This is a genomic window from Ruegeria sp. ANG-R, assembly GCF_000813985.1.
Lineage (GTDB): Bacteria > Pseudomonadota > Alphaproteobacteria > Rhodobacterales > Rhodobacteraceae > Ruegeria.
This window is the reverse complement of record NZ_JWLJ01000001.1, coordinates 982,884-1,038,628: the sequence shown is the minus strand read 5'-3', so window position 1 is coordinate 1,038,628 and position 55,745 is coordinate 982,884. Positions and strand designations below refer to the sequence as shown.

The window sequence follows — 55,745 nt, the reverse complement described above, 5'->3', positions numbered from 1 at the left end:
GCGACCCGATGCACGGCAACACGATAAAATCGGCCACGGGTTACAAGACCCGGCCGTTTGATTCCGTGCTGCGCGAGGTGCGCGACTTCTTTGGTGTGCATCAGGCCGAGGGTACGATCCCCGGCGGTGTGCATTTCGAGATGACCGGTCTGGACGTCACCGAATGCACCGGCGGTGTCCGCGCCGTGACCGAGGAAGATCTTTCGGATCGGTATCACACCGCCTGTGATCCGCGCTTGAACGCGTCGCAATCGCTCGAGCTGGCCTTCCTCGTCGCGGAGGAACTGACCAACCTGCGCCGCGACCGGGGCAAGCGCGCCGCAAGCTGAATTCGCAATCTTTCGATGATAAGAACGGCGGGCCCTGGGTCCGCCGTTTTTTAGTCGTCGCGCGATGAGACCAGCCTGAGGTGCGGCGCCGCTTTGAATGCGGTCTGGTCCTCGGCAAATCCCTCTTCGCGCTGTACGACGGGCTTTGGCGGCTGCTGCAGTTCGGATATCATGTTCACACGGCGATCCGACAGGATGAACCGACGCGGTGTCACGCCAATGGTCCCGTCGCTGACCATGACCCCAAGAACGCGGCTGACATCGCCCAGATCGCTTTTGAGCGGCAGCAGGATCATGCGCGCTTGCAGACTGACCCGGCCAAGTTTGCCTTTTGAAAGCAGGTCCAGTTCAGCGACCGCGGGGCCGGTGAAGACCTGATCCAAAACCGATTTGACATCGTCGCGGGCGCTGGGTTCGAAAAATGCGGTCAAAGGCATACCGCGGACTTCCATACCCGCCAGATTGTTCAGATGGCTTCCGGCCAGCCGAAACCGGGCCAGACCCGGCGCGATACGTTCCAGAATGAAGGTGTATTCAAGAATATTCTCAAGCCCGCGCGGATCGATCTGCGCCCGCATCGGAACGCCGTCACCGGTCAGAAGCGCGGTCCAATAGGCCTCGGCCTGACGGATAGGAGAGAGGCTTCGCCCGCTGTCAAATCGATCCATTGCGACGATCTTTCCAAATTCTGAGCCGGAACCAGTCCCGAAAAAGGTTTTCATTTCATCACCCTACCGTCAATCACACGAGATTTATCTAAAATACCCTCTATCGGGCAAAGCGGCGATCCACCAGCTTATCTGGCCGTCAGATTGACACGGGTTAATACAATTTTGGAGCAATTCTTTAACGAATGGTTAACCTCTTGGCATTGCCCCGGGAATGAGCAAGGTCTTGCCCCTTGCTTGCCAATGGCATTAGGTGCGACGAGCGAATTTGACGGAAAGGGCAGGCATGATCAAATCCATGACCGGTTTCGCCTCGGGCAAGGGGGCGTTCGGGCCGCACAGCTGGACGTGGGAGGTGCGCAGCGTAAACGGCAAGGGGCTGGATTTGCGTCTGCGATTGCCCGACTGGCTTACCGGGCTTGAGACTGCGCTGCGAAGCGATCTGTCAAAACAGGTCAGCCGGGGTAATGTCACGCTGTCCCTTCGCCTGAGCCGCGAGGAAACGGCTGCGGATATTCAGTTGAACACCCCGGCGATGGAGGCCGCGCTGGATGCGCTGGCCCAGACCGAAGCACTGGCCGGTGCACGCGGGGTGTTGTTGGCGCCGTCCAGGGCCAGCGATTTGCTCGCCTTGAAGGGCATGATGGAGGCCGGGAGCGACTCGGACGATCCAGCCCCGCTTGTGGAACAGCTGAAATCTGAATTCGGCGGTTTGCTGGCTGCGTTTCTTGAGATGCGCAGTGCTGAGGGCGATGCGCTGGCGGGCATTCTTGGCGGGCAACTGGAGCAAATCGCAAAGCTGACGGATCAGGCCGCCGCACTGGCCGAGCGCCGTCGGGGCGAAATGGAGCAAAGCTTGCGTGACAATCTGGCGCGCGTTCTCGACAATGCGCAAGGCGCAGACCCTGAACGGGTCGCGCAGGAACTGGCGCTGATTGCAGTCAAGGCGGATATCACCGAAGAAATCGACCGGTTGAAGGCACATGTCACAGCCGCGCGTGGTTTGCTGACACAAGACGGCCCGGTCGGGCGCAAGCTGGATTTTCTGATGCAGGAGTTCAATCGCGAAACCAACACGCTCTGCTCGAAATCGCAAAATGCCGAGCTGACAGCGGTTGGACTTGAGCTGAAGGCTGTTATCGACCAGATGCGCGAGCAAGTACAGAACGTGGAATAAGGACGGGAAAATCACATGGCGGATCGCCGAGGTCTATTAATCATTCTGTCCTCACCTTCGGGCGCAGGCAAATCCACGCTGGCCCGTCGTCTGATGCAGTGGGATGTCGGGCTGGAATTCTCAATCTCGGCCACCACCCGCGCACCGCGACCGGGTGAGGAGCATGGCCGCGAGTATTACTTTCTGTCCGAGGACGAGTTCAAACAGCAGGTAGCCGACGGGCAAATGCTGGAGCACGCGCACGTGTTCGGCAACTTCTACGGCTCCCCAGCAGGGCCAGTGCGCGAGTCCATCACGCAAGGGCGCGATGTGCTGTTCGATGTGGACTGGCAGGGTGAGGTGCAGATCCGCAACTCGGACCTTGGCAAACATGCGCTGTCGATTTTCATCCTGCCTCCGTCGATCCGGGAACTTCGCCGCAGGCTTGAGGGACGCGGACAAGACAGCGATGACGTGATCGCCAAACGGATGCTCAAAAGTTGGGACGAGATCAGCCACTGGGGCTATTACGACTACGTTCTGATCAACGATGATCTGGATGCGACCGAAGAAAAACTGAAAACCATCGTCAGCGCAGAACGAATGCGGCGCATTCAGCAACCCAGCCTGCAAAACCACATCCGTACGCTGCAAACCGAGTTCGAGGGCCTGTCATGACCATCTACGCTCTAGGCGAACACAAGCCGCAAATACACCAGGATACCTGGGTCGCCCCTGACGCCAACCTTATCGGCAAGGTGGTACTGGAGCAGGGCGCCTCGGTCTGGTTCGGCTGCACCATCCGGGCCGACCATGAGGAAATCCGCGTTGGTGCTGGCAGCAATGTGCAGGAGAACTGCGTGATGCATATCGACGCCGGCTATCCGCTGACCATCGGTAAGAATTGCACCGTGGGCCACAAAGTCATGCTGCATGGCTGCACAATCGGAGACAATTCTCTGATCGGTATGGGTGCCATCGTGCTGAACGGGGCGAGGATCGGCAGAAACTGTCTGATCGGGGCAGGGGCGCTGATCACGGAAGGCAAAGAGATACCGGATAATTCGTTGGTCATGGGATCACCCGGAAAAGTCGTGCGCCAATTGGATGAGACCGCGGCCCAAAAGCTGACGCTGAGCGCTCTGCACTATCAGGACAACATGCGAAAGTTCCGCGAAACGCTGCAGCCGGTCTAGATCAGCATGACTGACTCTCTGCTTGCTGAACTTGTCTCTGCCATTCCGATGCCCGCGCTGCTGGTTGGACAGACCGAGCGGATCATGGCCGCGAATGCCGAGGCGCGAACACTGTTGGGCCAAGCCATCGAAGGCCGGCATTTCGCTACGATCCTGCGGCAACCTCAGGTCATTGAAGTCGTGGAACAAAGCCTGCGCTCGAAAGACCCCGGCAAGGCGCGACACCTGTCGAATGACGGCGCGCAGGATACTACGTTTGAAGTGCAGTGCAGATACATCGACGGCGCCGACGCGGTTCTGGTAGTGTTTCAGGATGTCACACATCTGGAGCAGGCAGGACAGATGCGGCGCGATTTCGTGGCCAATGTCAGCCATGAGCTGCGCACACCGCTGACTGCGCTGATGGGTTTCATCGAAACTCTGCGCGGCCCGGCGCGCGACGATACCGCTGCCCGCGATCGTTTTCTGCAGATCATGGCGGATGAGGCAAACCGGATGAATCGGCTGGTGGGAGATCTGTTGTCCCTCAACCGCGTGGAAAGTGAAGAGCGTGTCAGACCAAAAGAACCTTTGGAACTGACGGGGCTGATTCAGTCGACGTTAAATACCCTTCGACCGCTGGCCGATGATGCCGGTGTAAGCCTCTCGCTGGATGCACCGCGTGAACCAATCACGATGGTCGGGGACAGCGACCAGCTGCGTCAGGTCATTACCAACCTCGTTGAAAACGCGATCAAATATGGTGGTAGCGGCGGCAAGGTCGATGTCGTTGTGCACTTGTCTGAGCGGGATACCGCAATGCGCGGGCCTGCGGTTCGGATCAAGATTATCGATCAGGGGCCCGGTATCGATGCCAAGCATCTGCCCAGACTGACCGAGCGATTCTATCGGGCCGACAGTCACCGCTCCCGTGAACTGGGCGGCACAGGGCTGGGGCTTGCAATCGTCAAGCATATCGTCAACCGCCATCGCGGTCGGTTGCGGGTGGAAAGTGAACTGGGCCAAGGTGCTGTTTTCACTGTGATCCTGCCGCACTGATATCCTGATTTTCCGAAGCGTGCCGTGGCACGGAATATCGTCAAGTTAAGATATTCTGGGAATTTCGTGAGTTGTCATCAAACTGTTACACGAGTGTCACAAAAGACTTACGCGCACGTCATAGTGCTTCGCGCAGATCATCATGGGGTGATCAAAACCCATCTCTCTCAAGGAGACCGAAATGTCCTTTGTTAAACTGTCGGCTTCTGCGCTGGCAATTGCTGCCGTCTCGGCGACCGCTGCTGCTGCGCGTGATAACGTACAGGTTGCTGGTTCGTCCACCGTTCTGCCATACGCTTCGATTGTTGCTGAGCTGTTTGGTGAAAACACCGATTTCCCCACCCCGGTTGTTGAATCGGGCGGCTCGTCCGCCGGTCTGAAGCGGTTCTGCGAAGGCGTTGGCGAAAACACAATCGACGTTGCAAACGCATCGCGCGCAATCCGCGAAAAAGAAATCAAAGCCTGCGCCGAAAACGGTGTGACCGACATCATGGAAGTGCGCATCGGCTATGACGGCATTGTGTTCGCAAGCCAGCAGTCCGGCCCCGCCTTCACCGCATTCCAGCCGGCTGACATCTATAACGCGATCGGTTCGAAAGTCGTGAAAGACGGTGCTCTGGTCGATAACAGCTACAACAGCTGGGCCGAGTTTAACGGTGATCTGCCGGACGTGGAGATCGCGATGTTCATCCCGGGTACCAAGCACGGCACCCGCGAAGTGTTCGAAGACAAGGTTCTGCTGGCTGGTTGTGAAGCAACCGGCGCCATGGAAGCCATGATCGAAGGCGGCATGAGCGAAGATGACGCCGAAGACGCATGTCTGGACGTCCGCGCCGACGGTAAGTCGGTCGACATTGACGGCGACTACACCGAAACCTTGGCGCGTATCGACACCAACCCCAACGGCATCGGCGTGTTCGGTCTGGCGTTCTACGAGAACAACACCGACAAGCTGAAAGTGGCCACAATGGGTGACGTCGCGCCGTCGACCGAGACGATCGCTTCGGGTGAATACCCTGTCTCGCGCCCGCTGTTCTTCTACGTCAAGAAAGCGCATATCGGCGTGATCCCCGGCCTGAAAGAGTACGCTCAATTCTTCACTCACGATGAAATCGCGGGTGGTTCGGGTCCGCTGGCCAACTATGGCCTGGTTGCTGATCCTGAGCTGGCAAAAACGCAGGACGCGATCGCCAACGAGGTGACCCTGGGTTCGGGCAGCTAAGCCGGATACTGGTCCAAAGATTGGGGCGGCCATCGGTGTCGCCCCTGATCATCTTCTGTATTCCCAATCAAGTCCCCTGGGGGTGTTATGCCGATAGTTTGGCTTTTCCTGATCGTCATTGCGATCTCTGCAGTGGGATACGTGCTTGGACGCTCACGTGCCTTGCACAGCGCCGGAGGCGATAGCCGGAACCTGCACTCGCTTCCAACTTTTTATGGTGCGAATGTTGCCCTGAAGGCGTTGATCCCGGCGTTTGGTCTTTTGATTGCCTGGTTGTTGTTGCAACCGCTTTATGTGAACTCTCAGGTGTCGGGTATGATCCCCGACACTGCCATCAAAGAGGGCTCTTCGCGCAGCCTTGTCATGGCCGAAGTGCGTCGCACGGCCGATGGGTTGAACAACGCGGTGTCTCAGGGGTTGCTTACCGAAATCGAAGCAGCGAACCCGAATGCCGACAATGCTGAAGTTACCCGAATTCTCAAGGAAGCGGGGCAAGTCGTCACTTCCGACATTACACAGCCGGTGTTGCTCGCCGCACAGAAGCACCGGGTTATGAACACCACCGGTTATTCGATTATGTCGGTTGTCATCATTCTTGCGGCGCTGGCAGGCACCGGCATCAGCTGGTGGCAGACACACGCAGAATACCGGGCGAGAAACGTGGTGGAGCAGGGCGTGCGCGCATTGCTTCTTGCCGCTGCTTCGATCGCGGTTCTGACGACGATCGGGATCGTGCTGTCACTGGTCTTCAACACCTGGGAGTTCTTCAAGCTTTATCCCGCTTCAGATTTCTTCTTCGGTACCACCTGGGCCCCCAGCTTCTCGGGTCGTGGAGGCGCGTCTGATCTCGGAATCATCCCCTTGCTCTGGGGCACGTTCTACATTTCGCTGGTTGCGCTTCTGGTGGCCGTCCCAATCGGCCTGTTTGCGGCGATCTACCTCAGTGAATATGCATCCCCTCGCGTACGCTCAATTGCCAAACCTCTGCTGGAGGTGCTGGCCGGTATACCGACTATCGTTTACGGTCTCTTTGCGCTGCTGACCGTGGGTCCGCTTTTGCTGGATGTGTTCGGCGACGGCGGGCTTGGCTGGATGAAGGCCGGCACCGCCGTCATGACAGCGGGTCTCGTCATGGGCATCATGCTGATCCCGTTCGTCTCATCCCTGTCGGACGACATCATCAACGCAGTACCGCAAGCCATGCGTGATGGGTCGTACGGGCTGGGCGCGACCCAATCCGAGACCATCCGGCAGGTTGTCCTGCCTGCGGCTTTGCCGGGGATCGTGGGCGCGATCCTGCTGGCCGCTTCACGCGCTATCGGTGAGACCATGATCGTGGTTCTGGGGGCAGGGGCTGCCGCGCGGCTCAGCCTCAACCCGTTCGAGGCTATGACGACCGTCACCGCAAAAATCGTCAGCCAACTGACTGGCGACGCGGATTTTGCCTCGCCCGAGGCCCTCGTGGCCTTCGCGCTTGGTATGACCCTGTTCATCCTGACGCTGGGGCTGAACATCTTCGCCCTCTACATCGTGCGCAAGTATCGGGAGCAGTACGAATGACCGACGCCAGTATGCAAAGCCCGGAAACGGGTCGCCACACGGTTTCGCTGACCGCCTCCGACGCGCGAACCAAGAAACGCGCAGCCGCCGAGAAACGCTTTCGCGCCTATGGCATCACAGCGATTGCCACGGGCCTGTTTTTTCTGATCGTGCTGTTTGCGTCGATCCTGTCGCAGGGCATCCCCGCCTTTCAGCGTACCGTCGTAAGCGTCGATTTCACGCTGACGCAACAGCAGCAGGAACAGGCCGAAGGCACTCTGTTCAAGACCAAGGCTTATTCCGATCTGTTCATTTCTGAACTGAACTCGGAACTGGCAGAACGCGGGATCAGCGTCGATTTTGACGCGGCCGCAATCGAGCGTCTTCTGGGTAAAGTCGGCGGTACGATTCGAACCTTCTATGCCGAAAACCCTGATAAGCTGGGCGAACCGATCGAGTTTGATCTGGCCGCATCCAGCCGCGTGGACGGGTACTTTAAGGGCCGTGTTTCTCGCGATACATTGCAGGACAGTCGCTTTCTGCAACTCAGCGATCTGGATCTTGTCGACGCGTTGAAAGAGGCCGGCATCATCAAGCAGGTGTTCAACTGGCCGTTCATTACCGGGGCCGACTCAGGCGTGGACAATCCCGGCGGCGCAGGCATCGGTGCCTCGGTCGTCGGCTCGTTCTTCATGATGCTGGTGGTGCTGTGCCTGTCGTTGCCTATCGGCGTCGCTGCATCGATCTATCTGGAAGAATTCGCGCCGCAGAACAGATTCACCGATCTGATTGAAGTGAACATTTCAAACCTCGCAGCAGTACCGTCGATCGTGTTCGGCATTCTGGGTCTGGCCGTGTTCATCCAGTTCATGCACCTGCCGCAATCGGCGCCTCTGGTCGGTGGTCTGGTGCTGACGCTGATGACGCTGCCGACGATCATCATCTCGACCCGCGCCTCGCTCAAGGCGGTGCCGCCGTCGATCCGCGATGCAGCGCTGGGGGTAGGGGCCTCGAAAATGCAGGCGGTGTTTCATCATGTGCTGCCGCTGGCCGCGCCCGGTATCCTGACCGGTACGATCATCGGTCTGGCGCAGGCGCTGGGTGAAACCGCGCCGCTGCTGTTGATCGGCATGGTGGGCTTTGTCGCCCGCGGCTATCCCGATGGCTTTCTGGCAGGTTTTACCGAGCCGAACTCGGCCATGCCTGCGCAGATCTATACATGGGCCGCACGCGCCGATGTAGGTTTCTATGAGAAAGCCTGGGGCGGCATCATCATCCTTTTGATGTTCCTGCTGACCATGAATATCATCGCAATCATCCTGCGCCGCCGCTTTGAACGCCGCTGGTAAGAGGGGGCTGAAATGAACGACATGACACGAGTGGAGAGAGCCGTGGACTCCAAAGACATCAAGATCAACGCCAAGCAGGTTCAGGTCTATTACGGCGATACCCACGCCATCAAGGATGTGGACGTTGAAATCGAAGACAAAACGGTCACCGCATTTATCGGCCCGTCAGGTTGCGGCAAGTCGACATTCCTGCGCTGTCTGAACAGGATGAACGATACGATCGATATTTGCCGGGTTCAGGGCGATATCCTGCTGGATGGCGAAGATATCTATGACAAGCGCGTCGATCCGGTGCAATTGCGCGCCAAGGTGGGCATGGTATTCCAAAAGCCGAACCCCTTCCCCAAGTCGATCTATGACAACGTGGCCTACGGTCCGCGCATCCATGGTCTTGCCAAGAACAAGGCGGAACTGGACGAGATCGTTGAGAAATCCCTGCGTCGCGGCGCGATCTGGGATGAGGTCAAGGACCGTCTGGATGCCCCGGGCACCGGCCTGTCGGGCGGTCAACAGCAGCGCCTGTGCATCGCACGCGCCGTTGCAACCGAGCCTGAGGTTCTATTGATGGACGAGCCCTGCTCGGCGCTGGACCCGATTGCGACGGCCCAGGTCGAGGAACTGATCGACGAGCTGCGCTCGCGCTATTCGGTGGTGATCGTGACCCACTCGATGCAGCAGGCCGCGCGGGTCAGCCAAAAGACGGCGTTTTTCCATTTAGGTAACCTGGTTGAATTTGGTGAAACCGGGCAGATCTTCACCAATCCCGAAGATCCCCGGACCGAAAGTTATATCACTGGCCGGATCGGCTGAGCACAGGACTATTGCGATGACCGAACAACATATTGCATCCGCGTTCGACCGCGACCTTGAGGCCATTCAGGCGCATATCATGAAGATGGGTGGACTGGTCGAGGCCGCCATCATGGGCGCCGCCCGATCCCTGGAAACCCGCGACGAAGAGCTTGCGAAAGAGGTGCGTCAGGGTGACAAGGCCATCGATGCCCTGGAAGAGCTTATTGACGAAGAAACCGCGCGCCTGATCGCTCTGCGCGCACCAACCGCAAGCGATTTGCGGCTGGTGTTGTCGGTTCTGAAGGTCTCGACCAACCTGGAACGGATCGGTGACTATTCCAAGAACATCGCCAAGCGCACGACCGTTCTGGTCAATGCCGGCGAAATCAACGGAAGCGCCGCCGCGCTGCGCCGGATGGCGCGCGAGGTCGAACGGATGCTGCGCGACGCGCTGGATGCTTACATCCAACGCGATGCCGAGTTGGCGGCAGACGTGATCGAACGCGATCTGGAAGTGGACCAGATGTATAACGGCCTGTTCCGCGAATTCCTGACCTTCATGGCTGAGGACCCGCGTAACATCTCATCCTGTATGCATCTGCACTTCATTGCCAAGAACATCGAGCGAATGGGCGACCACGTCACAGCGATTGCCGAGCAGGTGGTCTATCTTGTTACCGGCGAACGGCCCGCCGAGGCGCGGCCCAAAGCCGACAACACCTCGCAAACGATCTAGGAGACCTCTGTCATGTCCGCTGATCAACCGACAGTTCTGGTGGTCGAGGATGAACTGGCCCAGCGAGAGGTGCTGGCCTACAATCTGGACGCCGAAGGGTTCCGCGTAACACGTGCCGCCAATGGGGACGAAGCCTTGTTGCTGGTCGAGGAAGACCGCCCGGATATCATCGTTCTGGACTGGATGATGCCTAACCTCAGTGGCATCGAGGTCTGCCGTCGGCTGAAGACGCGGCCCGATACACGCTCGATCCCGATCATCATGCTGTCGGCCCGGTCGGAGGAGGTCGACAAGGTGCGCGGTCTGGAAACAGGCGCGGATGATTATGTGGTCAAACCTTACTCGGTGGTTGAGTTGATGGCGCGCGTTCGGACGCAACTGCGGCGGGTGCGTCCTGCAACCGTAGGCATCCGGTTGGAATTCGACGATATCATCCTGGATTCCGAGACCCACAAGGTCAGCCGTGACAACAAGCTTTTGAAACTTGGTCCGACCGAATTTCGCCTACTGAGCACTTTTATGGAGAAGCCCGGTCGGGTCTGGAGCCGCGAACAGTTGCTCGACCGCGTCTGGGGCCGTGACATCTATGTCGATACGCGTACCGTTGATGTCCATATCGGTCGCTTGCGCAAAGCCCTGACCCAGCATGGGGGCGAAGATCCGGTGCGAACGGTTCGTGGGGCAGGGTACGCATTGGGGTGATGCTCAGCGGGGCAGGGCCTCTTCTGGCTGCGCTTGCGAGGCCAGCCAGTGCCTGAACCGCCGCAGAGATTCGTCTTCGGACTTCTCGCGCGGCCAGACCAGATAGTAGGCTCCCATCGCCTCAATCGCATTGGGAAAGGCGGCGATCAGCTTGCCTGTGGCAAGGTCTTGCTCGACCAGATAGTTCGGCAACAAGGCCACACCCAGCCCGTGCAGTGCAGCCTGATTGATCGTGTTGAACTGATCGTGCACCGTGCCGGGCAGAGGGTGCGGATGCGCGACACCCATTTGTTGAAACCAATCCTGCCAGGCACGTGGGCGCGTTTGTATGTGCAGCAACGGCAGCTTGAGCAACGCGCGCGGAGATTTTGGCGCCCCTTGCGGTAGCAACTCGGGTGCGCAAACAGGCAGAACACGTTCCACGCTCAACAGCAGCCGATCGGTTCCGGGCCAATCGGGTTCCCCAAAATGCAAAGCCGCATCAAAAGGTTCCGACGCAAAGTTGAACGGTCGCAGTCGGGTTGTCATGTTGATCGTGATATCGGGATGAAGGCGCGCGAAATCAGGCAAGCGCGGCACCAGCCAACGCATTCCAAAGGTCGGTAGGATTGCCAGATTCAATGTGCCTCCGACCGGCGCGATATGCAGTTTCAACGCCGCTTGCGCGATTTGCGACAAGGCTGGTCGAATTTCCCGAACGTAGTCTTGCCCCGCCTTGGTCAACGACAGCCTCTTCCGGTCCCGGCTGACCAGTTCAGCGCCCAGATGTGCCTCGAGCGTTTGAAGTTGCCGGCTGACTGCGCTTTGCGTCAGCGCCATTTCATCGGCGACTGCGGAAGCCGAGCCAAGGCGGTCCAATGCCTCAAGGGCGCGCAGCGCTGAGATTGGGGGCAGGAGAGGGCGATTTGTACTCATCTATGCGTTTTGATCATGAAACAATGCGAATGTCTCGCTGTTTTTTGATGAAACCTCAGGTTAAGATCGCGCAAACTCATAGCAGTCGGAGAAACAAATGAACGCGCCAGATTCAAAACCCGTCCTTCGGGCGAAGGATGCGCCTGAGCTTGGAAGCTTTAACTGGGATGATCCATTCCGCCTTTCCGACCAACTGGAGGAGGATGAGCGCCTGATTGCAGACAGTGCGCGAGCTTATGCGCAGGAAAAGCTGCAGCCACGTGTTACGCAGGCGTTCCAGAGCGAAGAAACCGACCCGGAAATCTTTCGCGAAATGGGGGACATGGGTCTGCTTGGCACCACCATCCCCGAGGAGTATGGCGGCATTGGTGCAGGTTATGTGACTTATGGATTGGTCGCGCGTGAAGTCGAGCGCGTGGATTCCGGCTATCGCTCGATGATGTCGGTGCAAAGCTCGTTGGTGATGTACCCGATCTACGCCTACGGAAGCGAGGAACAGCGCCGCAAATATCTGCCGAAACTGGCCAGCGGCGAGTGGATCGGTTGTTTCGGTCTGACCGAACCGGATGCCGGATCTGACCCGGCAGCGATGAAAACCCGCGCGGAAAAGATTGATGGCGGCTACCGTTTGACGGGCAGCAAAATGTGGATTTCGAACGCGCCGATTGCGGATGTCTTTGTTGTCTGGGCCAAATCGGACGCGCATGACGGTAAGATCCGCGGATTCGTGCTGGACAAAGGCACCAAGGGTCTGAGCGCACCGAAGATTGAAAACAAGCTGAGCCTGCGAACCTCGATCACCGGCGAAATCGTCCTGGACGGTGTTGAAGTGGACGAGGGCGCCTTGCTGCCGCATGTTCAGGGCCTTAAGGGACCGTTCGGCTGTCTGAATCGCGCACGTTTCGGTATCAGTTGGGGTGCCATGGGCGCTGCGGAATGCTGCTGGCACGCGGCGCGCCAATACGGTTTGGACCGCAAGCAGTTCAATCGCCCGTTGGCACAGACCCAACTGTTTCAGCGTAAACTGGCTGAGATGCAGACCGAAATATCTTTGGGCCTGCAAGCCAGCCTGCGCGTCGGGAGGCTAATGGATCAGGCCGAGGCCGCGCCCGAGATGATCTCGATCATCAAGCGTAACAACTGCGGCAAGGCATTGGACATTGCCAGAATGGCTCGCGACATGCACGGTGGCAACGGGATCTCGCTTGAGTTCCAGGTGGTGCGCCACATGATTAATCTGGAAACCGTCAATACCTATGAGGGGACACACGACGTCCACGCATTGATCCTGGGGCGGGCGCAAACCGGGCTTCAGGCGTTTTATTAAAGCGTGATCAAAATATCGCATAATCGGTATTATGTAAATATTATACCTGGCAAAGCACCGTCACTAAATGCGCGTTGGCTGTGGTTTGCCAAGATGTTACGCTGTGTTTGCGATGTAGATGTACTACGGACAGTGCTATGCACCTGAGCAGAAAGACCGTCGTTATTACCGGTGCCGCGAATGGTATCGGCTATGGTCTTGCCGAGAGATTCTCAAAAGAAGGTGCGCGTGTGGTCTGTGCCGATATCGATCTTAGCGGAGCGCAAGCCGCTGCAGATCAGATTGGTGGTCACGCGCTCAAATGCGATGTTTCCAGAGAAAGCGATATCCGCGCGCTGATCGAAACGACCGAGGACACCGTTGGACCGATCGATTTGTTCTGCGCGAATGCGGGTGTTTTAACGCTGGGTGGCCTAGACGTGCCGGACGCGCAATGGGAACATATCTGGAAAATCAACGTCATGTCCCATGTCTGGACCGCGCGGCATCTGATTCCGCGAATGGTTGCACGCGGTGGCGGTTATTTGATGATCACGGCATCCGCTGCCGGATTACTCAATCAACCCGGTGCGGCACCATATGGTGTGACCAAACACGCAGCCGTTGGTTTCGCAGAATGGGTCGCGCTAACATATCGCGATCAGGGCATCCGGGTTTCAGTGTTGTGTCCTCAAGCCGTTCGATCAGAGATGACACGCGGGCTCGAAAACTCGGTTGCCGCCATCGACGGTATGCTTGAACCCGATGATGTCGCTCAGACCTGTGTCGACGCGTTGACCGAAGAGCGTTTTCTGATCCTGCCGCACCCACAGGTGCTTGATTACATGCGCCTGAAATCTGCGGATTACGACCACTGGATAGGCGGCATGAGCAATCTAAATCAAAGGTTTAAGGGAAATACCTAACGCTTGATACGCCGTCTTAACAGGCCCTCTTGTGCGACAGATGCGATAAGCCTGCCGTCTTGCGAGTAGATCGATCCGCGATTGAAACTACGCCCCTGCCCCGTCCATGGCGCCTCCATTGAATAGAGATGCCAGTTCTGAAACTGGACGGGCGCGTGAAACCAAAGGGCATGATCCAGGCTGGCGCCGTCGATTTCACCCGTGAACCAACTCAGCCCATGCGGTCGCATACCCGAGCTGAGCAGGCTCATATCTGAGGCGTAAGCCAAGAGAAGATGTTGAGTAATCGTATCCGCATGGTTCGCCGCACCCATGCGAAACCACAGGTGGTTCCTATCGTCTGCCTTGGACGGCGCGAACAGGTCCAGCGGATCAATCTCGCGCACTTCAATCGGACGCTCGCGCAATAACTCAGATTTCAGCCCTTCCGGAACGCGCTCAAGATACTTTTGCCGCAGCTCGTCGCGCGACGGGTGGCGCTCAGGGGCATCGACGTCCGGAATGGAGTGCTGATGGTCCCATCCGTCATCCTCTTTGTGGAACGAGGCAGACATGTTCAGGATTTGCTTACCATGTTGGATCGCGACGACGCGACGGGTTGTGAACGAACCTCCATCCCGCGCGCGATCCACTTGATATATAACGGGAATTGACGGATCGCCGGGGCGGATAAAATAGGCGTGCAGGGAATGGCACAGTCGGTCCTCGACCGTTCTGTAAGCTGCGGCAAGCGCCTGAGCGATCACCTGCCCACCGAAGATACGCGTTGGTGTTTCTCCGCCAGAACCGGTTCCTCGAAACAGGTCGACCTCAAGCGGTTCGATATTCAGCAGATCAAGCAATATGCGTTCGGCTTCGGTCATCCAACGTTCTCCGGCTCTTGAGGCTTTCCCGGTATCATCCGGTTGCGGATCATTCAACGAGCGCGGCATGGACGAGTGCCTTCAGTTCCGCGCGCGACGGGTAGGAACTGGATGGCGACAGCTGGGTAAAGAACACGGTAGACAGCTGATTGACCTGATCAATCCAGAAATAGGTTGAGGCCATGCCACCCCAGCCGAAATCGCCAACTGATCCAGGGCACCGGACCCGCGCCGGGTTCAGGGTCACTGCTCCTCCGATGCCGAAACCTGTGCCCTCCATGGGCTGTTCGGCAAAACTCTGTGGTCCCATCGAGGCGATATCGCCCGGTAAATGATTGTGAAACATGAATTCTACCGTTTTCGGACCCAGCAGCCGAGCGCCATTCCCAGTCCCTTTGCTGTGTAGCATCTCGGCGAACGTGCTGTAGTCGTCGATGGTACTGATCAACCCGCCACCGCCGGAAAAGGTGGTTGCACACTCGAACGGCGAATGTCCGGCGCTATCCACCAAACGAAGTGTATCGCCCCCCGTCTTCGCCGCGTTCAGCGCCATCGCATCGCCTTCGAGCGGGGTATAAAGCGATGCAAACCGCTCCCCTGCCCCCGATGGCACGGAAAATGCGGTTTCATTCATATCGAGAGGTCGAAAAACGTGCTCGGCAAAAAACGCGGCCAGCGACATACCTGCTACGACTTCGATCACGCGGCCGATCACGTCAATACCGACCGAGTATTCCCAACGCGCGCCGGGTTGAAATGCCAGCGGTAGCTGCGCCAACAGTTCGACCCGATCGGCCAGTGAACCCTGTTGAGGGGAAAAGATCAGGTCGTGCTCGTCCATGGCCCTGGGCAGCACGCCGGGATTGAACGGGTAGCTCAGACCGCTGGTATGCGTCAGCAACTGATGCAGGCTTGGTGGCGGTGCATCCTCGGTCTGGTCAAGGCGGGTTGCACCCGGAATCAGTGCTTGCATGGATGCAAATTCTGGCAGGAAATCGGAAACCGGGGCATCGAGATGAAACAGCCCCTGTTCCACCAGCATCATCAGCGCGACTGACGTGACGGGCTTGGTCATCGAATAAATCCGAACCAGGCTGTCGCGCTGAAATGGCAAATCGTTTTCGACGCAACGGCGCCCGCAGGCGTGAAAGAAGGCTTCCTGCCCGTTTTGACGGATCAGAAGTGCGCTGCCGGCGTATTTCCTTTGATCCACATATCGGTTCATCCAATTGCGGATATGGGTCTGCGCAGTCGGGTCTAATCCCATTGACGGTGCTCCGTATTAATTGCGTGATCTTGCCTCTCTGAAGCGCACGATAAAAGCCAGAACTGCGGGATTTTGCCGGATTTGCTGAAAATGACAAAAGGCCTGTAGTTTTCCCCTTACTCCTTGAGAAGCGCAGACAGGCCGTGTTGGGCGAAGACCGGAACATAGGCGCCAAACGCCTGCGCCCGCTTTGGGTCAGACGCATTCCCATCGAGCGCGCGTTTATAAACCCCCTGCAGAATACCGGCCATCCGGAAGAAGTTGAAGGCAAGGTAGAAGCCGAAATTTTCAATCCCCGTAAGGCCACGGCGCACGCAATAGTCGGCAATGAACGCTTGATCAGACGGCAGCCCCAGACTTGCCCGATCCACCCCGGCAAGACCGCGGCCTTCTTTGCCCGGAGGTAATTGCCATTGCATGATAACGGCAGCAAGGTCCGCATAGGGGTGACCGATGGTCGACAGTTCCCAATCCAAAACCCCGATGCAAGCGGTGCCATTGGGCTCGAACATCAGGTTATCTATGCGGTAATCCCCATGGACCAGTGTCCTCTGGTTATCATCCTCAGGAATCTGTTGCTCCAGCGCGCCGATCAACTGATCCATTTCAGCGATCTTATCGGTCTCGGAGGCACGGTACTGCTTGGTCCAGCGGGCAATCTGTCTTTCGAAGTAATTTCCCGGTGGCCCGTAATCCGAAAGGCCCGCTGCATCAATATCGACCATGTGCAAATCGGCCAATACACGGTTCATCTCATCCAGCACGCCCGCTCGTGTGGCGTTGTCTTCACCCTTCATGACAGGATCGACAAATATGCGCCCCTGCAGATGTTCCATCACATAAAAGGCGGACCCTATCACGCTGTCATCTTCGCAAAGCAGAAACATCCGTGGTACCGGCACGTTGCTGTCGGCGAGCGCCCCTTGTACGCGAAACTCGCGATCCACCGCATGGGCGGACTTCAACAGATTTCCGGGAGGCTTGCGCCTAAGAACAAAAGTCTGTGCGGGCGTGCGCAGCAGATAGGTGGGATTGGACTGGCCCACAGCGAACTTCGTCGCCTCGAGCGGGCCTTCATACCCAACTAGATGCGCTTTAAGATATCTATCTACTGCACTGATATCCAATGTGTTACTTTCTTTCTTCATCTGGGCCACCTTTGCATCGCATGGCAGCTAGAGAGCATCGGCGAAAATATTGCCACCCGTTTGTACGTTGATGCCGCCGGAGACCGGTAAAACCGCCCCGGTGATATAGCTGCCTCCCCGGCCACACAGGAACAGCAGACAGCCAGCGATGTCCTCGGCCTGGCCCACCCGACCCAGCGGAACCCCCTTGCCCACGCGTTCGCGCTTGGTTTCGTCCTCGGTCGCGAAGGCTGTCATGCGCGAGACAAACGGTCCCGGAGCCAGGGCATTTACCGTGACGCGATAGGGTGCCAGTTCCTTGGCCATAATTTTGGACAGGTGAATTACCGCCGCTTTCGACGCGGAATAGCTGTAAGCCCCGTCGCCCATAGGCACCTCCCCCATGACGGAACCTACGTTGACCACACGCGCAGGGTCCTCGGGGGTTGCGGATTTCATCAGAATTGGCAGCAACTTCTGGGTCAGGTCGAAAATACCAGCGACGTTGACTGACATGACCTTGTCCCACGCTGAATAGGGAAACTGCCCCATCGGCGCACCCCAGGTGACACCGGCATTATTCATTAATATTTCAAGAGATTGCGTTCGGTTTTTTACCTCGTCGACTAACGCATCAATCCCCGCCTCACAGCTGATATCTCCGGCAAAACCCTCAGCAGAACCCGGTGCATCCAGGGCGTTCAGTTCTGCGGCGACCGCCTCGCAAGCGTCACCCTTGCGCGAGGCAATCAGGACATGCGCCCCGGCCCGAACCATCGCCTCGGCTGCCATCCGGCCAATGCCAGTGGCTCCGCCGGTCACCAGCGCAGTCTTGCCGCAGAGTGAAAATAGTGCTTCGGGCGTCATGTGGTCTCCTTCCGGGCAATCGGGGCCGTCCGCCTGTCGTTACGGAAGCCGTGGGGTCGTCTTCTTGACAACCCACGTTTGTAATCCAACGATTTCAAAGCAGGCGAAGCAAGGGATAAGAGGAACACATGCAGGCATTACTCAGCGTCAAACCGGGCGGTCCCGAGACTTTGGAACTGACCACCCTGCCCGATCCGGTGCCTGAGGCGGGCGAAATCGTGGTGCGAGTACGTGCCGCCGGGGTGAACTTTCCCGATACTCTGATGATCCGGGACCTGTACCAGATAAAGCCGCCCCGGCCTTTCGCCCCCGGCGGCGAAATCGCGGGCGAGGTACTTTCGGTTGGCGCAGGCGTCGCAGACTACACCCCCGGAGATCGGGTTCTGGCGCTGACGGGGCATGGGGGGTTCGCGACGCAGTTGGCTCTGAAGTCAGAGATCGCGGTCAAAATCCCGGATGCAATGCCGTTCGAAGAGGCGGCTTGTTTCATCTTCACCTATGGCACCTCTTACTACGCTCTCAAGGACCGCGCGCAGCTGCAGCCGGGCGAGACGTTGCTGGTGCTCGGCGCGGCAGGAGGCGTCGGGTCTGCGGCCATCGAACTGGCCAAAGCCATGGGGGCACGCGTGATCGCTGCGGTGTCATCTAAGGATAAGGCCCGGTTTTGCAAAGAGATCGGCGCGGATGACACACTGATCTATCCACCCGAACTGGACCGGGAAGCGCAAAAAGCTCTTTCTGCTGAGATCAAGTCGCGAGCCGGGGCTGACGGCGTCGATGTGATATATGATGCGGTTGGCGGAGACTACGCTGAGCCCGCTCTACGCAGTATGGCCTGGGGCGGGCGCTATCTGGTCGTTGGCTTTCCTGCCGGTATTCCCAGTATCCCATTGAATCTGACTTTACTTAAGGGCTGCCAGATCGTCGGTGTGTTTTGGGGCGCATCGGTTCTGTGTGATCCGAAAGGACATGCCCGAAATATGACGGACTTGTTCCGACTGTATGACGCAGGAAAAATCACACCGCGTATCAGCGCGCAGCTTCCACTGGCACGCGCGTCAGACGCGTTAGGTATGCTGGATCGACGTGAAGCTCTCGGTAAAGTTGTGGTCACAATGGAAGATGTGTGAATAGCGTTACATTCTCAACCGGATTCTCCGGTCAATATGCGACAAGTAAGCTCTACCCATAAGAGCGAAGGTCGCTGGACGACCCAGGTTTTCGGGTTTAAGAAAAAAGGAAAATGGGGGCAGTTTGAAGATGCACAATATCCTGGTTCTGAATGGCCCGAACCTGAATCTGCTTGGAACACGGCAACCCGAGGTCTACGGCGCTACGACGCTGAAGATGATCGAAGACTTGTGCATCTCGCATGGCAAAACTCAGGGTCAGAAGGTGACCCATCTCCAATCAAACCACGAGGGCGCGTTGATTGATGCGATCCACGCTGCCCGCGGTGTGCAGGATGGTATCGTCCTGAACGCAGGCGGATACACGCACACCTCGGTCGCGCTGATGGATGCGATTTCATCAGCCGAAGTGCCGGTGGTCGAGGTTCATCTGTCCAACATTCACGCGCGTGAGGTGTTTCGACACAAATCCTATATCGCCCCAGTCGCTATTGGCCAGATCTGCGGTTTTGGTGCGCAAAGCTATGTTCTGGCGTTGAACGCCCTCGCCGCCCATCTGGCTGAGAGGGGCACTGAATGAACCTCAAGGAGTATCTGAATTTTCTGAGCTACACGAAAACTCTGGAAGAGCTTTGGGATGCACATTGCCGCCAGATGGAGAAGTTCGGATTTGATCGGCTGCTCTATGGGTACACGCAGTATCGGACAGCGACGTCATTGGGTGATCCCGAAGATTTCGTGATCCTGACCAACCACTGCCGAGATTACCTGGATGGTTTTGTTCAGTCCGGCCTGTATTTTCATGCGCCCATGGTGAACTGGGCCTTGAACAACGAAGGCGCTGCAAGCTGGAGTATGATCCATGAGATGATGTCCAGCGGTGTTATGTCGCCCGAGGAACGCAGAGTATTCGAGTTCAATAAATCGCGCGGCATTACAGTAGGTTATACGGTCAGCTTCAACTCTGTCTCGATGCGTTACAAAGGGGCGATCTCGCTTGCGGCTCGCGGTCACAGTCAGAAAGAAATAAACAAGGTCTGGGAAAAACACGGCGAAGATATCTTGCTGATGAACAACGTCGCCCATCTGAAAATCCTGACCTTGCCGTATCATGCCCCCAACCGCGCCCTGACAAAACGCCAGCGCGAAGCCCTGCAATGGGTGGGCGACGGAAAGACGACACAAGACATTGCGTTGTTGATGGGATTGACTTCGGCGACCGTGGAAAAGCACCTCCGGCTGGCGCGCGAGGCGCTTTCGGTTGAAACCACTGCTCAGGCTGTCCTCAAAGCCGCCTTGCAGAATCAGATGTTTGTAATGGAAGCATGACCCGTATTTGATGCTAAGTTGCGTCAAATTGACCTAGGGTAAGGAATACATGACTTTCCGAATCTCACTTTAAAATTGCAAATTGGCATAGTTCCGTGAGTGGTGGCTTTAGCCAGGGAACGTTTTGGTCGGATCTTTGCAATACCAAGGCTCTCTGATCGCTCTGGCTCTGAGGCGTCTATTCGTCCACGTCTCTTTGTCGGAATTTTTGGGGGGCCCTTCCATCCCCATCATGCAGGGCCCCTCAATCCCCATCTTTTCGAACACTACAGGTTACCGGGCTTTGAATGGCGCTTGGGCACGAAAAAACCCGGCTGCAACGCAACCGGGTCTCTTGTCGTTTACAGCCCCTCAGCGCGGCTGCATTTGATCCTTAGCCTTGAGCTGCTTTGGCAACTTCGGCAGCGAAGTCTTCTTTTTCGACCACGATGCCTTCACCGACTTCCATGCGGACAAAGCCGGTGATGGTTGCGCCCGCTTCCTTGGCCGCCGCTTCTACGGTCAGGTCAGGATTTACAACGAAGTCCTGGTTCAGCAGGGTCGACTCGGCGACGAATTTCTTCATACGACCGACGATCATCTTTTCGATCACCTGCTCCGGCTTACCGGATTCGCGGGCGATGTCCATCTGGACCTGCTTCTCTTTCTCGACAACTTCCGGGTCCATATCCGCCTCGGACAGGGCCGCCGGGTTCACAGCCGCAATGTGCATTGCAACCTGCTTGCCGAAGGCTTCATCGCCGCCGGACAGAGCGACCAGAACACCGATTTTGCCCATGCCGTGCGTCGCGGCGTTGTGGACATAGGACACAACAGTGTCGCCCGACAGTTTCGACATGCGGCGCACCGACATGTTTTCGCCGATAGTGGCGATCTTGTCGGTCAGGGTGTCCGCAACCGATTTGCCGCCCAGATCCGCTGCCAGCAGAGCTTCGACGTCGTCGACGCCTTCTGCCGCGTAGGTGATCTTGCCGACCATTTCCTGGAACTCAGCGTTCTTCGCAACGAAGTCGGTTTCCGAGTTCACTTCGACTGCAACACCGTTGCCGCCGTTTACGTGAACGGCCACCAGGCCTTCTGCTGCGGTACGGCCGGATTTCTTGGCCGCTTTGGCCAGACCTTTGGTGCGCAGCCAATCAACGGCTTCGTCCATGTTGCCGTCGGTTTCGGTCAGCGCTTTTTTTGCGTCCATCATGCCTGCGCCGGTCGAGTCGCGCAGTTCTTTAACCATTGCTGCTGTGATTGCCATCTTTTGGCTCTCCTCAATTCAAACGGAATTGGGGCAGGTCTACCCTGCCCCACATGTCATTTACGTGACGGGCAGCTTACGCTTCGGCTTTCGCTTCCGGCGCGGCTTCTTCTTCAGCCGGAGCTTCTTCCGCTACGGCTTCCTCAGCCGGAGCTTCTTCGAACGCGCCGATGTCAACGCCCGCTGCGCCCATCTGCGCGGTCATACCGTCCAGAGCGGCACGTGCGGCCAGATCACAGTACAGTGCGATTGCGCGGGCTGCGTCGTCGTTGCCGGGGATGATGTAGTCAACACCATCGGGCGAGCAGTTGGTGTCGACGACAGCCACAACCGGGATACCCAGTTTGTTAGCTTCGGCGATCGCCAGCGCTTCTTTTTTGACGTCGATGACGAACAGCAGATCAGGAACGCCGCCCATCTCGCGGATACCGCCCAGCGAAGCCTGCAGTTTGCTCTGGTCACGTTCCATGCCCAGACGCTCTTTCTTGGTCAGGCCCTCGGCGCCCGATTCCATCGCTTCGTCGATCTGGTTCAGACGGTTGATCGACTGGGAAACGGTTTTCCAGTTGGTCAGCGTGCCGCCCAGCCAACGGTGGTTCATGTAATATTGAGCCGACTTCTCAGCGGCGTCCGCGATCGGCTGAGCAGCCTGACGCTTGGTGCCAACGAACAGAACGCGGCCACCTTTTGCGACGGTGTCACGAACGGCCTGCAGAGCTTGATCCAGCATCGGAACGGTCTGGGTCAGGTCCATGATGTGGATGCCATTGCGCGAGCCGTAGATGAACGGGCCCATGCGGGGGTTCCAACGCTGTGTCTGGTGACCAAAGTGAACGCCAGCTTCCAGCAGCTGACGCATGGTGAACTCGGGAAGAGCCATGCTATTTTCCTTTTCCGGTTTACGCCTCGGCGGGGGTGAAAGAAGCGGATGCTCCAACCGGCGGGCCTGATAAGGATGTCTCCCCTAAAAAGCCCAAACCCCGCCTGCGGGTTTGAATGGCGCGCGTATACGGCAGGTTTTGAGGCAACGCAAGGGTCAATCGCCCTTATTTTTCAAGCCTTGCCAACTCGTGCGCTTGCCGTACCGCCTGTTCGCAGTGGGCAGCAAGCGCCTTGCGATTTTCAAAGTCACTGACTTTGGCTGGCAAATGATAAATCACCTCAACCCAACCCTGTTTGCGTGCGCCAAGGGTCTTCAGCAGATGAGGACCGAAATCCATATCCCCCCACCAGCCGTAAAACCGATCAGGTTGCCCTTCAGGCGCATGGAAGATTGCCGAAACCGGCTGGATATACATAAAGTCCCGCAATTCATCTGTGAAGAACGCAGCGAAAAGCGTTGTTTTAAATGGCAAAACACGAAGGCCATCGGTCGACGTCCCTTCGGGGAAGAACAACAGCTTATGCCCGGCTTTCAGACGATCCTCAAATACTCTGGTTTGCTCGCGGGCTTTCTTGGGGTTGCGCTCAATGAAAACAGTACCCGTGGCCCGCGCAAGCCAGCCAATGCCCGGCCACTTCGCCACCTCGGCCTTCGAGACGAAATAAACACGTTTGCGGGCGTTGAGGGCGAAGATATCCAGCCATGAGGTGTGATTGGCGACCACGGCCCCGCGCTCCTGCATCAACACGCCCGAACTGCGAAACCCTATCCCGAGAATTCTGAACGCGTTGCGGCACACAAACTGCGCGATGAACGGCGTTATCGGGCGCTGCATACCGAATAACGGGCGTTCGAACAGGCGTATTGCAAGCAGAATGATCAGCCCGCCAAAGACCAGAATGGCTAACGGGACGCCGCGCAGTAGCACCAGCACCCAACCGAGAAATCCGAGCTCGATCGGGTCGGGCGCCTCATCACTTTGCCAGGAGGGGTCGCTCACCGGGTCATGCTCCGCTGTAGATGCGCCGCTGACGCTCGTTCATGCGGGCGGTGTCAAGGATTAGACACACGTCGGTGGTGTTGAAGGCATGATCGATGAATGCCCCCTCGCCCACGAACCCGCCCAAACGAAGGTAAGCCTTGATCAGCGACGGCACCTGAACCATGGCTGCGCGCCGATCCAACTCATCGGATGGCAAGAGATTCATGGATTGAAAAACATCCGGCTGCGCCTGCACCCGCAGATCCGGCGGCGCAAGATGATTGTGATGCAGCATCGACAGCGGTTGTGCCAGTTTCTGCACATCGTTGCCGTGGAAACTCGCCACGCCGAACAGCACTTCGATATCGCGTTCGGCAACATAGGCTGCCAACCCGTTCCAAAGATGATACATCGCGGTGCCGCCCCGATAATCCGGATGCAGGCACGAGCGCCCAAGCTCCAAAAGCTTGCGGCCGCTTTGCTTAAGGACCGTCAGGTCGTATTCGTCTTCGGAATAGAACTGCCCCAGTTCGGCAGCCCGCCCACCAGGGAGCAGCCTGTAGACACCCACGACCTCTCCCGTAGAATCGTCACGCGCCAGCATGTGGTCGAAAAATGGATCGAACCGGTCTTTCTCGAGCCCGGCCTCATGATCGACCATCTCGCCGCCACCGCCCAACTCACGCACAAAGACGTCATATCGCAGACGTTGCGCGGCAAGAAGCTCGGCCTCGGTCTCGGCAAGTTTGATCGTGAATGAGGGGCCTTTGTCTGGCATCAGAAGGGTGGTCCATCTTTTCTGTTGCGCGCTGATAACGCGTTTGCCCGGAGAAAGGCAACAAGCGTGGGTTTCGGCAGAGTTGTTAACCTTTCCTAAACCAGTTTCACAGATCAAAGACCGGCATCAGGGCTATGCGTGTTCCGTCGATTACCACTTTCCCCTGCTCGCGAAAGTTAACGGTGATCTTGCCTCCGATATTGGACTGCACTTGTCCAACACCCCAATCGGGGAAATCGGGGTGGCGGACATACATGCCCGGTGCAAGAATGGCATTCAGATCTGTCATAATGGGCTCCGGGTCCTGCGGCAGATGCAGCAGGAGGTACGCATGGGCGCTTCGGACGTCAACCTGGCCGAGTTGATCGGCTCTCGGATCTGTCACGATCTGATCAGCCCGATCGGGGCAATCACCAACGGGCTTGAGCTGTTGGAGATGGTTGGCGCGGTGCAAGGCCCGGAAATGGAGTTGATCTCCGGCAGCGTCGGCAGCGCCGGGGCACGGATACGGTTCTTTCGCGTCGCCTTTGGATCAGCCAGCGATCAGCCCTTGGGACGCGCTGAGGTGGTCGAACTTCTCAGGGATGTGGAGCGCGCTGGTCGGCTCAAGATCAATTGGAACCTGGCCGAACCGGTGCCTCGAAATCAGGTGAAGCTCGCGTTTCTTGCCCTAATGTGCTGCGAAAGCGCGATGCCGTTTGGCGGCGAGGTCGACATAACGGTTCAGGGCACTGGGTGGACCGTGACGGGCATGGCCGACAAGCTGAACCTCGACTCCGGCCTGTGGAAAGGCGTTACGACAGGGCGTTTTGCCAACAAGCTGAGCCCCGCGCAGGTTCAGTTCGCCTTGTTGCCCGACACGGCATCGACGATGGGACGCCGGATCACGGCAGAGACGACCGCGACCCAGGTGAAATTGCGGTTCTAGTCCCGCGTCGTTCCGTCCCCACGCACCAGATATTTGAAGCTGGTCAGCTGTGCTGCCCCAACCGGACCGCGCGCATGCATCTTGCCTGTGGCGATACCGATCTCGGCGCCCATGCCGAACTCGCCACCATCGGCAAATTGGGTCGAGGCATTGTGCATCAGAATCGCGCTGTCGAGACGTTCAAAGAATTGTGCCGCCGCTGCATCATCCTCGGTCATGATGCAATCTGTATGGCTGGAGCCATAGGTGTTGATATGGTCGATCGCCGCATCAATGTCATCGACCGGCTTGGCGGCGATGATGCTGTCCAGAAACTCCTTGCCCCAATCCTCATCAATGGCCGGGGTTGTACTGTCATTGGCCAGGATACCTTGCGCATGAACCTCTACACCCGCCGCCTGAAGCCCCGCTATGAGGTCTCGGCCCAACGTTGCGGCCACATCCTGATGCACCAACAGACACTCAGCGGCACCACAGATACCGGTGCGCCGGGTCTTAGCGTTCAACACCACCTCCAGCGTCTTCCGAGGGTCTGCAGCTTTGTCGACATAGATGTGAACAATGCCCTCGAGATGGGCGAATACCGGCACTCGGGCCTCGCGCTGCACCAGCCCCACCAGACCTTTGCCGCCCCGCGGCACGATGACGTCGACATAGTCTGTCATCGTCAAAAGTTCCTGCACCGCTGCGCGGTCACGTGTCGGGATAAGTTGAATGGCATCCTCGGGCAGGTTTGCCGCCTTAAGGCCCTGGACGAGGCAGGCGTGAATGGCTGTTGAAGAATGAAAACTCTCGGACCCGCCGCGCAGGATCACGGCGTTGCCAGATTTCAGGCACAAAGCCCCGGCGTCGGCTGTCACGTTCGGACGGCTTTCATAGATCACACCGATCACACCTAAGGGTGTGCGAACGCGCTGAATATTGAGGCCTGTGGGCATGTCCCACTCGGCGATAACCTCACCCACAGGATCGGCCTGATCGGCAACTGTTCGCAAGCCGTCAACCATGCTCTGAACGCGGTCCTCATCCAGCATCAGGCGGTCCATCATGGCTGGGCTAAGCCCCTTCTCGCGCCCGAACTCCAGATCATTCTTGTTGGCCTCGATGATGTCAGCGCGATTGTTCCAAACAGCGTCTGCAGCAGCGATCAAAGCCGCGTGTTTACGCTCAGCGCTGGCAAATGCCAGTTCGCGCGCGGCCGTTTTGGCGCGTTTGCCAAGATCTTCCATCAGGCTGGGAATGCTATCGAAATCTTTCATCTCATATGCCTTTCAGGTCGTCATAACTCTTCTGTCACAGGGCCAGATCGTCGCGATGGATCAGAACCGCGCGGCCCGGATAGCCCAAGGTTGCCTCGATCTCCGAGGACCTGCGCCCTTTGATCGCGTCCGCCTCTTGCGCCGTATACCGGCTGAGCCCCTGTGCCAAAGGTCGCGCTGCAGGGTCCAGGATCGTAACCGGGTCACCGCGCCCGAATTCTCCGGTCACTTCGACGATCCCAACGGGCAGCAGGCTTTTACCGTTTGTCAGAGCGGTAACTGCACCGTCATCCACCATAATTTCCCCGCGCGGCTTCATGGCCGATATCCAGCGTTTCCGGGCGGCATGAGGATCAAGCGTTGCAGTGAACCAGGTGCTATTGGCGCCCTGCGCAAGCGTTTTCAATGGGTTCAGAGGCGATCCTTCGGTAATCGCCATGGCACATCCGGCAGCCGTTGCCATCTTGGCGGCCAACAGCTTGGTCTTCATGCCGCCTTTTGACAGCCCCGACCCCGCATCACCGGCCATGGCCTCAATCTCGGGCGTGATCCGTTCGATCACATCATAGCGCGTGGCGGTCGCATCTTCGGTCGGATTACCGGTGTAGAACCCGTCGACATCCGACAGCAGGATTAACTGATCCGCACCGACAGTCACCGCAATCTGTGCGGCGAGTCGATCATTGTCCCCATACCGGATTTCATCGGTCGCTACCGTATCGTTCTCGTTCACGATTGGCACGACGTCCAATCCCAGCAATGTCTCAAGCGTCGCGCGAGAGTTCAGATACCGCCGCCGGTCCGCGCTGTCCTCCAGCGTTACCAGAACCTGCGCGGTCTTGATATCATGCGGTGTCAGCGCCTCTTCATAGGCGCGGGCCAGGCGAATCTGGCCAACAGCGGCAGCAGCCTGAGATTGCTCGAGCGGCAAGGCCTGTATCGGCAGCCCGAGAACGCCGCGCCCAAGAGCGATCGAGCCCGAAGACACCAGAATGACATCCGTCCCCTGCCCCTTCAGCCAAGCCACATCCCGCGCCAGAGATTGCAACCATTCCGACCGCAATTCGCCAGTATTCCGATCCACCAACAGGGCAGACCCGATTTTGACCACCATGCGGCTGGCATCCGTCAGGGTTGCCAAGGCTCTGCCTCCTCGGTGGGTTTTTGCCGTAGACGGTTTTCATCAATCTGCGCCCGCAATGCACGCAGCACTTCGGTCACGCCGAGATGTGCCACGCCGGACATGGTCATGACAGGGCCGCCAACGGCCGCTTCCAGTTCGGCCTTCGCCAGTTCGCGTTCTTCATCGTCCAGCGCGTCGACTTTGTTCAGAACGGTGATGCGCGGCTTGTCCGCCAACTCACCACCATAGGCCTCGAGCTCGTGAATGATGGTGCGGTAATCTTCGGCGACGGTTTCGGACGTGCCGTCAACCAGATGCAGCAGAACGGCGCAGCGTTCGACATGACCGAGGAAGCGATCTCCGATCCCACGGCCTTCGTGTGCCCCTTCAATCAGGCCGGGAATGTCGGCGACAACGAATTCCACGTTATCGACGCCTACAACGCCCAGATTCGGGTGCAGAGTCGTGAACGGATAGTCGGCAATCTTGGGGCGAGCGTTCGATGTGGCTGCCAGGAATGTCGACTTGCCCGCATTGGGCATCCCCAAAAGACCTACATCCGCAATTAGTTTGAGCCGCAACCAAATTGTGCGATCAATCCCTGCCTGCCCTGGATTGGCGCGGCGAGGGGCCTGATTGGTGGCGGATTTGAAATGCAGGTTACCGAACCCGCCATTGCCGCCTTTGGCCAGCAGGACCCGCTGACCAACTTCTGTCAGGTCGCAAATTACGGTCTCTTCGTCTTCGTCCAGAATCTCGGTTCCGACGGGCACGCGTAGAATGATGTCATCACCATCCTTGCCGGTGCGCTGCTGACCGCGACCGGGCTGGCCGTTCTTGGCGAAGAAGTGCTGCTGATATCGGAAGTCGATCAGGGTGTTTAGTCCATCTACGACCTCGGCCCATACCGAACCGCCCTTACCGCCGTCCCCGCCATCGGGTCCGCCGTATTCGATGTACTTTTCGCGTCGGAAGCTGACGCAGCCGCCACCTCCGGCCCCGGACCGGATGTAGACCTTCGCAAGATCGAGAAATTTCATAGCTGTCCCCTACTGCAAAGGCCCCATCGGCCACAAGTCAGAGTTTCTTTGTATACGTCCAGGTGGGCACATTCGCATCGCGCGCCACCGAATAGGTTTCCGCATCGCCAAGATACTGGAACCCACAATGGGTCAGCACCCGGGCCGAGGCCGGATTGTCCTGAAACACGCTGGCGAACATCGTCGCGTTTTCCAGCGGGTTCGCATTGACAAGCGTTTCAACCGCAAGCGAAGCGATGCCCGTGTTCCAATACAGAGGCGCGACCCAATAGCCGACCTCGGATTGATTGCGATCCAGCCGTGTTAGTGAAATCAGGCCGATCAGCTCTGGCCCGCCATCTTTGGTGGCGTCCATGGCCCAGACATCCTCATCCCGGTCGTCGGCCATCGCGCGCGACACAAATGCCTCGATCGAGCCGGGCGGCAGCGGATGTGCAATCCGGGTGGTCATGCGTGCGACACGCTCATCGCCTGCATAGTGCTCGATAAGTCCCGTATCCGACCGGCGCAGGGGGCGCAGGTCGAACCGCTCGGTTTCAATGACCGGCTGATTTATTATTGCCTCAAGTTTCATACGCGTGCTCCTCCTCCGAACAACACAAAAAGTACGGACGCAACTGTCAAACTGGCTAACGTCCACATCAGATATTTTTCCGCAGGCCGACCTTCAACCGCATGGGCGATCCGATCTCCTGCAAAAGTCCAGATCGGGTGCAAGACGATCTGACAGATCAACAAACAGAGAGCGATCGTAAAAGTCGCCTCGAAACTGGGTGTCCCCGCGGCCACAAATCCGGTGAAGCCTGCGATAATCATCGCCCAGGCCTTGGGATTAAGCGGGTGTACAATTAACCCCGCCAGAAAACCGGGCACTTGCTTGTCCGTTTGACCACGAGAAAGCCGCAGATTGGCGATTTTCCACGCAAGCCAGCAAATATAGGCGGCCGAAGCATACTTAAGCGCCTCGAACGCCAGCGGCGCCTGATCGGCCACCTGCATTAGTCCGAAACCAACCGGCCAGATGATCAACTGCTTGCCCAGAATGACCCCGCCCACAAAGGGCAGCGCCGCGCGAAACCCATAGCGCGCACCTGTTCCCAGCAGGACCATGTTGGCTGGTCCCGGCGTGCCAACCTGCGAGGCGGCAAAAATCAGGAAACTGGTGGTTGCGACTGTCATCGGTCTTGGTGATCACGACTGCGTTAAAACGAGAAAGGGGACCGGCACTTTGTGCCGGTCCCCCATGAATTTTTCTTAAACCTTCTGGGTTTCGGCTTACTCTGCGGCCTCCGCCACTGGCAGGACCGAAATAAAGGTGCGGTTTTTGAGACCCTTGTGGAACTTCACGGCGCCATCGGTGGTTGCAAAGATGGTATGGTCTTTGCCCATGCCTACGCCTTCGCCCGGCCAGAACTTAGTGCCGCGCTGACGTACGATGATGTTGCCTGCGATGGCTGCTTGGCCACCATACAGTTTCACGCCAAGGCGGCGACCCGCTGAGTCGCGACCGTTACGGGAGGAACCGCCAGCTTTTTTATGTGCCATTCTCTCTCTCCTTAGCCTTGAGCCAGCTCTTTGGCTTGCTCAACCCATTCGGGTTTCACTTTGACGGTGTCGATAGCAGCAATCTGCTCATCCGACAAGGCGGCCAGAGCGGCAAAGCTCTCGATACCGGCCTCAACCAGCTTTTTGGCAGCGGCGGGGCCGACACCGTTCAGCTTGGTCAGATCATCAGCCGTAGCCGCAGCGGCGGGTGCCTCTGCTTTGGCTTCAGCTTTCTTGGCAGGCTTTGCAGCAGGTGCCGCTTCGCCAGCCGGAGCGGAACCGGTTGCAGCTTTGATGCCAGACTTGTCAGCGCCCGACGACAGGATGTCGGTGATTTTGACCAGAGTCAGTTTCTGACGGTGGCCAACGGTACGCTTCGAGCTGTGCTTACGACGGCGCTTGACGAACTTGATGACCTTGTCACCTTTGATCTGTTCGATCACTTCGGCCTGTACGCCTGCGCCTTCAACGAAAGGTGCACCAACAACCGGAGCGTCGCCGCCCAGCATCAGAACATCGTTGAATTGAACTTTTTCACCTGCGTCGGCAGCCAGTTTTTCAACGCGGAGCACGTCGCCCGCCTGAACCTTGTACTGCTTGCCGCCAGTCTTGAGGACCGCAAACATGCGTCTTTCCTTTGTCTAACCGCGTTCTGTGGTCCCCGGTTGGGTGTTAATGGCCTCAGCCACCTCGAACAGCGCGCCCTTTTCGGGCAGTGTGAATGACCCTTGGCGCATTGCCATCAGGTCAAAGAATAACGATACCCGGCGCGGAAAACCGGCCGGGATGCGCGCTTATCCAAGCATTGAAGTGGAAAGTCAACCTAAAAACCCGCGCTAGAGGTCCGAGGCCCTCATGGCTTGTGCAACAGCTTGCCCAAGCTGAAATGAAATGCTGTCGAGCATCTCGTTAAAACCTTCAAATAGAGCGGTATTCAGTGCGCGACCGGCATCTGTGCGCGAAAAGGCAATGTTCTCGCGCATCTGCGCCTCATTCAAAGGCTGATAGGCCAATAGGAGAAATGAATACATCCATTCGGTTGTCTCTGCCTTGGTGCGCTCATGCTGAGACAGCAACTCCTCCAGCACAGATGCTTCGTCCAACAACCCGCCTTGTCCCGAGGAAAGGCCGCGATAAAAGCTGTAATCTGCGCTCATGGTGCCCTGAACGTTCTGCTCGATCAGATCATTGACCTGAACATATTCATCCACCAGCCGAAAAAACATGTCGTCGCGATCGGCCTGCCGGTAGGCGGTTCGGGCCATTTCCTCGATCGCATCATCGGAAATCGCACGACGGGCTGAGTTTTCCAGAGAAACGATGCTTTGTCCCAGATCGCTTTCGAAAAAGATCGACGCTTGTTCCAACTGCGTCAAGGTCATCATGCGCCCCACCGACTGCGACAGCTGCTGGCGCATGGCCTCCGGGTCATACAAATCCGCAACCTGTGCCTGAAAATACGCCCCTCCCGAGCCACCCAGCATCGACTCGTTCATCGCGAGCCCCTGCGCTACCCCCTCTTCGCTGAGAATCTCCATGAAATCCGACAGGTGCATTGCCTGCATCAGCCGATCCGCATGTTCACTGGCCGCCAGCGGCACGGCCCAGATTATCAGGAGGGCTGCAGCGGCCAGAGCACGCATCAGATATCCTGTGCCGGGCGCAGCTCCGACATACGTGCCGCCAGCACTTCAAAACGCATGGCCATGATCTCGTATTGGATGGCGTTCAACAGCTCGTAAACTTCCTGCATCAGGGGCTGTTCCAGTGCCTCGACATAGGCGTTCACATCTTCATCCGAAAAATTCTGATAGGTATACGCCGAACCCGCCAATGCAGACAGTTGCAGCGACCGCCGCATATCACCCTCGTTATGACGCATCATTTCACGCAATTCATCTCCGTTGAGCTGAAGATCAATGATGCCTGACGCGCTCGCCGCCAGCAAAAAACGCACCTGAATCTCCTGCAACGCACGCAGCGAGGTGCCACTTGCATCAACGGCACGGTTCATCCGTTTCAGGCTTTCAACGCGAGAGGACCCGTCCTTGATGAGCCCCGAAATGATCTCCTGCCCGGCGAGTTGCTTGGCATCGTCATCATCATCCATGTGGGCCGCGTTTTCGGCGACAACCAATCTTTGCCCAAGATCCGAAGCATAGAAGGTCACCGCATGTGTCAACGCCTCGTCGCTGAGCGTCTGTTCCAGGATCGACACCGCCGTTTCGTGCATGAGTTCGGTATCAAACACCTCTCCTGTCAGCCTAGCCCAATCCGACCCAAAACCGTCCGGATCGATTCCCAGCATCTGCGGCGCCGAAGCGGAAGCCTGTGCAATGCTCTCCAGGGCGACGTCAAACCCGGTTGTGGTAAGAAACGCCTCAATCTGATCCCGACTGGCGGCTTGCGAAGACGATGCCAAGCCTCCCAGTGCCAAAAGCGGAAGAACAAGGCTGACTGCGAACTGTCGAATATAGTAGGTCATGCATATTAGCCTAGGCGATTTCTTACGGCAGGCAATGGAAAATCCAGGGATCGCCGAAATCCGGAATTTTCTGCTTGCACCCCTGCCCGTTCACCACTAAATCCCCCCCTCACAGACCCCCGCGGAGAGGTGCCGGAGTGGTCGAACGGGGCGGTCTCGAAAACCGTTGTGGGTGCAAGCCCACCCAGGGTTCGAATCCCTGTCTCTCCGCCATTAGAACTTGTTAACTATTGGTTTTAATTGATTTTTTTGTTCGTGCGAGGCGAATGTCCCCCAATTAATCCGCCCTAACGCAACTGTGTGGAGTGCATCCACTTAAGCGGTAGCGATGTGCGAACAGATTGCGATAACTGGGGGATAGAAGAATTACCTTACAGCTTTGAACTGAGAAATTTCTTGGCTTTGATCACGTAATGTGTTTAGCGCTGCTTTGGATAGGTTGAGTCAAAAGGCGTAGATATGGTTTTGAAAATTTTTCAAAAGAAGTCACCGGCAACCTCTGTGGAAAAGCCGCCAGAAGGGACACACGCCGTAGAGAGGCCAAAAGTCATCTCGCTATCCGACCCATTGGTAGAACGAGTGACTTGCAATGCTCAAGCTAGTAGTGAAAAAAGCGAACTTGCTGGCAGCGAAAGAGCTTCTGTAGCCTGCAATGAAACGGAGCTTTTGGCTCAGATTTCCGCCCGGATCGAGCGCGCTAAGTCGATCAGTATGGACGAGAAAACGTGCCTAGAAGCAATTACCTTCAATCAGCCCGTATCTCAGGAAAGAGTGCTAGAAAGCTTAAGAACATTTGGACTAGCGATTTTCCCTTCGGTATATGATGCAGATCGGTTGTCTCGGATAGCTCAAGAATATGATGATCTGGTCGAGAACGGATACTGCGCATGGCGCAACTTCGGTAGCACCGGGACAGAGGCGAAATATTATGCGGCCCCGCTCTCGTCCTCTTCGTGTTAAGCAATGGGCAAATTGGGCTGCTAAACTGTGAGAACTGCAATGACAGTTTGGTTCTGCCTCACCTGACAGCGGTGTGAATTTGATCCACTATCGAAAAGAAATAGACGGATTACGGGCAGTTGCCGTTGTCTCCGTCATTTTGTACCACGCAAAGTTGGAGCTCTTTGACCGACCGCTCTTTGGCGGCGGCTTCTTTGGAGTGGATATATTCTTCGTGATCAGCGGCTATCTGATCTCAAAGATTCTTTTCATTGAACTTCAAGAAAACGGGCGGATTGACCTTGCAGCCTTCTATGCTCGGCGGGCTCGCAGGATTTTACCTGCGTTAATAGCTGTTAGTATAGCCACGTTGTGCATTAGCTGGTTTTTTCTTCTACCTGCCGACTATGTGGATTTAAGTTCAAGTGTCTTAGCGACTTTCCTATTCATTTCGAATTTTTTCTTCTATTTCGAAACTACGGAGTACGGAGCCGATGACGCGCTTCTGGAACCGTTCCTCCACACTTGGAGTTTGGCTGTTGAAGAACAGTTTTATCTTGTTTTTCCATTGCTACTTCTTGCTCTGTTTCTATGGCAACGTAAGCTACTTTTTGCTTGGCTAATTGGGCTTTTAATCGCCAGTTTTGTCTCGGCGATCTACTTTACAAGAACTGATCCAGACCTAAGTTTTTTTCTTCCATTCACCAGAGGTTGGGAACTTCTGGCGGGTTCGATTGTGGCTTATAGTGAAAAACTGAATTTTTTACGTAAACTAAGATTTCAAACAAAATGGTATGATGCTTTCGCCGCCTTGGGAGCAGGGATGATCATTTTGCCGCTCTTTTTAGTCCATTCGATTGCTCAACATCCAGGCTTTATCACTGTCTCGTCGGTGATGGGCACATCCTTGATTTTAGCATTTGGTTCGGAGCGCGGTATTTTAGGACGGTTGATGTCATCACGCCCCGCGATTGCAATAGGTCTAATTAGTTATTCTCTCTATCTGTGGCATTTCCCGGTGTTTTCTTTCGGGCGAATGCTCAGCGGTCAGCAGGACCTATTGGATAAGTTAGTTTGGGTCGCCATTACGATTGTATTCTCTATTTTGAGCTATCGGTATGTTGAAAAACCGTTTAGAAATCGCGATCTCATTCCCCGTCGTGCCTTTGCATTATGTCTCAGTTTTAGCCTTGCGTTAGTGCTGAGCTTTAGCGCTATGACGGTCTATTTTGGAGGTTTTGCATTTCGTGTACCTCAAGCTTTGAGGCCCTATGCAGGAGAAGTTGGCTACCGAACACTAGAGAATGATGGCAAACGATGCCATAACCACCCTAAAGACGTTTGCACTTTTGATATTGACCCGAGTGAGCCCGTGTCTGTGATGATTGTTGGAGACAGTCATGCAGATAGCTTATCGAGCGATCTTTATAACAAGCTTTTGTCTCGCGACATCGGAAAATTCATTCAAATCACCACTAGTGGCTGTCCAATAATACTTGGATTTTCCATTAAGGGGCGAAAAACATGTACCTTTGAGCGTGTTCAAGAACGTCTTCAAACCGTTGAGGATATGGGAAGAAGAGAGCGTTTAATCGTGATATATTTTGCCCGGACACCCGTGTATCTATCCGGAGTTCGTTACGACGGCGGACCCGGTAGAATCGAAGCAGGGCCACCTTTTAAGCATGTTATCTCGGGTAGCCGTGAACAGAATCTCACTCGTACGTTGGACCGCATTTCGCAGGTCTCTGAGTTGATAATTGTCTATCCGATGCCAGAGTTGGGCGTTCATGCGCAGCGATATTTTTTAGACCGAATTCGTCCTGTGTTCCCCGGAAAACTGGAGCGCGTAATGGAGAACGAACCGCTAAAAGTATCCGAGCAAATGTTTCGGGAACGAGCGGCCAAGTCGTTCGAGGTACTGGATCAGATCTCTATTCCAGATGAGCAGAGAATCTACCCCCATGAGTTTCTTTGTAAGTATAAGTTGGAGGGATGGTGCTACGCCCATGACAGCAAGCAACTATTTTATACTGATAGTAACCACCCAAATTGGATATTGGCCGACCAAATAAATAACAGAATTGTTGATCAAATCGACAAGATAATTTCGGTGGGCTCAGCTACTAATTAGTCTCGCAACTATTAGGGTCAGGACACATAGTCAGTAAATGACGGTTGCCGCAAGAGCGATGGCTGAGAGGAAGACCTTTGGACATCTGTCGTATCGCGTTGCTACCCGTCGCCAGTCTTTGAGCCTGCCGAACATGATCTCAATGCGGTTGCGTCGTTTGTACCGGCGCTTGCCGTACCTTACGCTTGTCTTGCGTTGCTTGCGACCTGGGATGCAGGGCCGTATCCCTTTGTCTTTCAACACTTCTCTGAACCAATCGATGTCATAGCCACGATCTCCAAGCAGCCAATCGAGATCCGGCAGGCTGCTCAGCAATGCCCGCGCGCCGATGTAATTGCTAACCTGACCGGCGGTCACAAACAGGTTCAGAGGGCGGCACTCGCTGTCGCAGATGGCGTGCAGCTTGGTGTTTATGCCGCCTTTCGTGCGCCCGATCAGGCGTCCACGTCCCCGTTTTTCACCGCGAGGCTGGATGCCGTGCGATGCGCTTTGTGATAGGTGGCGTTGATCATGACGGTCTTTGTCTCGACATGCTCGGCAGCCAGACCGACCATCCTCTGCGCGAAGATGCCCTTGTCGCTCCAGCGCTTCCAGCGGTTGTACAGGGTCATGTACGTACCATAGGCATTTGGCGCGTCACGCCAACGTAAGTCATTGCGATTGATGAAGATAATCCCGCTCAATACGCGCCCGCCATCAGCGCGAGGTTTGCCGTGGGACTTCGGGAAAAAAGGCTCAAAACACGCCATTTGCGCATCCGCCAGCCAGAAAAGATCAGACATGTTCACCGCTCGTTTTTGAACCGTGAATCATGCCGCCTAGCGGAATTCAATGGGTCCTGAGCCTAGAAAGGTTCATGTTTTCTTGCGGTTGACAAAACCGACACAACCGACAAAACCTGCTCGAGCATGAGTTCTGTCAGTTCTGTCAGTTTTGTCGGTTTTGTCGGTTTTGTCATTGGGCAAGTCACTGTGGTGCCTGGTGGATCACCGGATTGACGATGTAGAGCCGTGACCGCCGCCCACCTGCTGCGCCTGATGGTTGCTCTACCAATCGGATAATATCGCCTTCTTCCAGCGCCTTGAGAGCTGGGTTTAATTCTCCTGCAGTTGCCAATCCCGACCGATCCAGCCGTAAGACCTCGCGTGATGTGAAGCGCTCCCAGGCTTGCTCCCGAATTAATGCCGCCAACCGCCGTGCAGCCCGTTCGGTTTTGGATAGCGACGCACCTGCATAAGCGCGCTGCGCCATCGGCAACGCGTAGGACGTGACAAACAACGCTGCCCGCTCAAAATCGGCTGCCGTGATCTGATGCGTCTCGTCTTCGATCCCTGTTGCCCAATCCAGGTAAGACAGCAGCAGGGCAAGCCGAATAGTCATGCCAGGGAGCTTACCTATATACGAGAGCAACAATCCGTCTGCTTTTGCCTCCAAGTCCCTTACATAGCTACGTAACGTATCGAGGTGGTCGCGGGCTTCTTCAGTGAAAGGGATGAGCCAAGGCCGCGTGACGTCAAATTCGTCCGTTACCATAACTAAGGATAGGAGTCTGGTGAGCGCACGTTCTATGAACGCATCATCAGGAATGGATCGTGGACGCTGTATCGGAACGGGGTCGGGCCAAATCGGTGTGAACCGCGCCAACAAGCCATCATCGTCAGAATTGATCAGCAACCCGTTCAATTTGTCCGGCTGGATTCCACCAACCACGCCAATGGACAGCCGGTCTATGTATACGGGATCACGCCCCATACGTTCGACCGTATAGGCGCGACCGCCATAAGCTTCGAGCCAGAAAGGTCGATCTGATCCGCCGCCGGAATAGCGTGTCATGCCTTGCAGCCAACCGGCCAACTCATCCCGTGCCGCCAAAGTGCCGCGCGCCTGCTTTTCCAGGATCACGGCTAGGCGTTCTACGGTGCCGTCAGCTACGCAGAGACGCGGTAGGAACGGTTCTTGACCAGGATTGGCCGCGTCGGGCCGCTCCGGCGGTGTGGACCCGTCTTTGATCGCGGCCTTGGTTGCTTCTTTCCACGTGCTTTCCGCAATCTTGGCGACCTCTGCCGCCTCGCGCCATTGAGCGAGTTCGCCTTCGGACGTCTTGCGGAGTTCCTGCTCAGTCTTCCGCAGCGGGGTTAGAACCGCATCCAAACCAGGAGATTTGCCGCTGGATGGCAGGCCAATTGCCATCGTCCACAGAATTGGGGGCTCCGACCAGCCTGCCCAGGGAGACACCCAACGGGTGTTTCCAATCAATGATCCGGCGACTGCCAACAGGGCGGCCACAATGTAATCCGTTGGTGATGACTTGGCTTCAGCCGCGACGGTGATCCATTGCGCCCATTTTGGTCCAAAGACCTCCTCCAAGGGCAGCCTGGGCGCAGCGGCGCGTTCATCCCGCAAGAACCGCGAAGCCGGTTCCGGCCAATCCGGCGCAAAACTCTCTTCTTTTGGATGGATCGTCATTGCGCTTTTGCCTTCCCCGTCAGTACGTCGTTCCAGTCATAGCCATCAGGGGCAGGCAGCAATGAGATACGCCAACCCAAGGCATAGGCACGATGTGCCAGCACTTGCCCGGCTTCCCGGCCAACGGCGTCGCCATCGGGCGCAATCACCAATTCGCCGGGATGATCTGGCAGGTGCAGGGATTTTATTCCGCTGGCGCTCAGCGCCGCCCAAACTTCTATGGGTCCGTCCATCAGACCGGAGAGCAGCGACAGCCCGGTTTCGATGCCTTCTGCGACCACCAGCCTACCCGGGGTATGGGTAAGCCGAACCGCACCGCCTTTTGTCGCCCCGAGCATAGCCTTACCCGGGGTATACTCGGATTTGCCCATGCCGTTTTGGCTTAGGTAGGTTCGGTGTACGGCATACGATCCACTACCTGCCACATTGCCGACAAGCGCTGGGAGCCTTCTGGCCGCCGGATGCCAGCAATCGCCGTGAAAGCGAAGGCTTGCGGGAAGCTCGCAGGTAATACCCCGTTTGCGTAGATAGGTTTCCGCCAGTGTGTCTTGTATCGGCTTGGTTTCCCGCCAGAGATTGCTTGCAATTTCTGCACGGCGTTGGTTGTCGCGGCGCTCGTTATCACGATGCCTGTTGGCCTCGTCGCTAGCGACTGACGAGCCTATGCTGCTGCCCACAAATCCCATGCCTTTTATTGCATCCAGGACGCTCACAAAGCTGCAACCGGCATGGCAGGTCAGCAAAAGCTGACCAGAATGCCCGTTGGCGATGCTCAAGCTGGGTGAGCGGTCGTCATGTGCGGGGCAGCAAGCCGTACCTGAACGACCGGTCCAACGTCCACCGAGGGCGCGTGTGATGGTTTCGGCATCCACTAATTCCAGCCTCCCGCTTTAAAAGTGTCCGGGAGCGCTGCGAGTTCGGGCGATGAGACGCCCAGAAACCTGTGCTGGAACCGCAAAAGGGCGTTTCGGGTGGTGCAGTAGCCCAAGTTGCGCCACCGCGCTCCAGCACAGGTTCTAACCGTTACGCGCTGCTGAAAGAGCCATTGAAGGTCATCTTTGCAAACCGCGACGCGATAGCGACCGAGGGTAAACAAAACGCGTTTGTAGTGCGCCGATGTTTCGTGATGCTCTGTCATGGATCACGCCGCCTCGTTTGAGCGGCTTTCCAGCCAGGTCAAAACATCAGACTGTCGCCAGCCTACAGCGCGCTTCCCAAGTTTGATCGGCTTTGGGAACGTTCCGTCTGCAATCATGGCGTAGATGGTAGATCGGGAAAGACCCACCAGGGATTCCACGTCTGGTCTGCGATAGATTTTGTCTTGCATTTCAATGTGCCTCTTCGAGCGTCGCGCCATTTCTTTTGACGCGAACCGTTGTCGGCAGTATCGAGGACGTCAGGGATTGCTCTAATTCCTAACTTTCCGTCGGTTCCGGTGTTGGCGCATCGGGGCCGACACGAAGCGCTAACTGCCAGTAAGCGCCGCGTAAGTCCGAATAAGCACAGCAAAATACACCTGCCAACATGTCCCCGGAGAGGTTGCAAAACCTATTTATTACAGCGTCTTGTATGGCGATCTGGGGGACTAGGTAGGAAATTCATGGAAAATGCAGGTTTTTTGGACGGAAATCCTAAGCAACTGATATTGCGTTATTCTTTTTTCAAGAATTTTTCCCAAGCAACCATCATCTTACGGCGGCGCTCCAAGGCATCGGTTCTGCGGTAGGCGCGCACAACCATGCTGTCCACACTATGCGCAAGTGCCAGTTCTGCCATTTCGTGCGGGACACCCGCCTCGGCAGCCCAATCCCGGAAAGTAGACCGCAGTCCATGCGGAACGGCAGGTGAACCACTTTTGGCGTCAAGGTAGCCCGCACCACCTTTGTCCAGGTCGGCTTTGTGCATTTTCCGCATGACGGAGGACAGAGCCATATCTGACAACATGCCTCCCTTGGCTCCAAAGAACACATAGGGCGAACCCTCCAACCGCGGCAGCTTTTGTAGCAACGCAATCATAGAGGCGGTTAGTGGAACGCGGTGCTGCCGCCGTGCCTTCATACGCGCTGCCGGTATGGTCCAGTGTCCCGCTTCAAAGTCCACTTCATCCCAGGTCATGCCCCGTATCTCGCCAGAGCGCGACGCGGTGAGGGCCGCAAATTGCAATGCCTTGATCGACATACCATCCCGGATTGCCAGATCGTTCCACCAGCGTCCGGTATCCTTCTGCGCCAGTGCGGGGTGATGTTTGACAGTTCTAATTTTGCTGGGTTTGGGCAGAACTTCGGACAAGTTGCCGTTCCACCGGGCCGGATTATCTCCAAAGCGCAACTCGTTCACCGTTGCCCAGGACAAGACCTTTTCAATGCGTCCGCGCAATCTGCTGGCAGTTTCGGTCTTCTCTTCCCAGATCGGTTTGAGAACCGTCACGATATCCGTCACGTCGATTGTTTCCACGGCCCTGTGTCCGATTATCGGAATTGCATATGTGTCCAGAGTCGAACGCCATTGCTTCTTGTGCTTTTCGTCGTCGAATTCCGCGAGCTTGGCCTCCAGGTACTTTTCGACAACGCTGGCGAAATCCGTATCCATTTTGGCTTTGCGTTTCTCAGCCAAGGGGTCATTGCCCATGTGAGCCTTGCGCTTGTTGTCTACCACTTGTTCCCGCGCCATCGACAGCGTGACCAGAGGAAAGTTCCCAAGGCCGATCTCGCGGCGCTTGCCAGAGATCATGATCCGTTGCACCCAATACTTGCGGCCATCTTTGTCTATTCTTAGAAACAGGCCATAGCGGTTGCTGTCGAAGTATTTCCCTGGCTTGGTGATGTTTTTGACAAAGGTTGCTGTCAGGGGTTTGCCTGCTGCCATGATGCTGCGTATTCCGTATTATTGTCCGTCATTCTATCCCTCATTTGATGCTGGATCTCACCGGAAATCGCAAGACCAATTTGGATGCTAAAGCGGAAAATAACAGTTTATAATAATGAGCTTATGAGAAAGCAGTAGAATTCCTCGGATCATAGAATGGCTGCCTGTCTCTCCGCCACATACTTATTGTCCCACTAGTGCTGCTTTAATCTCCCTCGGTTACAACGTTGACCGGCGACGGCATGAATTTGCCACCGTCCGCCATGCCAATCAGCGCAGTGTGGCTCAAACCCGGAATGTGCTGCAAATTCACGGGTTTTCCCCTTGGCGTTGGCATAGTTTCATCCCATCTCGGCGACACATCATTTGAAGGAGACACTCAATGTCGCGTCTATTACTTATCGTAGCCATCGCCGTCATCGGAGCTGGCGCTTATTATTTTTCGACAAAACCAGATCCGACGCCAGCCGAGCAGTTGCAATCGGCTGCAGAAGATGCCTCTGACGCGGTGGGTGAAGCCGCATCGGCCGTACAGGAGGCCGCCAGCGACGCTGTTGATGCTGCGACCGATCAAGCGTCCGAAGCAGCGTCTTCGCTGACCGAACAAGCAAGCGAAGCCGCATCGTCGGTTTCTGAACAGGCAAGTGACGCCGCCGCTTCGTTGACCGAGCAGGCCGGTGATGCCGCTTCTGACGCCGGAGAGCAGCTTGCTGCACTTGCGGGGCAAGGACAGGAATTGTTCAACTCCTGGGTGCAGGAAGGGATGCTGACCGCGCAGAACTTCGACTATGACGCCATTGTCACGTCGGTTCAGGATAGTTCGCTGACGCAGAGCATCAAAACTCAGGCGCTTGGTATTCTCGATGAAATCAAGGCCTCGCCCGAACTGATCGTGGAAAAGATGCAGGAACTGCGCAATCTGTTGACGCAGCAATAAGAAACTCAGAACCAGCCTTAACGGGCTGGTTCTCTCAATTTGGCCACGGCGCGCGGCGCGCGTTACGGCAGCGGCCGATGGGGCCCACATATTTCATTTGCTTACACAGGCGTAGTTTGGTCTGAATATTAAGACCGTTTGTCAGATAGTTAAATTGTATCTATCGCGGCGCTGTGCTGAACTTTATATTAAAAAGGAAACGTATGATGACCACCTTGCCCGACAGCATGTTTGCGGTTGTTCAAAGGCATGATGGGTATTCCGGTGAGGCGACGGGGCCCGTGCTGGAAAACGCCTCGGACTGGTTGGCCGAGGCGGAATTGCCTCTCCCAACGCCCGGGCCGGGTCAGGTGTTGATCCGTTTGCGCACCGCCTCGGTCAACCCATCTGATATTCATTTCATCAAGGGAGAATATGGTCAGCCCCGGGTCAAAGGCGCGGCTGCGGGTTTCGAAGGTTGCGGAGACGTAGTGGCCACCGGAGCCGGAGCCGAAGCACTGCAAGATCAACGTGTGACATTTGTTGCCGCTGGTTCTGGCGCCTGGGCCGAGTATGTGGTGACGCAGGCACAGATGTGCATCCCGTTGCGGCCCGAAATTTCGGACGAGGATGGCGCTGCACAGATCGTAAATCCACTGACTGCCATGGCGATGGTGGATATCGCGCGGAATGAGGGCGAGGCTTTTGTCGTTTCTGCTGCAACCAGTCAGCTGGGTAAGCTGATGTGCAGCCTCGGGCGGGATCTTGGCCTAAAGCCGATTGCGTTGGTGCGCCGCGCTGAAACGGTAGATATGTTGAAGGACCTGGGCGCGGCAGAAGTGATCGTGACCAGCGACCCCGAAGCCACTACGCAGTTCGCGGACATAGGCAGAGACTTGAAACCCCGTGTTTTCCTTGACGCCGTGGCGGATCAGCTTTCAGAACAGGTGTTCTTCGCGATGCCAAACGGTGCGCGCTGGATCTGTTACGGCAAGCTCAGCACCGAGTTGCCGAAGCTGACGCAAATGGGCCAACTGATCTTCATGAGCAAACGGATCGAAGGGTTCTGGCTGACCCGTTGGATGATGGACACCCCCCCTGCAGACCAGATGCGTGTCGTTGCCGAGGTTCAGGCCCGTTTTGCCGATGGCCGATGGAAAACCGATGTTTCTGCGCGGCTTGCCCTGCGGGACGTGCTGTCAAATCTGGCCGATGCGCTAAAAAAGAGTGACGGCAAGGTGATCATCACGCCATAGTAGAACGAAGCGCCGGACAAAACCGGTTGAGGGAGGGTGAGATTGGATAACGCACAGCTGCTGATCAGCGGGCTGGCGAATGGCTGCGTCTACGGCCTGATCGCACTTGGCTTTGTTCTTATCTACAAGGCGACCGAGGCGGTGAATTTCGCTCAGGGTGATTTCATGATGCTGGGTGCGTTTGTTACTATCGGCCTTACGAATACTGAATATATGGGTCTGCCCTTCTGGATGGCGCTACCGATCTCACTGGGGATCATGGGAGCGCTGGGGTATCTGGTCGACCGACTGATCATCCGTCGCCTGTTTGGCGAAAGCCAAACCGCGGTTGTGATCCTGACCATCGCCTTGGGCTTTGTGATCCGGTTTGCCGCCGGTCTGATCTGGGGGCACGAGCCACAAACGCTGCAGAACCCATTGGCTGGTAAGGAAATCCGGTTCGGCGGTCTGGTGCTGGGGATGGAGGACGTGGCTGTTATCGTCGTCACCGTCCTGCTGACCTGGGGTCTATATGTGTTCTTCAGCAAGACCAAGCTGGGGCTCGCCATGCAAGGTGCGTCTCAGAATCAGTTGGCAGCCTATTACATGGGCATCCCGGTCAAACGCGTTCAGGGTTTTATCTGGGCCTTGGCCGGAGTGGTCGCCGGGATCGCCGGGATATTGTTTGCGGCCAAAGGCTCGGTCGATCCCACAACCGGTCTTCTGGGGATCAAGGCATTTGCCGCAGCAGTGATCGGCGGGTTCGGCAGCCTGCCCGGCGCATTGGCTGGCGGGCTGATCGTCGGTGTGATTGAGCCCTTCGCCAGCCGCTATATCGCCGCAGGTTACAGCCAGATTGCGCCTTATGCGCTGTTGCTGGCGGTTCTGATCTTTCGACCGCACGGGCTGTTCAGCCAGGTGCGGGTCAAAAAGGTCTGATCGTTATGCGGGTTGCTTTCAAAACAAACTATATGCAGGACATTCGCCCGTGGAAGGATGTCTATCAGCTTGGCCTCTATCTGGTTCTTTTGGCCGTCGTGGCTGCTGCGCCGTGGTGGCTGGATGACTTCTATTTAGGGGAGCTAACCAACGTTCTGATCTGGGCTATCGCGGGTTTGGGCTTGATGATCCTGACCGGCCATACCGGACAGGCCAGCCTTGGCCATGCCGCCTTTCTGGCCGTTGGGTGCTATGCCAATGTTATCCTGATCGAGGCTGGTGTACCCTTTCTCATCGCTTTCCCCTTGGCGGGTCTGCTGACCGGCATCGTCGGAGCAACCGTCGCCATCCCTGCCCTGCGCCTGCACGGCATCTATCTTGCGATCTTCACCCTGGCTCTGTCCATCCTGATGGACGACATCATCGTTTTGGCCGAACCCATCACCGGAGGTGTCGCGGGTAAATATCTGGGTGGTGTCGAGATCTTTGGATATCTGGTCGATCGTTGGGCCACCCCGGCCCCGTTCTTCTGGCTGGTGCTGGCCGTCGCCGTTGTCGTGACACTGGGCTATATCAACCTATTGCGCGCGCCCTTGGGTCGCAGCTTCATCGCCGTACGTGACTCTGAGGTCTCAGCGCAGGCGATGGGCGTGGATATAGCGCGCACCAAAACGATTTCATTTGCGCTGTCTTGCGCGGTCACCGGACTAGCAGGCGCATTAATGGGGATGTTCTCCGGAGCGTTCAATAACGAGACATTCAGCGTCGTAATCTCTATCCAATTGCTGATAATGATCGTGATCGGCGGACTGGGCTCAATCCATGGCGCGTTTCTTGGGGCAATCGTGATTGGTTTTCTGCCGCAGTTTCTATCGATCTCAAAGGAATACGCAGCCGCCCTGTTCGGCGGTAATACGGTCGCTATTCCGGGGCTTGAGTTTGGCATATTCGGTATGATCTTGATCGCGTTCATCCTGTTTGAACCGATGGGCCTCTATGGCCGATGGTTGAAAATCCGGACGTGGTTCGAGCTGTTCCCGTTCTACCGAAAGGACATGTTCAAACGGCAAAAGTCCTATCTCAAGACGGAGCGTCTGAGATGAGTCTGCTGGAGTTCGAAAACGTCACCCTGAAATTCGGCGGCCTGACCGCGGTGGATGACCTGTCATTCGATGTGCAAGAGGGCGAAGTGTTCGCCATCGTCGGCCCGAACGGCGCAGGCAAATCAACGGTCTTCAACCTGATTTCGCGCTTCTACGATCCCTTCGCCGGGGCGATCCGGTTTGACGGGCATGATCTGCTGCGTGTCAAACCCTCGGCCGTTGCCGCATATGGAGTTGCGCGAACGTTCCAGAATATTGAACTGTTCGAACACGCGACCGTTTTGCAGAACCTTCTGGTCGGGCGACATCGGCACCGCAAAACCAATCTGATCTCGGAAATTCTATTTACGCCCACCGCGCGCAGGCAGGAGATCGAAAACCGTGAAAAGGTAGAAGAGATCATCGACTTTCTCGATCTACAGGCTTTCCGCGACAAGATGATCTCAGGCCTGCCGTATGGTGTGCGCAAAGTGGTCGAGGTCGCCCGCGCGCTGGCCACTGACCCGAAACTCCTGCTACTGGACGAACCCGCCTCGGGCCTGTCAGTTGAAGAGACCACCGATATGCGCTGGTGGATCGATGATATCCGGCGGCAGATGGGGATCACCGTGCTGATGGTGGAACATGACATGGGACTGGTCTCGGGCGTTTCCGACCGGGTGCTGGCGATAGCGGACGGAGCGAAACTTGCGCTAGGAACCCCAGTTGAGGTTCAATCGCATCCAGCCGTGGTCGAGGCTTATCTGGGGAAAGCCTCATGAATGAGCCAATTCTCAGAATCCGCAATATCGAAAGCTTCTATGGCCCGATCATGGCCATTCGCGGTGTATCGCTGGACGTGCATCCAGGGCAGATCGTCTCGATCCTTGGTGCCAATGGTGCAGGCAAGACGACACTAATGAAAACTGTCTCGGGCGTGATGGACCCCGAGAAAGGTACGATCACGTTCGACGGCCAGCAGATACAGGGATCAGAACCTCATAAGGTGGTGCAGAAAGGTATTGTGCATGTCCCCGAGGGGCGTGAGGTCTTTCCCTTGCTGACCGTAGACGAGAACCTCAGCCTCGGGGCTTATACACTGTCAGACAAAGGTCAGATCGACCATGATCGTGATCTGGTCTTCTCCTACTTCCCCGTGCTGAAGGAGCGCCGCACTCAAGAAGCCGGAACCCTGTCCGGCGGGCAGCAACAGATGTTGGCGATCGGGCGTGGTCTCATGGCCAACCCCAGAATAATGTTGCTGGATGAGCCATCGCTTGGCCTGTCGCCTTTGTTGGTGCAAGAGATTTTCAGTATCCTCAAACGCCTCAATGACGAACAGAACATGACGATGATGTTGGTCGAACAGAACGCCAACGCTGCGCTGGAACTCGCGCATCATGGCTATGTCATGGAGATCGGCCGGATCGTCATGGACGGTGCCGCCGATGTATTGCTGCAATCCGAGGATATCCAGAACTTCTATCTAGGCGTTCAGGAAGAAGGCGCGCGGGAGAACCGCCGCTGGAAGCGCAAGAAGACGTGGAGGTGAGCCGGATGGACGCAAGCCCCCTGCCCCCTTGGACCACGATCAACGGCGTTGAGTTCAATTCCACCCCTGGCCAGCGCCCGCTTCGCGTTGATGGCTGCATCACAATTTGCCAGTTGTTCCAAAAGCGCTGTGCTGAGCTCGGTGCCCGCACGGCGCATCGCGAAAAAGACCTCGGCATCTGGAAATCCTATTCCTGGGCCGACTACTGGCAACACGCCAAACGGATCGGGCTGGCTCTGCGCAAGCTGGGTTTACGGCGTGGTGAGGTTGTCTCGATCCTGTCCGAGGACCGCAAGGAATGGGCCTGGTTCGATATGGGCATCCAATGCGTCGGAGGGATTGCTTCCGGCGTCTACACCACGGATTCGGCCAGCCAGTTGAAATACCTGATCAATGACAGTGACAGCCGGTTCCTGATCGTCGAGGACGAAGAACAACTGGATAAGTTCCTTGAGGTCGAAACCGATCTGCCCGCGTTGGTAAAGGTCATCATTCTGGAAAACGAAGGGTTACACGATCTCGATCATCCCCGCTGCATGATGATTGAAGATCTATATCGACTGGGTGCGCAGGCGGAAGCTGATGAACCCGGAGCCTTTGAGGCCGAAATCGCCCTGTGCACACCCCAGGACACCGCTCTGCTTGTCTATACGTCCGGCACAACCGGAAACCCCAAGGGCGCGATGCTGAGCAATGAAAACATCTTGGCGGCTATCGAGGCCGGGGCACATTCCCTGCCCGCCCTGAGTTCGGATGAACAACTGTGTTTTCTTCCGCTTTGCCACATCCTCGAACGCGACGTGTCGATTTATTACCCTTTGGCGGCAAAGTGCACCGTGAACTTCGCCGAAAGCCTTGAGACCGTGTTCGCCAATCTGCAAGAAGTCTCACCTGCAACATTCACCGCCGTGCCCCGGGTTTGGGAAAAAATCTATTCTCAGGTTCTGTTCATGGCAAAAGAAGCGACGCCCATTGGCCGTTTCGCATTCGCTCGGGCCCTGAAGGCAGGTATGGCTCGCGCTGAGTGCATCCTTGCCGACAAACCTGTGCCTGCCCTCATCGCCCTACGGTTCATGCTATGGGATCGGCTGGTATTCCGTAACTTGCGCCGAATGCTGGGTATGGACAGACTGCGCCGAGGCGGCTCTGGCGCGGCTCCGATCTCGCCCGATCTGCTTAAGTGGTTCTGGGCCATTGGTGTGCCGGTTGTCGAGGGGTTCGGGATGACTGAAACATCCGGTATCGCTACGCTGAACACACTCGAAGCCAACAAAGTTGGCACCATTGGCAGACCCGTCGCGGGAAACGATCTGCGCATCTCTGATGACGGGGAAATTCAGGTCAAAGGGCTGAACGTCTTCCAGGGGTATTGGCGCAACAACGCCAAAACCGCCGAGACGTTCACCGCCGATGGCTGGCTGCGCACCGGTGACATGGGGCATATCGACAGCGATGGTTTTGTTACGATCACCGGCAGGACAAAGGACATCATCATCACCGCCGGAGGCAAAAATATCTCTCCTGCCGAAATCGAAAGCGCTTTGAAATTCAGCCAGTACATATCGGATGCGGTTATAATCGGGGATCGGCGGAGATACCTGACGGCGCTGATCATGATCGATCAGGAAAACGTTGAAAAATTCGCTCAGGACCGCAAGATTCCTTTCTCTGACTTTGCTTCACTTTGCACAGCACCGGACATCACCGGGCTTATTGAAAGGGAAATCGCCACCGTAAACAAAGAATTCGCGCGTGTGGAGCAGATCAGAGACTTCCGTCTGATCGACGTTATACTGACGGCCGAGGACGATGAACTTACCGCCACAATGAAGCTAAAGCGCGGACTGGTGGAAAAGAAACACGCACATCTCATTGAAGACATGTACAATTAATCATGGGGCAACCCGAACTGGGAGGAGAGCTATGAGGAACCTGATCCAAGGGATGGCTGCGGCCACAGCCTTTATTGCAGCTTCAACGATGTGCTGGGCACAGACGCAAGGTGTAACTGATGATGAGATCGTCATCGGCTCGGTCAACGACCTGAGCGGGATTTTTGCGGCTGTTGGCGTTCCGGCCACCAAGGGCGCCAATGTGGTCTTCGACCGGGTAAATGCCGAGGGCGGCATCCATGGTCGCAAGATCCGGTACGTTGTCGAAGATAACGGCTACCAGATGCCTCGTGCGATGCAGGGTTACAACAAGCTGCTGAATCGCGACAAGGTATTTGCGATGCTGCAATCATTAGGTACACCGATGAACCTGGCAGGGTTCAAACTGCTGGACCCGAAGGGCATTCCCAACGTCGCGCCTTTGACTGCTGCGCGTCAGATGCTGCAAGAACCGATGGGCAACAAGTTCACATCGTTCTCCACTTATTATGACCAAAGTCGCGTTGGGGTGAAGTATTTGGCCGACCAGTTTGGCTCGCAAGCTGTTTGCACAATGTACCTCCCTACCGATTTCGGCGAAGAGATTTTGGAAGGCAGCAAAGCTGGCGCAGAAGAAGCCGGGATATCCTTTGTGTCCGAGACGACGCATAAGCCGGACGAGACCGACTTTGTTGGATCTCTGAGTAAGTTAAAGGATCAAGGGTGTGACATCGTCACGATCGCCCTTGGAGTGCGTCAGGCAATCACCGTCGTTGGCACTGCCAAGAAGATGGGGCTGGAGGATATGAAGTTCCTCGGTACATCAGCCAGCTTCCTGACGGTTGTCGCACAGGTGCCGGGCGGTGTCACAGATGGATTCTACGCCGCTGCGTCCTGGCTGGATCTGTGGGCACGTGCCGAAGACCCCGCCCCAGCCGCCTTTATCGCCGAGTACAAAGCCGCCACCGGGGAAGATCCGGTTGGTTTTGCGATGTTGGGGTATTCTGCCGCAGAGATGATGGTCAAGGCACTCGAAGCCGCGGGCCCCGACTTGACGCACGAAAGCTTTATCGCCGCCATGGAAACTCTCGACTATCAGGATGAATTGGTGGGCAACCATATTACCTACGGGCCTGACGATCATCAGGGAGCCGATACGGTTTTTGTCAACGTTGTGGAAAATGGGGCCTGGAATCTGGTCTACGAAGAATAACAAAGGCGATATGCCAACAAGAAAGGGCTCGCAAAAGCGAGCCCTTTGGGTTTTGTGATCTGACCATCTTTATTTCACAAATGGCGGTGCGAATTCGTCGCATGAAACCAGCGTGATAGCCGGGATACATGAGCAGTTGATCTCCGACGAATTACAAGATCAGGAACTGGCCTTCGTATGAGGATCTTTCCAGCGATATACAATTGAGAAATAGGCAAAAAAGTTGTCGCTGTTATGGTCATGCGGTGGGCGGTTTCAAGCGGCTTCTCTCATCTTCGCTTCGAAGTACTTTAAACACCAGCATCAGAATGAGCATACATGCGAACAAGCCGGTGACATCGCCAATAAAGTAGCCAACCAAGGTGTCTGTGCTGTGGTTGAACGCCCAACCCATACCAAAGGTGTTTATCATTGAGGCAATACCCCCTGCGATCATAACGTCGCGCCAGTTCGCTGCACGATTTGCCGTTACCCGTAAGTCCATCCCAGCTTTTGCCAAGGCCCAGAAAGTCACTGTTGCACAAACGATTCCTGAAAACGCGCCTGCCAGCCCAACCAACGTAAATCCGCTTGCGCCGAAGTTGATCCAGTGCGTCAGCAAGGCCGCGGGGGCAATTAATGGGATCGCTTTCCAGCCCATTAACCACGCAGAAAGTATGCGGACACCGTGAGGGAGGAAGAGAAGGCTGGCATAAGGGGCTAGTTCTGGCGTGTATTGAGCTTGCAGAGGAAGCAGCAAGTATATGGAGATTCCAAAAGCAAGTAGCTGCGCAAGCGATATGATCAAAAAGGGAGCGAGCAAGTTTTCGTTGCGAAGCATACTCTGTTTCTTACCTGCTCAGTTTGTCTGACAAGATGTATGCAGAGCGCTTTCTCCCATCTGTGTGTTGTAAGTACCCTGTATCAACAAGGTCCTTTAGCGCGCGAAAAAAGGCACTGCGAGATACGCCGTCCAACAACTCATGCTGTCTGATGTCTTCCGTACCAACTGTGCGCGATGTTTCTGACAGGAGCGTGGCGGCGTAGACTATATTTCTCTGCACGGTACTTAAATTATCAATACCTAAGTCACGCTCCATGCCCATCAGTAAGCGCTTAAGTTGAGCTATTTTCTCAATACCTGTCATACTCTGCGTGGTTCTGGAAGTTCTGTTGCATTCAAAGTTTAGGCTTGACTGTTTTACACAACAAGTCCCATTTTGGGATTTAAGTGACCCGCGATTACGCTGCGGAGTCGCCAAGAAGAAACGTCTTTAGATCGCTAAGGAGTAGATCAGCTTTGCTTACCAAGACTTCGCTTTCGACCCTTTCAGTTGTATTCACCCTCGCAGGGTGCGCGGCAACCAACTCCGAGTGGCAGTCGGTATCTGATGCTGCAATTCGCTCCACGCTGGTTAGCCGTACTGTGACCTATGATGCTGGAACTGAGGATGCAGGTGCCAAGCAGACATGGTTTGCAGACGGCACAATGGACTGGCGCGGCCAGAGCGGGCTTTGGCGCGTGGACGACCAAAAGTACTGCTCAATGTTTCCAAATGACGACGCCCCAGAATGGCGCTGCTATGATTTTGCGATTTCGACAGACGGCACGCGAATTCGTTTTGAGCGAGGCGGGCGCGTTTGGGTGGCGTCATTCGAAGGCTAGAGAATGACTCCAGAAGTCAAAAAACCTATGCTTAAAAAGAAGATGTCCTTCTTCAAGGTTACGTGCCTAGATTGCATTTTAGGGGCCAACCTGCGCGCATTTGAGTTGCGCGCAGGTTGCCAACAGGATCAGTACCTTAAACGCTAATTGCGCTAAATCAGGACGTCAAAGATCAGTAAAAATGCTGATAAACTGCTAACAAAGAAAAACGGTCGCAACTTTCTGCGACCGTTTGATTTAATCGAGTTTTTAACTCTCTACGCGTTAGCGCTTCGAGAACTGGAACGAACGACGTGCTTTGCGCTTACCGTATTTCTTACGTTCCACAACGCGGCTGTCGCGGGTCAGGAAGCCTGCGGCTTTCAGGGCACCGCGCAGTGACGGATCGTACAGTTGCAGCGCTTTCGAGATGCCGTGCTTAACCGCACCGGCCTGACCGGTCAGGCCACCACCTTTGACGGTTGCAACAACGTCGAACTCACCTTCAACACCGGCAACCTGGAACGGCTGGCGCAGGATCAGCTGCAGAACGGGACGTGCGAAATACTTGTCCTGATCTTTGCCGTTCACGGTGACCTTGCCAGAACCCGGCTTGATCCAAACGCGGGCAACAGCGTCTTTACGCTTGCCGGTGGCGTAGGAGCGGCCCAGCTCGTCACGTACGGGTTCACGTACGATGACTTCTTCGGCCACGGTTTCAACGCCTGCGACGGCGCTCAGCTCTTCGAGAGTATTGATCTGATCAGCCATCGGTCATTAGCTCCGGGTGTTTTTCTTGTTCATGGACTTCACGTCCAGAACTTCGGGCGCTTGCGCCTCATGGGGATGCTCGGCACCGGCGTAAACGCGCAGGTTGGTCATCTGCTGGCGTGCCAGACGGTTGCCCGGCAGCATACGCTTGACCGCTTGGGTCACGACGCGCTCGGGGTGTGCACCCTCGAGGATCTGCTGCTTGGTGCGCGACTTGATGCCGCCCGGGTGGCCAGTGTGCCAGTAGAAGTTCTCTTCGCGCTTCTTGCCGGTCATCTGGATTTTGTCAGCGTTGATCACGATGACGTTGTCGCCCATGTCCATATTCGGTGTGAACGACGCTTTGTGCTTGCCACGCAGGCGCATGGCGACGATCGAGGCAAGACGGCCCAGAACAACGCCTTCGGCGTCGATCAGGATCCATTTCTTGTCGATGTCTGCAGGTGTTGCAGAAAAGGTTTTCATGGCAGGATAGTCCTGTTTGATGTGAAAGACCGCCCCCTTGCGGAGCGGCCCGAATTCGATGGAGGGGGTGTAGACCCGCGTGATTGTCACGTCAAGCGGTGCAGTGCGAATATAAGTATGTAAAAACAATGGGATATAAAATAGGTATTATTTTACCCCAAAATTTCGAGACACTATTCGCGGCAAACCCTTACGCTGATACACTCATCTAAGACTTCATACACACAGCGAGGGGCGCAAATGCAGGAGTTAGAGCATACCATCGCAGCATATGGAGCCGCTTGGCAGGAAAACTCGGCGGAAAAGCGGCTTGAATTGCTGACGGCGTGTTTTGCGGAAAATGGCCGCTATGTCGATCCAACCGCCGATGTCATGGGCCAAGAGCAACTTAATTCTCATATCGGAGACGTGTTGCAGAGCTCGAACGGACGAGTTGAGATCATCAGCAGCCCGGCGTCTCACCATGATGTGGTGCATTTTAATTGGCATATGGTTGCGCCTGATGGATCGATTATGGTGGCCGGACATGATTTCATCCGTCTGGACGAAGAAGGCAAAATTGCGCATCTGGCGGGATTCTTCGGTGACCCTGCCCCTCTGACGTAAGGCTTAGACACTTATTTGTTCAGGCGGGTTATCCAGTAGCGCACGTAGTCGCAGCATGGCATCTTCGAATTGATCCAGTGAGACGTGCCCGTTCACAGCAATGCGGACTGCATTGGGCGCACGCCCGTCGCGCAACGCAAACTCATCGGCGGACCGCAGTTGAATGCCTTCACGCTCGGCCGCGCGGCTGAACGCAGCTGAACGCCAACCTGAAGGAAGGTGCAGCCAAACAAATGGTATCTCGGAATCCCAATTCAAATCAAAGCCACCCAGCGCATTTACCGCCACACGTACATACTCACCCATCTTGATACGAACATCTCGTGCCAGTTGACGCGCTTCCGGATGTCCTAACAATAGTCGTGTCAGTTCGGCCAAAGGCTGAGCAAGTCCAAAATATCCGTATTCGGCAGATCGACGCAGATCGACGCTCCGCTCCTTCGGGGCAATGGCAAAACCAACGCGCAGCGCAGGTGTCAGGGTTTTTGAGATCGATGAAACGTGCCAGCCCCGTTCGGGTGCCAATGCGCGATAACTAGGGGCCCGAGCATCGCCCATGCGATAGCAATCATCTTCGATGATCTGAAGCTCGTATTTGCGCGCAACTTCAACAACTTCTTTACGGCGCTCCAACGGAGAATGCCCACCTGTCGGGTTCTGCACCTCAGGCGAGACACAGATTGCCTGCGCCTTGGTTTGTCTGAGTATGTGATCCAGCGCATCGGGGCTGATGCCCCATTTGTCCATCTTTACCCCGATCACCTCGGCGCGCATCAACTCGCCCGCCCGTCGGAAACCGGCATAAGACAGGTCCTCGACCAAAACGACGGGTTTCGGATCTCTCAGGACAGTCTGGAACACCACGCAAATGCCACTTTGCCCGCCGTGGGTTAGTACAATGTCATCGGCATTCAGCGAACCCAGTGGAAGGTCGGACAACCAGTCTGCCACGACTTGGCGCACCTGTTGGTAGGCGTCACGGGTCGGATAGTTCATGAACATCCGAGGATCACCCTGCGCAATCTTCTCAAGGCATTCGCGGATCAGAGACACTTGCCCAACATCCGGCAGGCGGGGGCTGAACAGGCTGACATTGGAGTCATACTTGTCGTCTCTGAGATGCAGCTGCCGTGACCACACATCGTCCAGGATCGGCGATCGTGGGGGCGCAACAAATGTACCACGTCCGACCTCGGCTTGTAGCAAACCCTCATCCGTCAGAATCGTATAGGCGCGTGCAACAGTGCCCGGCGTAATCTGCAATCGATACGCTAGTTCCCGCACCGGAGGCAGTTTCTTTCCAACCTCCAGCGTTTTGTTTTCTATTGCTTTTCGGATTGTGTCTGCGACCAACGTATACTTTGGACCCTTGGATTTCGGTAGCGCCTCCGGCCAAATTGTATCCATTACAATTCTTCCTTTGATTTCGACACAATGTTGAATGTATCAAAACACTGTACCGAACATATTAGCTTTGTGTCAATACAATTTGAAAGGATACCCAAGATGACACGCGCAATGCACAACTCCGCCCTCATGCTGCTGAACACCAGCCCCCGGCTGCCGCTGATCGCTGCGCTGGCCGTGCGGTTTGCGGCGACTGTCACGCAGTGGGAACAACGCCGACGCAGCCGCGTCAATTTGGGCAAGCTGGATGACAGATTGCTGCGTGATGTCGGACTGACCCAAGATCGGGCCGACGCAGAGGTCTGCCGTTACTTCTGGATGAAATAGACTATCCCCAGTCCCATTTACGGGACCTCTTCCTGGCCGGGGTTTATCCCCGGCCTTTTTTATCCGAAGGCCGCAGCCTTCGAGCCTTCTGGAGGAATTGAATAGGTCATGCTTGCCCGCGCGACTGCCTTGTCCGAGCCGTCGGAGTACATCAGCACATCCCCGACAGCCAAGGTTCGCCCAAGTTTGAGCAATCTGCACTCGGCAATCATGTCCGAGCCCCCTTCGGGTTTGCGCAAGAAGTCCATCGAACTGCTGGTGGTCACAGCTAACGACTGCCGTCCCTTTCGCGCGAGTACCATGGCATAGACACTGACATCGGCGAGCCCGAACATGGACGGCCCGGATACGGTGCCACCGGGGCGCAGATGACGATCCTCGACCTTTAGCCGCATGATAATTGTTGTCTCTGTCAGATCTTCGACGACGAAGTCGTTATGAACCTGCGGAAACACCTGTGCCAGATACTCGGTCAGTTCTTGTTTGTTCAGCGCTAATGACATGCTTCCCCTCTCGGCTCTGCCCGCCTAGAGTTGGCCCGAACGCCAGCGGGAGGGCAAGATGGCAATTCTGGAACGTAACGACGCAGGCGCGATAGCGCGTC

General features: G+C 56.3%; 59 protein-coding genes, 1 tRNA gene and 1 pseudogene (2 of these 61 cut by a window edge). 31 read left to right on the top strand and 30 right to left on the bottom strand.

From position 1 onward, the window contains the following. On the top strand, window positions 1-329 hold the 3' portion of the coding sequence (locus tag RA27_RS05215) for a 3-deoxy-7-phosphoheptulonate synthase class II (protein ID WP_039535569.1). The gene continues 1,042 nt to the left of window position 1, outside the view; the window shows 329 of its 1,371 coding nt (coding positions 1,043-1,371); the start codon falls outside the window, past its left edge; it ends in the stop codon at window positions 327-329. Window positions 330-379: 50 nt separating this feature from the next. Here RA27_RS05215 and RA27_RS05210 read toward each other — a convergent pair whose 3' ends face one another. Next, a complete protein-coding gene (locus RA27_RS05210) occupies window positions 380-1,051 on the bottom strand; it encodes a PAS domain-containing protein (protein WP_039535567.1) in 672 nt (223 codons plus the stop codon). 232 nt (window positions 1,052-1,283) lie between these two features. Here RA27_RS05210 and RA27_RS05205 point away from each other — a divergent pair, with 232 nt between their 5' ends. The 10 genes from RA27_RS05205 to phoB all read left to right on the top strand — a co-directional run bounded on the left by RA27_RS05205 (window position 1,284) and on the right by phoB (window position 10,727). Further along, window positions 1,284-2,174: a YicC/YloC family endoribonuclease gene (locus RA27_RS05205; protein WP_039535565.1), complete on the top strand. Its 891-nt coding sequence runs from the start codon at window positions 1,284-1,286 to the stop codon at window positions 2,172-2,174. A 15-nt stretch (window positions 2,175-2,189) separates the two neighbouring features. After that, a complete protein-coding gene (gene gmk / locus RA27_RS05200) occupies window positions 2,190-2,831 on the top strand; it encodes a guanylate kinase (protein ID WP_039535563.1) in 642 nt (213 codons plus the stop codon). Continuing rightward, window positions 2,828-3,349 carry a gamma carbonic anhydrase family protein gene (locus RA27_RS05195; RefSeq protein ID WP_039535561.1) on the top strand — a complete coding sequence of 174 codons (522 nt, stop codon included), beginning with the start codon at window positions 2,828-2,830 and terminating at the stop codon, window positions 3,347-3,349. The genes gmk and RA27_RS05195 overlap by 4 nt, the downstream gene beginning before the upstream one ends. 6 nt (window positions 3,350-3,355) lie before the next feature. Continuing rightward, window positions 3,356-4,387, top strand: a complete 1,032-nt coding sequence (locus RA27_RS05190; protein ID WP_039535559.1) for an ATP-binding protein — start codon at window positions 3,356-3,358, stop codon at window positions 4,385-4,387. Between the two features lie 181 nt (window positions 4,388-4,568). Beyond that, window positions 4,569-5,609 carry a substrate-binding domain-containing protein gene (locus tag RA27_RS05185; RefSeq protein ID WP_039535557.1) on the top strand — a complete coding sequence of 347 codons (1,041 nt, stop codon included), beginning with the start codon at window positions 4,569-4,571 and terminating at the stop codon, window positions 5,607-5,609. A gap of 87 nt (window positions 5,610-5,696) precedes the next feature. Next, window positions 5,697-7,169: a phosphate ABC transporter permease subunit PstC gene (gene pstC, locus RA27_RS05180; protein ID WP_039535555.1), complete on the top strand. Its 1,473-nt coding sequence runs from the start codon at window positions 5,697-5,699 to the stop codon at window positions 7,167-7,169. Beyond that, complete coding sequence (gene pstA, locus RA27_RS05175) at window positions 7,166-8,497, top strand: phosphate ABC transporter permease PstA (protein WP_039535553.1); 1,332 nt, start codon at window positions 7,166-7,168, stop codon at window positions 8,495-8,497. The genes pstC and pstA overlap by 4 nt, the downstream gene beginning before the upstream one ends. 12 nt (window positions 8,498-8,509) lie before the next feature. After that, window positions 8,510-9,307, top strand: coding sequence for a phosphate ABC transporter ATP-binding protein PstB (gene pstB / locus RA27_RS05170; protein ID WP_039535551.1), 798 nt, complete (start codon window positions 8,510-8,512; stop codon window positions 9,305-9,307). Between the two features lie 16 nt (window positions 9,308-9,323). Further along, window positions 9,324-10,025, top strand: a complete 702-nt coding sequence (phoU, locus tag RA27_RS05165; RefSeq protein WP_039535549.1) for a phosphate signaling complex protein PhoU — start codon at window positions 9,324-9,326, stop codon at window positions 10,023-10,025. Between the two features lie 12 nt (window positions 10,026-10,037). After that, window positions 10,038-10,727 (top strand): phosphate regulon transcriptional regulator PhoB, encoded by a 690-nt coding sequence (phoB, locus tag RA27_RS05160; protein WP_039535547.1) that lies wholly within the window; start codon window positions 10,038-10,040, stop codon window positions 10,725-10,727. Window positions 10,728-10,730: 3 nt separating this feature from the next. On the opposite strand, the gene RA27_RS05155 is transcribed toward phoB, so the two are convergent. Further along, complete coding sequence (locus RA27_RS05155; protein WP_039535545.1) at window positions 10,731-11,642, bottom strand: LysR substrate-binding domain-containing protein; 912 nt, start codon at window positions 11,640-11,642, stop codon at window positions 10,731-10,733. A 97-nt stretch (window positions 11,643-11,739) separates the two neighbouring features. Between RA27_RS05155 and RA27_RS05150 the strand changes: the two genes are divergently transcribed. After that, on the top strand, window positions 11,740-12,969 hold the full coding sequence (locus RA27_RS05150) for an acyl-CoA dehydrogenase (RefSeq protein ID WP_039535543.1): 1,230 nt from the start codon (window positions 11,740-11,742) through the stop codon (window positions 12,967-12,969). 137 nt (window positions 12,970-13,106) lie between these two features. Next, window positions 13,107-13,874: an SDR family oxidoreductase gene (locus RA27_RS05145; protein ID WP_039535541.1), complete on the top strand. Its 768-nt coding sequence runs from the start codon at window positions 13,107-13,109 to the stop codon at window positions 13,872-13,874. Here RA27_RS05145 and RA27_RS05140 read toward each other — a convergent pair. The 4 genes from RA27_RS05140 to RA27_RS05125 all read right to left on the bottom strand — a co-directional run bounded on the left by RA27_RS05140 (window position 13,871) and on the right by RA27_RS05125 (window position 17,998). Continuing rightward, window positions 13,871-14,737 (bottom strand): acyl-CoA thioesterase II, encoded by an 867-nt coding sequence (locus tag RA27_RS05140; protein ID WP_039537003.1) that lies wholly within the window; start codon window positions 14,735-14,737, stop codon window positions 13,871-13,873. The genes RA27_RS05145 and RA27_RS05140 overlap by 4 nt on opposite strands. A gap of 49 nt (window positions 14,738-14,786) precedes the next feature. Further along, a complete protein-coding gene (locus tag RA27_RS05135; protein WP_039535540.1) occupies window positions 14,787-16,004 on the bottom strand; it encodes a serine hydrolase domain-containing protein in 1,218 nt (405 codons plus the stop codon). A 116-nt stretch (window positions 16,005-16,120) separates the two neighbouring features. Continuing rightward, on the bottom strand, window positions 16,121-17,152 hold the full coding sequence (locus RA27_RS05130; RefSeq protein ID WP_039535538.1) for a phosphotransferase: 1,032 nt from the start codon (window positions 17,150-17,152) through the stop codon (window positions 16,121-16,123). Between the two features lie 27 nt (window positions 17,153-17,179). Next, complete coding sequence (locus RA27_RS05125; RefSeq protein WP_039535535.1) at window positions 17,180-17,998, bottom strand: SDR family NAD(P)-dependent oxidoreductase; 819 nt, start codon at window positions 17,996-17,998, stop codon at window positions 17,180-17,182. Between the two features lie 128 nt (window positions 17,999-18,126). On the opposite strand from RA27_RS05125, the gene RA27_RS05120 reads away from it, so the two are divergent. From RA27_RS05120 to RA27_RS05110, 3 genes are all read left to right on the top strand, one after another. Next, the gene (locus RA27_RS05120) at window positions 18,127-19,128 is read left to right on the top strand and encodes an NADPH:quinone oxidoreductase family protein (protein ID WP_039535533.1); all 1,002 of its coding nucleotides are present in this window, start codon (window positions 18,127-18,129) and stop codon (window positions 19,126-19,128) included. 130 nt (window positions 19,129-19,258) lie between these two features. Further along, window positions 19,259-19,708, top strand: coding sequence for a type II 3-dehydroquinate dehydratase (gene aroQ / locus RA27_RS05115; RefSeq protein WP_039535532.1), 450 nt, complete (start codon window positions 19,259-19,261; stop codon window positions 19,706-19,708). Continuing rightward, the gene (locus RA27_RS05110; RefSeq protein WP_039535531.1) at window positions 19,705-20,457 is read left to right on the top strand and encodes an autoinducer binding domain-containing protein; all 753 of its coding nucleotides are present in this window, start codon (window positions 19,705-19,707) and stop codon (window positions 20,455-20,457) included. Before aroQ ends, RA27_RS05110 begins: the two co-directional genes overlap by 4 nt. Before the next feature lie 373 nt (window positions 20,458-20,830). Here the strand turns inward: RA27_RS05110 and tsf are convergent, their stop codons facing one another. The 5 genes from tsf to RA27_RS05085 form a co-directional block, all read right to left on the bottom strand. Further along, a complete protein-coding gene (gene tsf / locus RA27_RS05105) occupies window positions 20,831-21,706 on the bottom strand; it encodes a translation elongation factor Ts (RefSeq protein ID WP_039535529.1) in 876 nt (291 codons plus the stop codon). Window positions 21,707-21,782: 76 nt separating this feature from the next. Then, on the bottom strand, window positions 21,783-22,586 hold the full coding sequence (rpsB, locus tag RA27_RS05100; RefSeq protein ID WP_039535527.1) for a 30S ribosomal protein S2: 804 nt from the start codon (window positions 22,584-22,586) through the stop codon (window positions 21,783-21,785). A 166-nt stretch (window positions 22,587-22,752) separates the two neighbouring features. Further along, window positions 22,753-23,589, bottom strand: a complete 837-nt coding sequence (locus RA27_RS05095) for a 1-acyl-sn-glycerol-3-phosphate acyltransferase (protein ID WP_039535525.1) — start codon at window positions 23,587-23,589, stop codon at window positions 22,753-22,755. A gap of 4 nt (window positions 23,590-23,593) precedes the next feature. Continuing rightward, window positions 23,594-24,349, bottom strand: a complete 756-nt coding sequence (locus RA27_RS05090) for a GNAT family N-acyltransferase (RefSeq protein WP_039535523.1) — start codon at window positions 24,347-24,349, stop codon at window positions 23,594-23,596. Between the two features lie 106 nt (window positions 24,350-24,455). After that, a complete protein-coding gene (locus tag RA27_RS05085) occupies window positions 24,456-24,638 on the bottom strand; it encodes a DUF3553 domain-containing protein (RefSeq protein WP_039535521.1) in 183 nt (60 codons plus the stop codon). A 42-nt stretch (window positions 24,639-24,680) separates the two neighbouring features. Between RA27_RS05085 and RA27_RS05080 the strand changes: the two genes are divergently transcribed. Then, entirely contained in the window at window positions 24,681-25,277 is a 597-nt protein-coding gene (locus tag RA27_RS05080) for a histidine phosphotransferase family protein (protein WP_039536998.1), read from the top strand. Here RA27_RS05080 and RA27_RS05075 read toward each other — a convergent pair. The 9 genes from RA27_RS05075 to RA27_RS05035 form a co-directional block, all read right to left on the bottom strand. Then, the gene (locus tag RA27_RS05075) at window positions 25,274-26,536 is read right to left on the bottom strand and encodes a glutamate-5-semialdehyde dehydrogenase (protein WP_039535519.1); all 1,263 of its coding nucleotides are present in this window, start codon (window positions 26,534-26,536) and stop codon (window positions 25,274-25,276) included. The two genes, RA27_RS05080 and RA27_RS05075, sit on opposite strands and share 4 nt — an antisense overlap. 34 nt (window positions 26,537-26,570) lie before the next feature. Continuing rightward, window positions 26,571-27,677, bottom strand: coding sequence for a glutamate 5-kinase (gene proB, locus RA27_RS05070; RefSeq protein ID WP_039535517.1), 1,107 nt, complete (start codon window positions 27,675-27,677; stop codon window positions 26,571-26,573). Next, window positions 27,665-28,699: a GTPase ObgE gene (gene obgE / locus RA27_RS05065; protein WP_039535516.1), complete on the bottom strand. Its 1,035-nt coding sequence runs from the start codon at window positions 28,697-28,699 to the stop codon at window positions 27,665-27,667. Before obgE ends, proB begins: the two co-directional genes overlap by 13 nt. A 37-nt stretch (window positions 28,700-28,736) precedes the next feature. Next, a complete protein-coding gene (locus RA27_RS05060) occupies window positions 28,737-29,273 on the bottom strand; it encodes a GNAT family N-acetyltransferase (RefSeq protein WP_039535514.1) in 537 nt (178 codons plus the stop codon). After that, the gene (locus RA27_RS05055) at window positions 29,270-29,878 is read right to left on the bottom strand and encodes a LysE family translocator (RefSeq protein WP_039535513.1); all 609 of its coding nucleotides are present in this window, start codon (window positions 29,876-29,878) and stop codon (window positions 29,270-29,272) included. The genes RA27_RS05060 and RA27_RS05055 overlap by 4 nt, the downstream gene beginning before the upstream one ends. Window positions 29,879-29,974: 96 nt before the next feature. Then, a complete protein-coding gene (rpmA, locus tag RA27_RS05050) occupies window positions 29,975-30,244 on the bottom strand; it encodes a 50S ribosomal protein L27 (protein ID WP_039535512.1) in 270 nt (89 codons plus the stop codon). A gap of 11 nt (window positions 30,245-30,255) precedes the next feature. Next, window positions 30,256-30,870: a 50S ribosomal protein L21 gene (locus RA27_RS05045; protein WP_039535511.1), complete on the bottom strand. Its 615-nt coding sequence runs from the start codon at window positions 30,868-30,870 to the stop codon at window positions 30,256-30,258. A 210-nt stretch (window positions 30,871-31,080) separates the two neighbouring features. Then, the gene (locus RA27_RS05040; RefSeq protein WP_039535509.1) at window positions 31,081-31,887 is read right to left on the bottom strand and encodes a DUF2059 domain-containing protein; all 807 of its coding nucleotides are present in this window, start codon (window positions 31,885-31,887) and stop codon (window positions 31,081-31,083) included. Then, window positions 31,887-32,729 carry a DUF2059 domain-containing protein gene (locus RA27_RS05035; RefSeq protein WP_039535508.1) on the bottom strand — a complete coding sequence of 281 codons (843 nt, stop codon included), beginning with the start codon at window positions 32,727-32,729 and terminating at the stop codon, window positions 31,887-31,889. The genes RA27_RS05040 and RA27_RS05035 overlap by 1 nt, the downstream gene beginning before the upstream one ends. 123 nt (window positions 32,730-32,852) lie before the next feature. Here RA27_RS05035 and RA27_RS05030 point away from each other — a divergent pair. From RA27_RS05030 to RA27_RS05020, 3 genes are all read left to right on the top strand, one after another. Further along, a tRNA-Ser gene (locus RA27_RS05030) sits at window positions 32,853-32,942 on the top strand. A gap of 246 nt (window positions 32,943-33,188) precedes the next feature. Then, window positions 33,189-33,689: a hypothetical protein gene (locus RA27_RS05025; protein WP_039535507.1), complete on the top strand. Its 501-nt coding sequence runs from the start codon at window positions 33,189-33,191 to the stop codon at window positions 33,687-33,689. Window positions 33,690-33,762: 73 nt separating this feature from the next. Then, on the top strand, window positions 33,763-35,802 hold the full coding sequence (locus RA27_RS05020; protein WP_052265173.1) for an acyltransferase family protein: 2,040 nt from the start codon (window positions 33,763-33,765) through the stop codon (window positions 35,800-35,802). Between the two features lie 30 nt (window positions 35,803-35,832). Here the strand turns inward: RA27_RS05020 and RA27_RS23510 are convergent. The 5 genes from RA27_RS23510 to RA27_RS04985 all read right to left on the bottom strand — a co-directional run bounded on the left by RA27_RS23510 (window position 35,833) and on the right by RA27_RS04985 (window position 41,133). After that, window positions 35,833-36,584 (bottom strand): IS5 family transposase gene (locus tag RA27_RS23510; protein WP_152610643.1). Its coding sequence is split into 2 segments (ribosomal slippage): window positions 35,833-36,254 and window positions 36,254-36,584, totalling 753 coding nucleotides; the frame shifts between segments, so codons are not numbered across the junction. Between the two features lie 184 nt (window positions 36,585-36,768). Further along, on the bottom strand, window positions 36,769-38,268 hold the full coding sequence (locus RA27_RS05005; RefSeq protein WP_052265172.1) for a DUF3987 domain-containing protein: 1,500 nt from the start codon (window positions 38,266-38,268) through the stop codon (window positions 36,769-36,771). Next, a complete protein-coding gene (locus RA27_RS05000) occupies window positions 38,265-39,140 on the bottom strand; it encodes a toprim domain-containing protein (RefSeq protein ID WP_039535498.1) in 876 nt (291 codons plus the stop codon). Before RA27_RS05000 ends, RA27_RS05005 begins: the two co-directional genes overlap by 4 nt. Window positions 39,141-39,409: 269 nt before the next feature. Next, the gene (locus RA27_RS04990) at window positions 39,410-39,595 is read right to left on the bottom strand and encodes an AlpA family transcriptional regulator (protein WP_082025026.1); all 186 of its coding nucleotides are present in this window, start codon (window positions 39,593-39,595) and stop codon (window positions 39,410-39,412) included. Between the two features lie 323 nt (window positions 39,596-39,918). Then, complete coding sequence (locus RA27_RS04985) at window positions 39,919-41,133, bottom strand: site-specific integrase (protein WP_052265171.1); 1,215 nt, start codon at window positions 41,131-41,133, stop codon at window positions 39,919-39,921. A gap of 382 nt (window positions 41,134-41,515) precedes the next feature. On the opposite strand from RA27_RS04985, the gene RA27_RS04980 reads away from it, so the two are divergent. From RA27_RS04980 to RA27_RS04945, 8 genes are all read left to right on the top strand, one after another. Then, window positions 41,516-42,070, top strand: coding sequence for a hypothetical protein (locus RA27_RS04980; protein ID WP_039535493.1), 555 nt, complete (start codon window positions 41,516-41,518; stop codon window positions 42,068-42,070). Between the two features lie 206 nt (window positions 42,071-42,276). After that, complete coding sequence (locus RA27_RS04975) at window positions 42,277-43,305, top strand: zinc-binding dehydrogenase (RefSeq protein WP_039535491.1); 1,029 nt, start codon at window positions 42,277-42,279, stop codon at window positions 43,303-43,305. Between the two features lie 42 nt (window positions 43,306-43,347). Then, window positions 43,348-44,223 carry a branched-chain amino acid ABC transporter permease gene (locus RA27_RS04970; protein WP_039535489.1) on the top strand — a complete coding sequence of 292 codons (876 nt, stop codon included), beginning with the start codon at window positions 43,348-43,350 and terminating at the stop codon, window positions 44,221-44,223. Window positions 44,224-44,228: 5 nt separating this feature from the next. After that, entirely contained in the window at window positions 44,229-45,326 is a 1,098-nt protein-coding gene (locus RA27_RS04965) for a branched-chain amino acid ABC transporter permease (RefSeq protein WP_039535487.1), read from the top strand. Next, a complete protein-coding gene (locus tag RA27_RS04960) occupies window positions 45,323-46,087 on the top strand; it encodes an ABC transporter ATP-binding protein (RefSeq protein ID WP_039535485.1) in 765 nt (254 codons plus the stop codon). The genes RA27_RS04965 and RA27_RS04960 overlap by 4 nt, the downstream gene beginning before the upstream one ends. Beyond that, window positions 46,084-46,857 carry an ABC transporter ATP-binding protein gene (locus tag RA27_RS04955; protein ID WP_039535483.1) on the top strand — a complete coding sequence of 258 codons (774 nt, stop codon included), beginning with the start codon at window positions 46,084-46,086 and terminating at the stop codon, window positions 46,855-46,857. The genes RA27_RS04960 and RA27_RS04955 overlap by 4 nt, the downstream gene beginning before the upstream one ends. A 5-nt stretch (window positions 46,858-46,862) precedes the next feature. Then, entirely contained in the window at window positions 46,863-48,749 is a 1,887-nt protein-coding gene (locus tag RA27_RS04950) for a long-chain fatty acid--CoA ligase (protein ID WP_039535478.1), read from the top strand. A gap of 31 nt (window positions 48,750-48,780) precedes the next feature. Further along, window positions 48,781-49,941 (top strand): ABC transporter substrate-binding protein, encoded by a 1,161-nt coding sequence (locus tag RA27_RS04945; protein WP_039535477.1) that lies wholly within the window; start codon window positions 48,781-48,783, stop codon window positions 49,939-49,941. A 238-nt stretch (window positions 49,942-50,179) separates the two neighbouring features. On the opposite strand, the gene RA27_RS04940 is transcribed toward RA27_RS04945, so the two are convergent. The 3 genes from RA27_RS04940 to rplM form a co-directional block, all read right to left on the bottom strand. Next, entirely contained in the window at window positions 50,180-50,761 is a 582-nt protein-coding gene (locus RA27_RS04940) for a hypothetical protein (RefSeq protein WP_052265169.1), read from the bottom strand. 1,089 nt (window positions 50,762-51,850) lie between these two features. Beyond that, complete coding sequence (gene rpsI / locus RA27_RS04925; protein WP_039535473.1) at window positions 51,851-52,336, bottom strand: 30S ribosomal protein S9; 486 nt, start codon at window positions 52,334-52,336, stop codon at window positions 51,851-51,853. Between the two features lie 6 nt (window positions 52,337-52,342). Next, window positions 52,343-52,801 carry a 50S ribosomal protein L13 gene (rplM, locus tag RA27_RS04920; protein WP_039536983.1) on the bottom strand — a complete coding sequence of 153 codons (459 nt, stop codon included), beginning with the start codon at window positions 52,799-52,801 and terminating at the stop codon, window positions 52,343-52,345. Between the two features lie 240 nt (window positions 52,802-53,041). Here rplM and RA27_RS04915 point away from each other — a divergent pair, with 240 nt between their 5' ends. Further along, complete coding sequence (locus tag RA27_RS04915) at window positions 53,042-53,407, top strand: nuclear transport factor 2 family protein (protein ID WP_039535472.1); 366 nt, start codon at window positions 53,042-53,044, stop codon at window positions 53,405-53,407. 3 nt (window positions 53,408-53,410) lie between these two features. Here the strand turns inward: RA27_RS04915 and RA27_RS04910 are convergent, their stop codons facing one another. Next, window positions 53,411-54,814 carry a PLP-dependent aminotransferase family protein gene (locus RA27_RS04910; protein WP_039535471.1) on the bottom strand — a complete coding sequence of 468 codons (1,404 nt, stop codon included), beginning with the start codon at window positions 54,812-54,814 and terminating at the stop codon, window positions 53,411-53,413. Window positions 54,815-54,913: 99 nt separating this feature from the next. Between RA27_RS04910 and RA27_RS04905 the strand changes: the two genes are divergently transcribed. Beyond that, the gene (locus RA27_RS04905; protein WP_039535470.1) at window positions 54,914-55,141 is read left to right on the top strand and encodes a DUF1127 domain-containing protein; all 228 of its coding nucleotides are present in this window, start codon (window positions 54,914-54,916) and stop codon (window positions 55,139-55,141) included. A gap of 59 nt (window positions 55,142-55,200) precedes the next feature. Here RA27_RS04905 and RA27_RS04900 read toward each other — a convergent pair whose 3' ends face one another. After that, on the bottom strand, window positions 55,201-55,644 hold the full coding sequence (locus tag RA27_RS04900) for a PaaI family thioesterase (protein WP_039535469.1): 444 nt from the start codon (window positions 55,642-55,644) through the stop codon (window positions 55,201-55,203). A 49-nt stretch (window positions 55,645-55,693) separates the two neighbouring features. Between RA27_RS04900 and RA27_RS04895 the strand changes: the two are divergent. Next, a pseudogene (locus tag RA27_RS04895) lies at window positions 55,694-55,745 on the top strand (enoyl-CoA hydratase) (its annotated part continues 743 nt past the right edge of the window); the annotation flags it as partial.

Coding starts and splice junctions, on each gene's coding strand:
- RA27_RS05210 (WP_039535567.1), bottom strand. CDS start 1,051: ATGAAAACCTTTTTCGGGACTGGTTCCGGCTCAGAATTTGGAAAGATC.
- RA27_RS05205 (WP_039535565.1), top strand. CDS start 1,284: ATGATCAAATCCATGACCGGTTTCGCCTCGGGCAAGGGGGCGTTCGGG.
- gmk (WP_039535563.1), top strand. CDS start 2,190: ATGGCGGATCGCCGAGGTCTATTAATCATTCTGTCCTCACCTTCGGGC.
- RA27_RS05195 (WP_039535561.1), top strand. CDS start 2,828: ATGACCATCTACGCTCTAGGCGAACACAAGCCGCAAATACACCAGGAT.
- RA27_RS05190 (WP_039535559.1), top strand. CDS start 3,356: ATGACTGACTCTCTGCTTGCTGAACTTGTCTCTGCCATTCCGATGCCC.
- RA27_RS05185 (WP_039535557.1), top strand. CDS start 4,569: ATGTCCTTTGTTAAACTGTCGGCTTCTGCGCTGGCAATTGCTGCCGTC.
- pstC (WP_039535555.1), top strand. CDS start 5,697: ATGCCGATAGTTTGGCTTTTCCTGATCGTCATTGCGATCTCTGCAGTG.
- pstA (WP_039535553.1), top strand. CDS start 7,166: ATGACCGACGCCAGTATGCAAAGCCCGGAAACGGGTCGCCACACGGTT.
- pstB (WP_039535551.1), top strand. CDS start 8,510: ATGAACGACATGACACGAGTGGAGAGAGCCGTGGACTCCAAAGACATC.
- phoU (WP_039535549.1), top strand. CDS start 9,324: ATGACCGAACAACATATTGCATCCGCGTTCGACCGCGACCTTGAGGCC.
- phoB (WP_039535547.1), top strand. CDS start 10,038: ATGTCCGCTGATCAACCGACAGTTCTGGTGGTCGAGGATGAACTGGCC.
- RA27_RS05155 (WP_039535545.1), bottom strand. CDS start 11,642: ATGAGTACAAATCGCCCTCTCCTGCCCCCAATCTCAGCGCTGCGCGCC.
- RA27_RS05150 (WP_039535543.1), top strand. CDS start 11,740: ATGAACGCGCCAGATTCAAAACCCGTCCTTCGGGCGAAGGATGCGCCT.
- RA27_RS05145 (WP_039535541.1), top strand. CDS start 13,107: ATGCACCTGAGCAGAAAGACCGTCGTTATTACCGGTGCCGCGAATGGT.
- RA27_RS05140 (WP_039537003.1), bottom strand. CDS start 14,737: ATGACCGAAGCCGAACGCATATTGCTTGATCTGCTGAATATCGAACCG.
- RA27_RS05135 (WP_039535540.1), bottom strand. CDS start 16,004: ATGGGATTAGACCCGACTGCGCAGACCCATATCCGCAATTGGATGAAC.
- RA27_RS05130 (WP_039535538.1), bottom strand. CDS start 17,152: ATGAAGAAAGAAAGTAACACATTGGATATCAGTGCAGTAGATAGATAT.
- RA27_RS05125 (WP_039535535.1), bottom strand. CDS start 17,998: ATGACGCCCGAAGCACTATTTTCACTCTGCGGCAAGACTGCGCTGGTG.
- RA27_RS05120 (WP_039535533.1), top strand. CDS start 18,127: ATGCAGGCATTACTCAGCGTCAAACCGGGCGGTCCCGAGACTTTGGAA.
- aroQ (WP_039535532.1), top strand. CDS start 19,259: ATGCACAATATCCTGGTTCTGAATGGCCCGAACCTGAATCTGCTTGGA.
- RA27_RS05110 (WP_039535531.1), top strand. CDS start 19,705: ATGAACCTCAAGGAGTATCTGAATTTTCTGAGCTACACGAAAACTCTG.
- tsf (WP_039535529.1), bottom strand. CDS start 21,706: ATGGCAATCACAGCAGCAATGGTTAAAGAACTGCGCGACTCGACCGGC.
- rpsB (WP_039535527.1), bottom strand. CDS start 22,586: ATGGCTCTTCCCGAGTTCACCATGCGTCAGCTGCTGGAAGCTGGCGTT.
- RA27_RS05090 (WP_039535523.1), bottom strand. CDS start 24,349: ATGCCAGACAAAGGCCCCTCATTCACGATCAAACTTGCCGAGACCGAG.
- RA27_RS05085 (WP_039535521.1), bottom strand. CDS start 24,638: ATGACAGATCTGAATGCCATTCTTGCACCGGGCATGTATGTCCGCCAC.
- RA27_RS05080 (WP_039536998.1), top strand. CDS start 24,681: ATGGGCGCTTCGGACGTCAACCTGGCCGAGTTGATCGGCTCTCGGATC.
- RA27_RS05075 (WP_039535519.1), bottom strand. CDS start 26,536: ATGAAAGATTTCGATAGCATTCCCAGCCTGATGGAAGATCTTGGCAAA.
- obgE (WP_039535516.1), bottom strand. CDS start 28,699: ATGAAATTTCTCGATCTTGCGAAGGTCTACATCCGGTCCGGGGCCGGA.
- RA27_RS05060 (WP_039535514.1), bottom strand. CDS start 29,273: ATGAAACTTGAGGCAATAATAAATCAGCCGGTCATTGAAACCGAGCGG.
- RA27_RS05055 (WP_039535513.1), bottom strand. CDS start 29,878: ATGACAGTCGCAACCACCAGTTTCCTGATTTTTGCCGCCTCGCAGGTT.
- rpmA (WP_039535512.1), bottom strand. CDS start 30,244: ATGGCACATAAAAAAGCTGGCGGTTCCTCCCGTAACGGTCGCGACTCA.
- RA27_RS05045 (WP_039535511.1), bottom strand. CDS start 30,870: ATGTTTGCGGTCCTCAAGACTGGCGGCAAGCAGTACAAGGTTCAGGCG.
- RA27_RS05040 (WP_039535509.1), bottom strand. CDS start 31,887: ATGCGTGCTCTGGCCGCTGCAGCCCTCCTGATAATCTGGGCCGTGCCG.
- RA27_RS05035 (WP_039535508.1), bottom strand. CDS start 32,729: ATGACCTACTATATTCGACAGTTCGCAGTCAGCCTTGTTCTTCCGCTT.
- RA27_RS05025 (WP_039535507.1), top strand. CDS start 33,189: ATGGTTTTGAAAATTTTTCAAAAGAAGTCACCGGCAACCTCTGTGGAA.
- RA27_RS05005 (WP_052265172.1), bottom strand. CDS start 38,268: ATGACGATCCATCCAAAAGAAGAGAGTTTTGCGCCGGATTGGCCGGAA.
- RA27_RS04990 (WP_082025026.1), bottom strand. CDS start 39,595: ATGCAAGACAAAATCTATCGCAGACCAGACGTGGAATCCCTGGTGGGT.
- RA27_RS04985 (WP_052265171.1), bottom strand. CDS start 41,133: ATGGCAGCAGGCAAACCCCTGACAGCAACCTTTGTCAAAAACATCACC.
- RA27_RS04980 (WP_039535493.1), top strand. CDS start 41,516: ATGTCGCGTCTATTACTTATCGTAGCCATCGCCGTCATCGGAGCTGGC.
- RA27_RS04975 (WP_039535491.1), top strand. CDS start 42,277: ATGACCACCTTGCCCGACAGCATGTTTGCGGTTGTTCAAAGGCATGAT.
- RA27_RS04965 (WP_039535487.1), top strand. CDS start 44,229: ATGCGGGTTGCTTTCAAAACAAACTATATGCAGGACATTCGCCCGTGG.
- RA27_RS04960 (WP_039535485.1), top strand. CDS start 45,323: ATGAGTCTGCTGGAGTTCGAAAACGTCACCCTGAAATTCGGCGGCCTG.
- RA27_RS04955 (WP_039535483.1), top strand. CDS start 46,084: ATGAATGAGCCAATTCTCAGAATCCGCAATATCGAAAGCTTCTATGGC.
- RA27_RS04950 (WP_039535478.1), top strand. CDS start 46,863: ATGGACGCAAGCCCCCTGCCCCCTTGGACCACGATCAACGGCGTTGAG.
- RA27_RS04945 (WP_039535477.1), top strand. CDS start 48,781: ATGAGGAACCTGATCCAAGGGATGGCTGCGGCCACAGCCTTTATTGCA.
- RA27_RS04940 (WP_052265169.1), bottom strand. CDS start 50,761: ATGCTTCGCAACGAAAACTTGCTCGCTCCCTTTTTGATCATATCGCTT.
- rpsI (WP_039535473.1), bottom strand. CDS start 52,336: ATGGCTGATCAGATCAATACTCTCGAAGAGCTGAGCGCCGTCGCAGGC.
- rplM (WP_039536983.1), bottom strand. CDS start 52,801: ATGAAAACCTTTTCTGCAACACCTGCAGACATCGACAAGAAATGGATC.
- RA27_RS04915 (WP_039535472.1), top strand. CDS start 53,042: ATGCAGGAGTTAGAGCATACCATCGCAGCATATGGAGCCGCTTGGCAG.
- RA27_RS04910 (WP_039535471.1), bottom strand. CDS start 54,814: ATGGATACAATTTGGCCGGAGGCGCTACCGAAATCCAAGGGTCCAAAG.
- RA27_RS04905 (WP_039535470.1), top strand. CDS start 54,914: ATGACACGCGCAATGCACAACTCCGCCCTCATGCTGCTGAACACCAGC.
- RA27_RS04900 (WP_039535469.1), bottom strand. CDS start 55,644: ATGTCATTAGCGCTGAACAAACAAGAACTGACCGAGTATCTGGCACAG.